The 41,397-nt window shown below is 66.6% G+C and carries 40 protein-coding genes and 2 pseudogenes; 18 read left to right on the top strand and 24 right to left on the bottom strand.

Features of this window, described 5'->3' with window-relative positions:
* Positions 1-99 precede the first annotated feature (99 nt).
* From HWY45_RS34470 to HWY45_RS34490, 5 genes are all read right to left on the bottom strand, one after another.
* The gene (locus HWY45_RS34470; protein ID WP_059880211.1) at positions 100-999 is read right to left on the bottom strand and encodes an ESPR-type extended signal peptide-containing protein; all 900 of its coding nucleotides are present in this window, start codon (positions 997-999) and stop codon (positions 100-102) included.
* A 679-nt stretch (positions 1,000-1,678) separates the two neighbouring features.
* On the bottom strand, positions 1,679-2,578 hold the full coding sequence (locus tag HWY45_RS34475; protein WP_059880214.1) for a hypothetical protein: 900 nt from the start codon (positions 2,576-2,578) through the stop codon (positions 1,679-1,681).
* A 95-nt stretch (positions 2,579-2,673) separates the two neighbouring features.
* Positions 2,674-2,889, bottom strand: a complete 216-nt coding sequence (locus HWY45_RS34480; protein WP_059565907.1) for a hypothetical protein — start codon at positions 2,887-2,889, stop codon at positions 2,674-2,676.
* Between the two features lie 211 nt (positions 2,890-3,100).
* Entirely contained in the window at positions 3,101-3,751 is a 651-nt protein-coding gene (locus HWY45_RS34485) for an NADPH-dependent FMN reductase (protein ID WP_059565906.1), read from the bottom strand.
* A 287-nt stretch (positions 3,752-4,038) separates the two neighbouring features.
* Positions 4,039-4,344, bottom strand: a complete 306-nt coding sequence (locus HWY45_RS34490) for an NIPSNAP family protein (RefSeq protein ID WP_059565905.1) — start codon at positions 4,342-4,344, stop codon at positions 4,039-4,041.
* A 263-nt stretch (positions 4,345-4,607) separates the two neighbouring features.
* Here HWY45_RS34490 and HWY45_RS34495 point away from each other — a divergent pair, with 263 nt between their 5' ends.
* The 5 genes and pseudogenes from HWY45_RS34495 to HWY45_RS34515 all read left to right on the top strand — a co-directional run bounded on the left by HWY45_RS34495 (position 4,608) and on the right by HWY45_RS34515 (position 10,133).
* On the top strand, positions 4,608-5,405 hold the full coding sequence (locus HWY45_RS34495; RefSeq protein WP_081069707.1) for a GNAT family N-acetyltransferase: 798 nt from the start codon (positions 4,608-4,610) through the stop codon (positions 5,403-5,405).
* Positions 5,302-7,064, top strand: a pseudogene (locus HWY45_RS34500) (quaternary amine ABC transporter ATP-binding protein). Before HWY45_RS34495 ends, HWY45_RS34500 begins: the two are co-directional and overlap by 104 nt.
* Positions 7,057-7,953, top strand: a complete 897-nt coding sequence (gene choW / locus HWY45_RS34505) for a choline ABC transporter permease subunit (protein ID WP_059880217.1) — start codon at positions 7,057-7,059, stop codon at positions 7,951-7,953. Before HWY45_RS34500 ends, choW begins: the two are co-directional and overlap by 8 nt.
* 109 nt (positions 7,954-8,062) lie before the next feature.
* Positions 8,063-9,070: a GlxA family transcriptional regulator gene (locus HWY45_RS34510; RefSeq protein WP_059880222.1), complete on the top strand. Its 1,008-nt coding sequence runs from the start codon at positions 8,063-8,065 to the stop codon at positions 9,068-9,070.
* 112 nt (positions 9,071-9,182) lie between these two features.
* Entirely contained in the window at positions 9,183-10,133 is a 951-nt protein-coding gene (locus HWY45_RS34515; RefSeq protein WP_059565901.1) for a choline ABC transporter substrate-binding protein, read from the top strand.
* Between the two features lie 77 nt (positions 10,134-10,210).
* Here the strand turns inward: HWY45_RS34515 and HWY45_RS34520 are convergent, their stop codons facing one another.
* From HWY45_RS34520 to HWY45_RS34530, 3 genes are read right to left on the bottom strand one after another with little or no spacing between them, the layout of a single operon-like run.
* Positions 10,211-11,083: an MBL fold metallo-hydrolase gene (locus tag HWY45_RS34520; protein ID WP_059880225.1), complete on the bottom strand. Its 873-nt coding sequence runs from the start codon at positions 11,081-11,083 to the stop codon at positions 10,211-10,213.
* An 18-nt stretch (positions 11,084-11,101) separates the two neighbouring features.
* The gene (locus HWY45_RS34525; protein ID WP_059880228.1) at positions 11,102-11,428 is read right to left on the bottom strand and encodes a hypothetical protein; all 327 of its coding nucleotides are present in this window, start codon (positions 11,426-11,428) and stop codon (positions 11,102-11,104) included.
* Between the two features lie 7 nt (positions 11,429-11,435).
* Complete coding sequence (locus HWY45_RS34530; protein ID WP_059880231.1) at positions 11,436-11,981, bottom strand: hypothetical protein; 546 nt, start codon at positions 11,979-11,981, stop codon at positions 11,436-11,438.
* A gap of 166 nt (positions 11,982-12,147) precedes the next feature.
* Between HWY45_RS34530 and HWY45_RS34535 the strand changes: the two genes are divergently transcribed.
* Both HWY45_RS34535 and acnB read left to right on the top strand, forming a co-directional pair.
* Positions 12,148-13,041: a LysR substrate-binding domain-containing protein gene (locus HWY45_RS34535; RefSeq protein WP_059880267.1), complete on the top strand. Its 894-nt coding sequence runs from the start codon at positions 12,148-12,150 to the stop codon at positions 13,039-13,041.
* Between the two features lie 438 nt (positions 13,042-13,479).
* The gene (gene acnB, locus HWY45_RS34540) at positions 13,480-16,065 is read left to right on the top strand and encodes a bifunctional aconitate hydratase 2/2-methylisocitrate dehydratase (protein WP_059880234.1); all 2,586 of its coding nucleotides are present in this window, start codon (positions 13,480-13,482) and stop codon (positions 16,063-16,065) included.
* A gap of 92 nt (positions 16,066-16,157) precedes the next feature.
* Here the strand turns inward: acnB and HWY45_RS34545 are convergent, their stop codons facing one another.
* Positions 16,158-16,586 (bottom strand): PACE efflux transporter, encoded by a 429-nt coding sequence (locus tag HWY45_RS34545; RefSeq protein ID WP_059880237.1) that lies wholly within the window; start codon positions 16,584-16,586, stop codon positions 16,158-16,160.
* 162 nt (positions 16,587-16,748) lie between these two features.
* On the opposite strand from HWY45_RS34545, the gene HWY45_RS34550 reads away from it, so the two are divergent.
* Positions 16,749-17,675, top strand: coding sequence for a LysR substrate-binding domain-containing protein (locus tag HWY45_RS34550; protein WP_059880240.1), 927 nt, complete (start codon positions 16,749-16,751; stop codon positions 17,673-17,675).
* A gap of 16 nt (positions 17,676-17,691) precedes the next feature.
* On the opposite strand, the gene HWY45_RS34555 is transcribed toward HWY45_RS34550, so the two are convergent.
* Entirely contained in the window at positions 17,692-19,758 is a 2,067-nt protein-coding gene (locus tag HWY45_RS34555; protein ID WP_059880243.1) for a c-type cytochrome, read from the bottom strand.
* Between the two features lie 166 nt (positions 19,759-19,924).
* Here HWY45_RS34555 and HWY45_RS34560 point away from each other — a divergent pair, with 166 nt between their 5' ends.
* Positions 19,925-20,197, top strand: coding sequence for a ferredoxin reductase domain-containing protein (locus HWY45_RS34560; RefSeq protein WP_230946966.1), 273 nt, complete (start codon positions 19,925-19,927; stop codon positions 20,195-20,197).
* A 375-nt stretch (positions 20,198-20,572) separates the two neighbouring features.
* Here HWY45_RS34560 and denD read toward each other — a convergent pair whose 3' ends face one another.
* The 7 genes from denD to HWY45_RS34595 form a co-directional block, all read right to left on the bottom strand.
* Complete coding sequence (gene denD / locus HWY45_RS34565) at positions 20,573-21,544, bottom strand: D-erythronate dehydrogenase (protein WP_059880252.1); 972 nt, start codon at positions 21,542-21,544, stop codon at positions 20,573-20,575.
* Between the two features lie 28 nt (positions 21,545-21,572).
* Positions 21,573-22,349 (bottom strand): 2-oxo-tetronate isomerase, encoded by a 777-nt coding sequence (gene otnI / locus HWY45_RS34570; RefSeq protein WP_059565889.1) that lies wholly within the window; start codon positions 22,347-22,349, stop codon positions 21,573-21,575.
* Positions 22,350-22,405: 56 nt separating this feature from the next.
* Positions 22,406-23,731: an MFS transporter gene (locus tag HWY45_RS34575; RefSeq protein ID WP_059880254.1), complete on the bottom strand. Its 1,326-nt coding sequence runs from the start codon at positions 23,729-23,731 to the stop codon at positions 22,406-22,408.
* Positions 23,732-23,831: 100 nt separating this feature from the next.
* The gene (gene otnC, locus HWY45_RS34580) at positions 23,832-24,470 is read right to left on the bottom strand and encodes a 3-oxo-tetronate 4-phosphate decarboxylase (RefSeq protein ID WP_059801580.1); all 639 of its coding nucleotides are present in this window, start codon (positions 24,468-24,470) and stop codon (positions 23,832-23,834) included.
* Positions 24,467-25,756, bottom strand: coding sequence for a 3-oxo-tetronate kinase (gene otnK / locus HWY45_RS34585; RefSeq protein ID WP_170304061.1), 1,290 nt, complete (start codon positions 25,754-25,756; stop codon positions 24,467-24,469). The genes otnC and otnK overlap by 4 nt, the downstream gene beginning before the upstream one ends.
* Positions 25,757-25,769: 13 nt before the next feature.
* Positions 25,770-26,660 (bottom strand): L-threonate dehydrogenase, encoded by an 891-nt coding sequence (gene ltnD, locus HWY45_RS34590; RefSeq protein WP_059565885.1) that lies wholly within the window; start codon positions 26,658-26,660, stop codon positions 25,770-25,772.
* Between the two features lie 60 nt (positions 26,661-26,720).
* Positions 26,721-27,425, bottom strand: a complete 705-nt coding sequence (locus tag HWY45_RS34595; RefSeq protein ID WP_059565911.1) for a FadR/GntR family transcriptional regulator — start codon at positions 27,423-27,425, stop codon at positions 26,721-26,723.
* 246 nt (positions 27,426-27,671) lie between these two features.
* Here HWY45_RS34595 and HWY45_RS34600 point away from each other — a divergent pair, with 246 nt between their 5' ends.
* Complete coding sequence (locus tag HWY45_RS34600; protein WP_059880260.1) at positions 27,672-28,811, top strand: patatin-like phospholipase family protein; 1,140 nt, start codon at positions 27,672-27,674, stop codon at positions 28,809-28,811.
* A gap of 119 nt (positions 28,812-28,930) precedes the next feature.
* Positions 28,931-29,170: a hypothetical protein gene (locus HWY45_RS34605; RefSeq protein WP_059565883.1), complete on the top strand. Its 240-nt coding sequence runs from the start codon at positions 28,931-28,933 to the stop codon at positions 29,168-29,170.
* A 34-nt stretch (positions 29,171-29,204) separates the two neighbouring features.
* On the opposite strand, the gene HWY45_RS34610 is transcribed toward HWY45_RS34605, so the two are convergent.
* The 6 genes from HWY45_RS34610 to HWY45_RS34635 all read right to left on the bottom strand — a co-directional run bounded on the left by HWY45_RS34610 (position 29,205) and on the right by HWY45_RS34635 (position 33,308).
* Positions 29,205-30,128, bottom strand: a complete 924-nt coding sequence (locus HWY45_RS34610) for an amino acid kinase family protein (protein ID WP_059880262.1) — start codon at positions 30,126-30,128, stop codon at positions 29,205-29,207.
* Between the two features lie 50 nt (positions 30,129-30,178).
* Entirely contained in the window at positions 30,179-30,700 is a 522-nt protein-coding gene (locus HWY45_RS34615; RefSeq protein WP_059801573.1) for a PTS sugar transporter subunit IIA, read from the bottom strand.
* A 131-nt stretch (positions 30,701-30,831) separates the two neighbouring features.
* The gene (locus tag HWY45_RS34620; protein WP_230946965.1) at positions 30,832-31,062 is read right to left on the bottom strand and encodes a hypothetical protein; all 231 of its coding nucleotides are present in this window, start codon (positions 31,060-31,062) and stop codon (positions 30,832-30,834) included.
* 56 nt (positions 31,063-31,118) lie between these two features.
* Positions 31,119-31,490: a hypothetical protein gene (locus HWY45_RS34625; protein WP_059565880.1), complete on the bottom strand. Its 372-nt coding sequence runs from the start codon at positions 31,488-31,490 to the stop codon at positions 31,119-31,121.
* A gap of 89 nt (positions 31,491-31,579) precedes the next feature.
* Positions 31,580-31,906: a hypothetical protein gene (locus HWY45_RS34630; RefSeq protein WP_063895626.1), complete on the bottom strand. Its 327-nt coding sequence runs from the start codon at positions 31,904-31,906 to the stop codon at positions 31,580-31,582.
* A 343-nt stretch (positions 31,907-32,249) separates the two neighbouring features.
* Positions 32,250-33,308 (bottom strand): GlxA family transcriptional regulator, encoded by a 1,059-nt coding sequence (locus HWY45_RS34635; protein WP_059565879.1) that lies wholly within the window; start codon positions 33,306-33,308, stop codon positions 32,250-32,252.
* A gap of 281 nt (positions 33,309-33,589) precedes the next feature.
* On the opposite strand from HWY45_RS34635, the gene HWY45_RS34640 reads away from it, so the two are divergent.
* Genes HWY45_RS34640 through HWY45_RS34665 form a run of 6 tightly spaced genes read left to right on the top strand, consistent with a single transcriptional unit; the run spans position 33,590 to position 40,630 of the window.
* Positions 33,590-34,975, top strand: a complete 1,386-nt coding sequence (locus HWY45_RS34640; protein WP_059801571.1) for an L-serine ammonia-lyase — start codon at positions 33,590-33,592, stop codon at positions 34,973-34,975.
* A 15-nt stretch (positions 34,976-34,990) separates the two neighbouring features.
* The gene (locus HWY45_RS34645) at positions 34,991-36,235 is read left to right on the top strand and encodes a sarcosine oxidase subunit beta family protein (RefSeq protein WP_010089369.1); all 1,245 of its coding nucleotides are present in this window, start codon (positions 34,991-34,993) and stop codon (positions 36,233-36,235) included.
* Between the two features lie 28 nt (positions 36,236-36,263).
* The gene (locus HWY45_RS34650; protein WP_059565877.1) at positions 36,264-36,563 is read left to right on the top strand and encodes a sarcosine oxidase subunit delta; all 300 of its coding nucleotides are present in this window, start codon (positions 36,264-36,266) and stop codon (positions 36,561-36,563) included.
* On the top strand, positions 36,560-39,571 hold the full coding sequence (locus HWY45_RS34655; protein ID WP_059880265.1) for a sarcosine oxidase subunit alpha family protein: 3,012 nt from the start codon (positions 36,560-36,562) through the stop codon (positions 39,569-39,571). Before HWY45_RS34650 ends, HWY45_RS34655 begins: the two co-directional genes overlap by 4 nt.
* On the top strand, positions 39,561-40,193 hold the full coding sequence (locus HWY45_RS34660; protein ID WP_059801567.1) for a sarcosine oxidase subunit gamma: 633 nt from the start codon (positions 39,561-39,563) through the stop codon (positions 40,191-40,193). The genes HWY45_RS34655 and HWY45_RS34660 overlap by 11 nt, the downstream gene beginning before the upstream one ends.
* On the top strand, positions 40,190-40,630 hold the full coding sequence (locus HWY45_RS34665) for a dihydroneopterin aldolase (RefSeq protein ID WP_059801565.1): 441 nt from the start codon (positions 40,190-40,192) through the stop codon (positions 40,628-40,630). Before HWY45_RS34660 ends, HWY45_RS34665 begins: the two co-directional genes overlap by 4 nt.
* A 200-nt stretch (positions 40,631-40,830) precedes the next feature.
* On the opposite strand, the pseudogene HWY45_RS37535 reads toward HWY45_RS34665, so the two are convergent.
* Positions 40,831-40,941, bottom strand: a pseudogene (locus tag HWY45_RS37535) (cytochrome c); the annotation flags it as partial.
* Between the two features lie 202 nt (positions 40,942-41,143).
* Here HWY45_RS37535 and HWY45_RS34670 point away from each other — a divergent pair.
* Positions 41,144-41,397: hypothetical protein (locus HWY45_RS34670; protein WP_176118422.1), on the top strand; the 254-nt coding region annotated here is incomplete at its 3' end.

The following is a 41,397-nucleotide window of genomic DNA, read 5'->3' on the forward strand; positions in this document are numbered from 1 at the left end:
ATGGACCGGCTCCCGGCACGATTGGAAGAGTGCGATGACGCAGTTCGCACTGCTTTACCCGGAACGATTCAACATTGGAGTCTGAATCTCAACCCCGCCTCACACACGAAATTCCGGATACCTCCCATACAACTGGCTGCCGTTGACGGCATCGGTACTGGCCGCACCGACGAGGCCGGCCGCGACATTCTGGATACGGCGCTCCGACCCGGCCGCCCCAACGCTGACGACCCCCGCCGACGCGTTCGAGCCGGCGTATGTGCCGAACGTCGTGCTGCCGATCGTCGTGCTGCTGACGACACCCGTGCCACCGGTTGCCGTCGTAGCGGTTCCCGACGTCACCGCGCCCGAACCGAGCGCGACCGAGCCGGCGACGTTGGCCGTGGCACTCGGGCCGAGCGCCAGCGAATTGCTCGCGGACACGGTCGAACCCGTGCCGATCGCCACGCCCGACGTCGCCGCGCTCTGGACGACGGAATTGCGCCCGACCGCAATCGACGTGGTGGCGAGCGCCGCCGAACCGCCAGTACCCGAACTGTTGCCGCCGCCGATCGCGATCGCGCTGCTGCCGGACGCGGTGGCATCGTTGCCGAGCGCGGTCGCGCCGATGTTCAGCGCCTTCGCGCCCGACCCGATGCCGATCGCGCTCGCACCGCTCGCCGTGGTCGCCTGACCGAATGCCTGGGAGAAATCGGCCGAGGCCGTTGCGTTCGCGCCAATCGCGATCGCCGTTGCTCCGCTGGCCGTCGTGGTGCTGCCGGAGTTGCCGCCGATCGCGATCGACTGGGTGCCTGTCGCCACGACGGAGCCACCGGCGCCGCCCGCAGAGTACTGCGCATGCGCGAAGTTGGCGGCGCCCGCACCCGCCACGAGCACCGCACCCACAACGACCTTCGCCACGGCGGACTTGTTCGGCTTGCCGCGAGCGGTAGAAATTTCCGATGCGGCGACCCATGCGCCGAGCGCTTCGTTCCAGATCGAGCGATATGTGCGGTTCATGCCTGGCTACCTCCAAATGATCACGCAACACACCAGGCATTTCGTCTGATAATTCAACCAGTGTTCACGCGTATATCTCAAATTTGGACGGAGTGTATTTGAACGGAATTTTTTGATTTATAAGGATTGATAAATCGAGGTGGGTTTAAAGTTTAAATTATGTTAGTTCGAAATAATCTGATGGATGAATTGTCGGATTATTGATTGGATGAGGTTAATTGATTTGTAATATTTGTAGGGTTGAGGGCGGGCTGGAAAGATGTTTTTTTACATGGGGTTACGTGACATGTCTCGCCTATATGTCCGCTGATTGGTCGCAATGATCAGACGATAAGAAGGGCAAACGTTTGCGGCTAGATCGAATCTTTCGATTGTGTAATTTATATTTTGATAGGGATGGATCGGCGGTCGTTGATTTTAATTTAATGAGTTAAATGTATTTTGATGATGTTGATTTTCAGTGTGTCTTGTTTTGAGACACATTCGATCCATGCGATGGACGGGTGATGTCGACTATGCCGAGCGGCGCATCGACCGCTTCGGCAGGTGCAGCGGAACGATCAGGGGGCGCGGCGTTTCGTGCGCCGGGAGACGAAGGGAAAAGCGCGTGTGCCGCGCTTGTTACGAGGCGAGGCGCGTAATTTTTACCTGATGCGTGGCGCCGCGCCGCCTGGAGGATTTACTTCCTGAGAAACCGCAGCGCAAACCGCGCCATGCGCGGAACGAACATCGGCCGCAGCAGCCGCTTGTCGTAGCCGGCCATGCGCCGGTCGTTCTCGGCGAGGCACAGCTCGATCAGTTCGCGCGGCTCGAGCGCATCGCCGACGGCCGCGGTGCCGGTTGCCGGGAAGTTCGCGTCGCGCGCGACGCCTTCGGCGTCGATCCCGCGCGCGATGCCGATGCGCTCCCAGATCAGGAACGCCCACACCGCGGCGACCTTCGCGAAGAACGCGGGCCGGCGCCACCACGCCAGGTTGCGCCAGTACCACGCGTACCAGTTGACGAAAAACAGGATGTGCCGGCCTTCTTCCTGGATCACCGGTTCGAAGGTGTCGACGAGTTCGGGCGGGAAATAACCGGAGCGCTGCGCGGTGCGGAACAGGCCGAATGCGAAGAAGCTGTCGATGCACTCGCTGAAGCCCGTCACCATCCACGCCCATTCGGCGTTCTTCGGCGCGGGGTAGGCCGGCTCGGGCGCGAGCGCGATGCCGTATGCCTCGACCAGTTTCGACAGCACGACCTTGTGGCGCGCTTCCTCGCTGCCGTCCATGTCGAGCGCCTGCCGCAGCAGCGGCTCGCGCACGGTCGACGCGAACGTTGCGACGCGAATCGATGCGCGGCCTTCCGTTTGCACCGCGATGTCCCAGATCGGCAACGACGTGAGCCGCGCGAGCGCTTCGGGATCGAGAGGCGGCCAGTCGATCACGGCCGGCTTGTACGGGTTGTGCGTGTCGAGCAGCATGCGGCAGAACATCTGCATGTGCGCATCGGAACCGATCTTCACCGGGCCTGGCTTCTCGAAGGTCCAGTTGCGCATTGCGTGATCTGCTGCCTGCTCGTGGCGCAGCATGTCAGTCATGGCATTTTTATCGCGATTACGGAGTGAAAGATTCTCCCATAGCCCCTGTTTTCGCGTATTTTCGCGCGGCCATGCGCGCGGCGGCATGACGCCGGTCAAGCGTGCGCATCCACCCACAAGCGGCCCCAGCGGGACGCGTAGGCGAGCGCATGTTCCTCTTCGAAAAAGAAGTCGATCGCGTCGAACGACATGGCGCGCGACGGGCCGCCGCTGGCCTTTTCGATCGTCAGGTTGGCGGCGAACAGGCCGTTCGGCAGCCGCGCGGCGGCGGGCGCGACTTCGTAGCCCTTGTAGCGGATCGTGCGAGTCATGGCATGCGCGAGGAAGGTTCGGGCTTTCAGCGTACGAAAACCCGCGGGCCGCGTGAACCAATCTTTCGGCCAATGCAAATCACGTCGTCGGCCGGATCGTTATCGGGCGCGCCGGGCCTCACGCCAATCCGCAGCGGCCGCCGAGCCGAATGCGCACCGCCCGCGCGCGGCGGGCGACGCCGGGCGCGGGCGGCAGGTGGAGAAGGGTTGCTTACTGGTTGGCGATTTTCAGCACCGGCGCGAGCGCGTCGACCGATGCCGCATGCGAGGCCGCGCGGTGCGACGCGAACGCGAGCGCGAATTCGGCGGCCTGGGTGCCGACCGTCTCGAGCTGCGCGACGACTTTCGGGTCCGAGCAGCTGTCGGCGCTCTCGAAGCGCGTTTCGAGCGTGTTGACGGTCGCGCCGAACGGCGTCGGCCAGCCGCGCAACGCGTGCACGATCGAGCGCAGCGACGTCAGCACGGTGCCGGCCGCCTGCCAGCCGTACGCGGTGACGATCAGGCCGACCGCGCGGCCGTCGAGGTAAGGGCGTTCGTCGGCACGCAGTTCCTCGAGCGTGTCGAGCGCGTTCTTGACGAGGCCGGACACGCCGCCGTGGTAGCCGGGCGTCGCGATGATGATCGCGTCGGCGCGGCGCACGGCATCGATCAGCTCGCGCTGCGAGTCGGTCAGCGTCTTCTGTTCGGGCGCGTAGTGCGGCAGCGTATGCAGGAACGGCCCGTCGAACAGCTGGGTGCGGGCGCCGGCCGCCTGCGCGCCGCGCAGGGCGAACGACAGCGCGCGCTCGGTCGACGACGCTGCGCGGGTGGTGCCGCCGATGCCGACGACGAACGGCCGGCGATGTTGATCGAATGCAGTCAAGGGGGGCGCTCCTTGGGAATGGCTGGCCCGGCTAAGCACAGGCTTAAAACCGCATGGTAACGACCTCGCCGCCACTCTGAAAACGACTTTTCGTTCTATCGATATGCCGCGCGGGCAGGGGAGGCGGGGGCGCAGCCGTGCAGATCGATAGCAGAAATCCTTGGTTGGGCGGGCGGCGGGCCGTCGATATGATGGGCCCGTCTCCTCCATGATGTCTCTACTGACATGGGTTGGCCCCGCCGGCACGGATGCAGGCGGGGCCTTTTTTCGTTTGGCCGCTCAATGGCTTACTCGAACACCGGCCGGAAGAAGCTGCGCTCGTAGCGGACGATGCAGCGGGTTTCTTCCGCATACCGGAACGCGGCGATGCACGCCGGATCTTCCATCGACTGCTGCCGGTAGGTCTCGTACGCGGCGAGGCTCGGGAACGTGAACATCGCGAGCGCGATGTCGTTGTCGCCCTCGGACGGCAGGAAGTAGCCGTGATGCGTGCCGCCGAACTTCTCGACCAGCGGAATCCACATCTTGCCGTAGGTTTCGAATTGCTCGAGCTTGTACGGGTCGACGACGTAGCGAAGGAAGCAGGTGATCATGGGCGTGTGCGCTCGGGTGGGGATGCACGAGTCTGACGTGCGTGCCGGAGGACGTCAATGAAGGACGCGACGCGGGTGCCGCGCGTCGTTCAGGATGCGTGCGCACGCATCGATGCCTGTTCAACGGATAGCGCGAGCCGAATAAAAATGTCGTCAATTCTGCGAATGCCGCGCGCGCTACGCGACTTTTTACGACATTTTTTCTTGCGACGGCCGTTGGCGCGACCCTAGACTTCGGGCAACCGAAGAGACGGAGCGACACCATGCCCAAGCCCTCGAACGACATCATCGACCCCTTGCCTGCCACGCTGCCGGCGCCGCGCGCCGAGCGCATCGTCGTGCGTCGCTTCGATCCTGCATTCGACGGCTACGCGCCGCTTACCGACATGCTGCATCGTGCGTTCGCACGGCTTGGCGCGATGGGGCTGAACTGCACGTGCGTCGATCAGGCGGAAGACGTCACGCGGCGGCGTGCGGAAGCGGGCGAGTGTTTCGTCGCGGTCAGCGGCGGGCGCGTGATCGGCACGATGACGCTGCATGCGTCTGATCCGGCGTCCGCGTGCTCGCTGTATCGGCATGACGGTGTCGCGACCGTGCGGCAGGTCGCGGTCGATCCGGCCTGGCAGGGGCGCGGCGTCGGCGCGACGCTGCTGTCGTTCGCCGGGCAATGGGCCGCGGCGCGGGGCTTCGCGCTGCTGGCGCTCGACACGCCCCGGCCTGCCGCGCATCTGCTCGCGTTTTATCGTGCGCAGGGTTTCGACGTCGTCGATGTCGTGCGCTTCGCCGGCAAGCGCTACGACAGCGCGATCCTGTGCAAGCGGCCGGTCGCCGTGCGGGCTCGGCGCCTGTCGCCCGCGTCGTGGGCGGCGGCACGCGTGGCGGCCGTGTGGCGCATCGGGCGTGCGACGCCGTCGCGCATCGCCGCCGCCGCGCGCGCGGGCATGCGGATCCGCCGCGTTGCGCCGTCGGTGGCGCGATGCGGGCGGATGCGTGTCAGGCAAGCCGAACGCCAGCATCCCAATATGGTTGCGCACACAACAAAATCGGCATGCGTCATATGAGCGTATAGCCATCTCGTCGGCGGATGGCCGGGAGCGCCGGCTTTCGGTTCCGCCGATGACTGCATCGCTTTCGGCTCCGTCGATGACGACACCTGCCGGCGAGCGCCGAGCATCACCTTCCCGCCGATTTTCCGCACGATCATTCTTTTTCTCGCGCGCGCCAAACCGCCCGATCGGACGCGGATTTGTCAGAAAGCGACGCGCGCCGGCTGGATTCCCGCCGATTCGACCGCCCGTCTCCCCGCACGCTGCTCCGCACAAGATCCGGCTGCGAGCCTTGCTGGCGCGGGCCGCGCGCGTATTGCGACGCCGCAAACCTCCCGCGCCGGCCGCACAGCCTCGCCCGGCGCGGCCGGAGGGGCATTTTCCCCTGTGTCGTATTTGCGCAAGCGTTTGTCGTAATTCGTCGGCAGGTCGGGGTTTTTTCTGGCAACTATGTAGGCACGCTGTGACACGCGTGAGTCCCCGCTACACGAGGAGAAGGTTTCGATGGATGCCCCCAAGGTCGTAGTCGAAGGTCTGTGCAAGGTTTTTGGAAGCAACCCGCAGCAGGCGCTCGACATGCTCGCTGCCGGTGCGACGAAGGATGACGTACTCAAGCGCACGGGCCAGGTCGTCGGCGTGCACAATGTGTCGTTCGACGTGCAGGAAGGCGAAATTTTCGTGCTGATGGGCCTGTCCGGCTCCGGCAAATCCACGCTGATCCGCCTCGTGAACCGGCTGGTCGATCCGAGCGCCGGCAAGGTGATGATCGACGGCCTCGACGTCGCGTCGGCGCGCCGCTCGGCGCTCACCGCGCTGCGCCGCAAGGACATGAGCATGGTGTTCCAGTCGTTCGCGCTGATGCCGCATCGCACCGTGGTGTCGAATGCCGCGTTCGGCCTCGAGGTCGCGGGCGTCGGCAAGAAGGAGCGCGAACGGCGCGCGATGGAGGTGCTCGAGCAGGTCGGCCTCGCACCGTTTTCGCACAAGCTGCCGTCCGAGCTGTCGGGCGGCATGCAGCAGCGCGTCGGCCTCGCCCGCGCGCTGGCCGTGAACCCGTCGCTGATGATCATGGACGAGGCGTTCTCCGCGCTCGATCCGCTGAAGCGCCGGGAAATGCAGGACGTGCTGCTGCAACTGCAGAAGGAGCAGCGCCGCACGATCATGTTCGTGTCGCACGATCTGGAAGAGGCGCTGCGCATCGGCAACCGCATCGCGATCATGGAAGGCGGCCGGCTCGTGCAGGTCGGCACGCCGCAGGACATCATCGCGAACCCGGCCGACGATTACGTGCGCGCGTTCTTCGACGGCATCGACACGAGCCGCTATCTGACCGCGGGCGACCTGATGCAGACGGGTGCCGTGCCGACCCTGTCGAAGTGCGATGCCGCGAACGTCGCGGCGACGCTGAACGGCAGCGCCGAATACGCGTTCGTGCTCGACGCCGCACGCAAGATCCGCGGCTTCGTCACGCGCGAGGCGATCGGGCAGGACACGCCGTCCGTGCGGCCGATCGAAAGCATCCGGCGCGATGCGTCGCTCGAACATGTCGTCGCGCGCGTGGTCGCGAGCCCGAATGCACTGCCCGTCGTCGACGACGACGGCTGCTATTGCGGCTCGGTCGATCGTGCGCTCATCCTGAAGGCCATCACGCGTTCGCGAGGCTCCCATGTCTGAAATGATTCCGCTCGGTTCCTGGGTCGACCAGTCCGTTCACTACCTGCTCGACCACGACGCGAAGACGTTCGATGCGATCGGTCAAGCGATCGAGGGTCTCGCGGCATTCGTCGAGCACAGCCTGCAGGCGATCCCGATGTGGCTGATGATGGCGATCTTCATCGGCGTCGGGCTGTGGCGGGTGGGCTGGCGCTTCGCGCTGTTCGTCACCGCGTCGCTGCTGCTGATCTTCGCGACCGGCTTCTGGGATCAGACCGTGATCACGCTCGGCCTCACGCTGTCGTCGACGATCATCAGCCTCGTGCTCGGCATCCCGCTCGGCATCTGGGCCGCGAAGAGCAAGTGGGTTGCGGCGATCGTGCGCCCGATCCTCGACCTGATGCAGACGATGCCGGCCTTCGTGTACCTGATTCCGGCCGCGATGCTGTTCGGCCTCGGCCGCGTGCCGGGCATCCTGTCGACGGTGATCTTCGCGATGCCGCCGGCCGTGCGCCTGACGAGCCTCGGCATCCGCCACGTGAACCGCGAGATCGTCGAAGCGGGGCAGGCGTTCGGCTGCACGCCGTGGCAGCTGCTGTACAAGGTGCAGTTCCCGAACGCGCTGCCGTCGATCATGCAGGGCGTGAACCAGACGATCATGATGGCGCTGTCGATGGTGATCATCGCGTCGATGGTCGGCGCGGGCGGCCTCGGCAACGACGTGCTCGCCAGCATCCAGCGCCTGGACATCGGCCTCGGCTTCGAAAGCGGCCTGTCGGTGGTGCTGCTCGCGATCATCCTCGACCGCATCACCGAAAGCTTCGGCCGCGCGCCGGGCACCGCACGCGCACCGCTGTTCGCGGGCCTCAAGCAGCTGTTTCGCGTCAAGGCCGCGCCCGCGCAGGCCTGATTGACCGGCGGCCAGGTTTGCACCGGCCGCCTGCTCCGTTCATGCATCGGCTTCCCGCGGCTGCGGCCGCGGGGCTGACCTCGTGCCACCTGCTCGTTAGGAGAGCGATGTGACGTCCGCCGCCGCCGCTGCCGCTTTTGCGCCTGCCGCCCGCGTTTCCCCGGTTTCGTCCCTCGCGCACTTCGGCTTTCTGACGCTGCCGAATTTCTCGATGATCGCGTTTTCGAGCGCGGTCGAAGTGCTGCGCATGGCGAACTACGTCGGGCGCGCCGACCACTACCGGTGGTCGATCTACTCGCTCGACGGCGCGCCGGTGCATGCGAGCAACGGCATCGCCGTGCGGCCGACGCAGGCGCTCGACCCCGAGCGCTTGCCGGACGTGATGATCGTCTGCGGCGGGATCCGCATCCGCGACGTGGTCGATGACGGCGCGCGCGACACGCTTGCGTCGCTCGCCGATCGCGGGCTGCCGCTCGGCGGCATCTGCACGGGCGCGTATGCGCTGATGTCGAGCGGGCTGCTCGACGGCTATCGCTGCACCGTCCATTGGGAAAACCTGTCCGCGCTGCATACGGAGTTCCCGCAGGTGAATTTTGCCGACGAGCTGTTCGTCGTCGACCGCGACCGCCTGACCTGCACCGGCGGCACCGCGCCGCTCGACCTGATGCTGAACCTCGTCGGCGCGCGCTTCGGGCAGCAGCTGGCCGCGCAGGTGTCGGAGCAGTTCATCCTCGAGCGCATCCGCAGCGCGACCGATCCGCAGCCGATTCCGGTCGATGCGCGGGTCGGCTTCTCGCGCGCGGAGCTGATCGAGGTCGTGCGGCTGATGGAGGCGAACATCGAGGAGCCGCTGTCGCTCGAGGAGCTCGCGCGGCTCGTGCGGCTGTCGCAGCGGCATCTGCAGCGGATGTTCAAGGTCTACCTGAACGTGTCGCCCACCCACTATTACCTGACGCTGCGGCTCAAGCGCGCGCGCGACCTGCTGCGCACGACCGACGCGTCGATTGCGCGCGTGACGACGATCTGCGGGTTCCATTCGCCATGCCATTTCAGCAAGGCGTACCGCGCGCAGTTCGGCCACGCGCCCAGTTACGAACGCCGGCTGCCGGGGCGCTGAGCGGCGCGAGTGTTTGTCTGTACGGCCCGTGACGCCGCCGGGATCGCGGCGCGCGGCTTTCATTCCAGATCCCGGATTTCATGCGAACGACATCACCTTGAGGAGAAGAAAGATGAAGCGACTACTGATCGCGGCGGCATGTGGCGTCGGTTTCGCCGCCGCGCCGGTTTCGACCGTGTATGCGGCCGACCCGCCGGTGTGCAAGAACGTCCGGTTCGCGGACGTCGGCTGGTCCGACATCGCGGCGACGACGGGGCTGGCATCGACGATGCTGCAGGGCCTCGGCTATGCGCCGACGAAGACGATCGCATCGGTGCCGATCACGTTCGCGGGGATCAAGAGCAAGCAGATCGACGTGTTCCTCGGCTACTGGTCGCCGACGATGGACCCGATCATCCAGCCGTTCACGAAGGCCGGCACGATCAAGGTGCTCGCGACGCCGAACCTGACTGGCGCGAAATACACGCTCGCGGTGCCCGACTACGTGTACCAGGGCGGGCTGAAGTCGTTCGCCGACATCCAGAAGTTCGCGGACAAGCTGAACGGCCGGATCTACGGGATCGAGCCGGGCAACGACGGCAACCAGTTGATCAAGAAGATGATCGACGGCAACCAGTTCGGCCTGGGCAAGTTCAAGCTCGTCGAGTCGAGCGAGGCGGGCATGCTGGTCGAGGTGAACCGCGCGATCCGCGACAAGCAGTGGATCGTGTTCCTCGGGTGGGAGCCGCATCCGATGAACGTGCAGATGAAGATCGATTACCTGACCGGCGGCGACGACGTGTTCGGCCCGAACTACGGTGAAGCGAAGGTGTTGACCGCGACGCCGCCCGACTACGCGCAGCGCTGCCCGAACGTCGCGAAGTTCGTGTCGAACCTGCAGTTCACGACGACGATCGAGAACCACGTGATGGTGCCGATCATGAACAAGGAGGATCCGAACAAGGCCGCGGCCAAGTGGCTGAAGGAGAATCCGCAGGTGCTCGACAAATGGCTCGCGGGCGTGACGACGCTCGACGGCAAGCCGGGGCTGCCGGCGGTGAAGAGCTATCTCGGGATCCATTGATTGATGCTGTGCGAGAGGCGCGCGGGTGATGCGCGCTGATGTTGGCGGCCTGTCGGTTGACGGGCCGCTTTTTTTGTTTATCGCGGATTGGCGGGGCGCGTGGGGCGGATTTCCGTCTCGTAAAGCAGACCATACTCCCCCCTCGTTCGCGTGACTCGCGCAAAGCCGAGTTCCCCCAAATGCATGCCGGCGATCAACAACCCCTCCGAGCTGACCATGTCCAGAAGCCGTGATCGCGTGGTGGCGGCAACGGACTGGTCTTGATCGAATGCAATCGATACGTCTGGCCGTTTGATCTGGATGTGAGGGAAGTGAACGATATCCCCCCAGACGAGAACGCTCCGATCACGCGATTCGACGAGATATCCGGTGTGACCGTCGGTATGCCCCGGTAGCGGCGTCGCCCTGATCCCGGGAAGCACTTCTCCGTGATCGAAAGTACGGAGCTTGTCGCGGTAGCCGTCGAACGCATGACGCGCTATCAGGAAATTGCCGCGCGCCCGCTCGCTGGCACGCGCCAGATTTCCGTCATCCTGCCAAAATTCGACTTCTCGTTGATGAGCAACGAGCTCCGCATGCGGAAAGGCAGCTTGTCCGGCTGCATTCATCAGTCCACCTACATGGTCAGGGTGGGCGTGCGTAAGCAGGACGGTGTCGATCGACGCGGGTTCGACGCCGGCAAGCAATAAATTGTCCTTCAGGCGGCCGCCCCATTGCTTGACCCCTCCAGCCCCAGCGTCGATGAGAATCGTGCGCCCCGCTCCGCGCACCACGTAGCAATTGATATGCACCGCGGAAGGTGCGTTCTGCCCTGCATCACGCTGCATATCGACAGCCTCGGACGCGTCGATGTTCGAGAGAAAGTCGAGGCTGGCGGTGAGGTAGCCATCGCTGATTGCGGTGATCGTGAAATCCCCGGCTTGCTGACTTGGAAAGACAAGGGTGGACATAACGCTTCTCCGGACCGGCTAATTTCGGGCGTGAATGTTCGACGCGGCATGACCGAAACAACGGATGCGCGCCGTGAGACCCGTGCGGCGAACGATGGCGCTCTCCAGGCCCTCCATGAACCGGTTCATGACCGCAGGCGTGCGGAACGTCTCGAGGCGATAGTGGATTTCCGCGAAGACGGGATGCCCATGTCCATGCCGCGCATCCACATAGATGACGTGAACGTTTTCGAGTTCGGCTTCGAGGACGTTTGTACAGCGTTCGATGCAGTCGCGCGAAAGCTCGGCAAGACGCTCATCGGGCGGCATTTTCCCCGCATGAATATAGAAAGTAACGTTCGGCATCGCGGGCCTACTTTTTCTGCGCTGTCGAAAGAGGGCGGGTGCTTGTCAGTTGCTGCGTCATCGGCGCGTAAAGGTGCAGGTCGTCACGGACATTCTCGACAAGCCGAGCGTTTTCCTGGGGCAGTATTGCGAGCCAACGGCGTTCCGGAAAACGCTCCAGCGCAACGGCTTGCAGGGCCAACGGTGCGAGGCCCATCTGGATCAGGGGATCGGGGCCGCTTGCACATAGCACGAGTCGTTCGTCAGCCTTGACCGCCGGTGCCGGGCCGATATCGCTGTAAAGATTTCGGTGCCAGTCGGTAATGTGCTGCTGCCACCTTGCGAAGTTGCCGCCGCCTTTCCGGCGATATTCCTCTCCCGTCAGGACGTCGATACCGTCGATCGTGTGAATGGCCAGATAGACGGGGCAACCATCGCCGATCGATCTGAAACGCTGCGACGTGTGAAAGCCGGTCACCGAGATGAGGGCGGGCAGCTTTTCAAGGCTATAGAAGTCGTTCCATTCGGCTTCGCTATCGGGATCGGCGAAGCTGCATTCCACGGTATAGATCACCAGATTGTCCTTTGTGGCGGATGGGCATTCGTCTGCGAACGATTCATGTTCATTGCAGTTACGTAATGGTAGGCTCGCATTTCCGGCCTATATATCGAAATAAAGTCAGCCTTCGGTGACATTTGCTCAAGCTGACAGCGAACACGTTCTGATCGACGAGATTCCCATGCGACGTAAGGTTCCAAGCAATTCCGCGCTCCTGGCATTCGAGGCTGCGGCTCGACATGGAAGCTTTGCCCGCGCCGCGGAGGAATTGGCGCGGACCGAGGGCGCCGTTAGTCGGCAGATTGGCCGGCTGGAGGCATTTCTGGGCGTTGCGCTGTTCGAGCGCGTTGGAAATCGGGTACGACTTGCACCCAACGGCACGCGATACGCGATGCAGGTTCGCGAGATCCTGGATCGGCTGGAACGGGACAGCCTGTATCTGATGGGGCAGCCGATCGAGGGCGCGAGCATCGATATCGCCGCGATTCCGACGTTCGCCACCCGTTGGCTGATTCCTCGGTTGAAGCATTTTCAAAATCAGCATCCGAACGTTACCGTGCATATCGCCGAACGTATGGAGCCGTTCCTGCTTGCCGGCAGCGGTTTCGACGCAGCGATTCATTTCGAGCATCCGGCGTGGGCGGGCATGCATCTGCATCATCTGCTGGAGGAGGTGCTCGTGCCCGTCTGTAGTCCGGCGCTCCTCGCAGACGCCGGTGCGAACACGTCGCTGGATGCGCTGCCGCGTCTTCACCGGCGACAAAACCCGGATGCATGGCAGATCTATGCACAAGAGGCCGGCATCGAGCTGACCAATTCGGCGATCGGCGCACGTTACGATCTCCATTCCATGCTGATAGAAGCGGCGCTAGCCGGCCTGGGTGTCGCATTGGTGCCGCGTCTTTACATCGGGGCAGAGCTCGAACAGGGCCGCTTGGTCGCGCCTTGGCCGGACGGCAAGGCAATCAGCAAAAACTTCTGCCTCGTTCTTCCCGAGCCGATCGAATTGAGCGAGGCGCCGCTACAGGCGTTTGCGAAGTGGATTCTTGACGAAGCCCGCAGCGTGGCACCTTGAAGCAGCGCCTGATGGTCGTCGCAAAGGCGTCGTTTTTAGCGATTCCTTCGCCAGGCGGCCGCTTCGAACGGCTCGCACCCGGGTTCCACATACCGAAATTCAGACCCGGTACGGTCGGCCTCACGCCAGTGGATCGCCCGGAATCGCGGCCGGGAAGATGGCCGCAGATCGTCTTCGCGCCTGTATACGGTCGCCCGAATGACCCGGAACACCACGCCCGACAGGGCTCCCGCCCAAGCCGCCGGATTTCGCACGAAAAGCGCAGCCACTCGCGGCAACCCGGATTCCCGCTGCTTCCTCTCTTAACTCTTATATAAGACATAAGACATTTGACGCTCCACGATATTGGGATTAGAATCCCGATCGATGCAGTGCCCGGAACAGCCTCGGAGCGCCTGAAAGGCCTTCCCCTGAAACGCAATATCAGCAGGTCCCCCCATGCTTGAAAACTTTCGTGCTCACGTGGCCGCCCGCGCCGCGCTCGGTATTCCCCCCCTGCCGCTGACGGCTCAGCAGACCGCCGAACTGGTCGAACTGCTGGCGAATCCGCCTGCCGGCGAAGAGCAGACCCTGCTCGACCTGATCACCCACCGCGTGCCCGCCGGCGTGGACGAAGCCGCCCGCGTGAAGGCCGGCTTCCTGGCCGCCGTCGCCAAGGGCGAGACCGCCTGCCCGCTGATCTCGCGCGAGCGCGCGACCGAACTGCTCGGCACGATGCTGGGCGGCTACAACATCCAGCCGCTGATCGAGCTGCTGTCCGATGACGCCGTGGCTGCCGTCGCCGCCGAAGCGCTGAAGAAAACCCTGCTGATGTTCGACCAGTTCCACGATGTGAAGGAACTGGCCGACAAGGGCAACGTGCACGCGAAGGCCGTGCTGCAGAGCTGGGCCGATGCCGAGTGGTTCACGAGCCGTCCGGAAGTGCCGCAAAGCCTGACGATCACCGTCTTCAAGGTGACGGGCGAAACCAACACCGACGACCTGTCGCCGGCGCCGGACGCCACCACCCGCCCGGACATCCCGATGCACGCGCTGGCGATGCTGAAGAACGCGCGCCCGGGCATCACCCCGGAAGAAGACGGCAAGCGCGGCCCGGTCAAGTTCATCGAGTCGCTGAAGGAAAAGGGCCATCTGGTCGCCTACGTGGGCGACGTGGTCGGCACCGGCTCCTCGCGTAAGTCGGCAACCAACTCGGTGCTGTGGTTCACGGGCGAAGACATCCCGTTCGTGCCGAACAAGCGCTTCGGCGGCGTGTGCCTCGGCGGCAAGATCGCCCCGATCTTCTACAACACGATGGAAGACGCCGGCGCGCTGCCGATCGAGCTCGACGTGTCGCAGATGGAAATGGGCGATGTGGTCGAACTGCGCCCGTACGAAGGCAAGGCGCTGAAGAACGGCGCCGTGATCGCCGAGTTCCAGGTCAAGTCCGACGTGCTGTTCGACGAAGTGCGCGCCGGCGGCCGCATTCCGCTGATCATCGGCCGCGGCCTGACCGCGAAGGCGCGTGAGGCGCTGGGCCTGGCGCCGTCGACGCTGTTCCGCCTGCCGCACCAGCCGGCCAACAGCGGCAAGGGCTTCTCGCTCGCGCAGAAGATGGTCGGCCGCGCATGCGGCTTGCCGGAAGGCCAGGGCGTGCGCCCGGGCACGTACTGCGAACCGAAGATGACCTCGGTCGGCTCGCAGGACACCACGGGCCCGATGACCCGCGACGAACTGAAGGATCTGGCATGCCTCGGCTTCTCGGCCGACCTCGTCATGCAGTCGTTCTGCCACACCGCCGCTTATCCGAAGCCGGTGGACGTGAAGACGCACCAGACCCTGCCGAACTTCATCAGCACCCGTGGCGGCATCGCGCTGCGCCCGGGCGACGGCGTGATCCACTCGTGGCTGAACCGCATGCTGCTGCCCGACACCGTCGGCACCGGCGGCGATTCGCACACGCGCTTCCCGATCGGCATCAGCTTCCCGGCAGGCTCGGGCCTGGTGGCCTTCGCGGCCGCCACCGGCACGATGCCGCTGGACATGCCGGAATCGGTGCTGGTCCGCTTCAAGGGCAAGATGCAGCCGGGCGTGACCCTGCGTGACCTGGTCAACGCGATTCCGCTGTACGCGATCAAGCAGGGCATGCTGACGGTCGCCAAGCAGGGCAAGAAGAACATCTTCTCGGGCCGCATTCTCGAAATCGAAGGCCTGCCCGACCTGAAGGTCGAGCAAGCGTTCGAGCTGTCGGATGCGTCCGCCGAGCGCTCGGCCGCCGGTTGCACGGTCCACCTGAACAAGGAACCGATCATCGAATACCTCAACAGCAACGTCACGCTGCTGAAGTGGATGATCGCGCAGGGCTACCAGGATCCGCGCAGCCTGCAGCGCCGCATCGCGGCGATGGAACAGTGGCTGGCCGACCCGCAACTGCTGGCGCCGGACGCCGACGCCGACTACGCGGCCGTCATCGAGATCGACCTCGCCGACATCCACGAGCCGATCGTGGCCTGCCCGAACGATCCGGACGACGTGAAGACGCTGTCCGATGTCGCCGGCGCGAAGATCGACGAAGTGTTCATCGGCTCGTGCATGACCAACATCGGCCACTTCCGTGCGGCGTCGAAGCTGCTGGAAGGCAAGCGCGACATCCCGGTCAAGCTGTGGGTGGCCCCGCCGACCAAGATGGACCAGAAGCAGCTGACCGAAGAAGGTCACTACGGCGTGTTCGGCACGGCCGGCGCGCGTACCGAAATGCCGGGCTGCTCGCTGTGCATGGGCAACCAGGCACAGGTGCGCGAAGGCGCGACGGTCATGTCGACGTCGACCCGCAACTTCCCGAACCGCCTGGGCAAGAACACGAACGTGTATCTCGGCTCGGCGGAACTGGCGGCGATCTGCTCGCGTCTGGGCAAGATTCCGACCAAGGAAGAGTACATGGCCGATATGGGCGTGCTCAGCGCCAACGGCGACAAGATCTACAAGTACATGAACTTCGACCAGATCGAAGACTTCAAGGAAGTGGCCGACACCGTGCAGATGTAAGCGTGCTGTCGGGCTGCGGCGGGTTGTGACTGCCGTAGCGACATGGAATGGCGCCGCAGGCTGGATGCTTGCGGCGCCATTTTTTTAACCCCTCACCCCATCCCCTTCGTCGCAGCCGGCACATCGAACACGCGATCAAACGCCCACTGAAACACGAACGCATAGCAAAAGAAAAACGCAAACAGCCCGATATCGACAACGAGCGCGTCGAACCACGAAATCCGCAGCCACCACGCAACCACCGGCACCAGGATGAAGATCAGCCCACCCTCGAAGCCGCACGCATGAACGATGCGACGGCGCAGCGTGCGAGCCGGCTGCGCACGCGTCGATTCCCACCATTCGAACGCGGTGTTGTAGACCATGTTCCACAGCAGCGCGATCACGGACAGCGTCACCGACAGGCCGCCCGAGTACACGAGCTCCTGTTTGAAGATCGCCGCGATCGCAGGCGATAAACAGCCGATCGCGATCGCTTCGTAGAGGATGGCCTGGGTGATCTTGCGCGGTAAGCCTTGCACGTATGTTCTCCGATTCCGATGAAAACCGCGCGCCGCAAGAGCGGCGACGCACCGCAAGGCTAGGCGCGTTGCGCACACGGTTCAATTCACCTAATCTCACCCGGATTGAATCGAATTCAACCCCGCGAATTCAACCCGGCCGCATCCGGCCTGCGAGGCCCCGTGTTCTCAAAACTTCCCCTGACCGCGCTGCGCGTATTCGAATCGTCGGCCCGGCTCGGTACGTTCAAGGCGGCCGCGCACGAGCTGTCGGTGACGCCCGCCGCGGTGTCGCACCAGATCAAGTCGCTCGAAAGCCGGCTCGGCGTGCTGCTGTTCGAGCGCGGCGCGAGCGGCGTGCGGCTCACCGACGACGGCGCGCGCCTGTTTCGCGTGTGCCACGACGCGCTGCTCGACCTGAGCCGCGGGCTCGACACGGTGCGACCGGCGCCGGCCGAGCGCACGCTCGTGCTGACGACCACGCCCGCGTTTGCCGCGATGTGGCTGATTCCGCGGCTCGGCCGCTTCCGGCAGGTTGATCCGCAACTGCACATCAAGGTCGAGACCGGCAACGCGCTGGTCGATCTCGAGCGCGACGCACGCGTCGATCTGGCGATCCGCGCGACGTCGCGCGACTTCCCCGCGCTGTTCGAGCACGCGCTGATCGACGAATATTTCGGCGCGTATGCGGCGGCCGGCTTCGACGCGCATCGCGCGGACGGGCCACCGGACCTGATCGAGATCGCGTGGGAAACGGCCGCGCCGATGGCGGTGAACTGGCAGTCGTGGTGCCGGGCCGCAGGCCGGACGGCTTGGCTGCCGCGCGCGGTGTTCCGGCATTACGACGACGAGCATTACGCGCTGCAGGCCGTGCTGCACGGGCAGGGCATCGTGCTGGCCAGCTCGGTGCTCGTGGCCGAGCACGTCGAGCGGGGCGCGCTCGTGCCGATCGAGCCGTCGGTGCGGCTCGGCGGCGCGCGCTATGTCGCGCTGTGCCGACCAGGCCGCGAGCGTCAGCCGCAAGTCAGGCGCTTCCTCGACTGGCTCGACGGCGAGCTCGCGCACACGCGCGCGGCGATCGCGCGGATGACGGACGGCGGGCCCGCGTGACGCCGGGCCCGGCGCATCAGTAGCGCGCGTCCTTCGGCTTGCCGCCCTTCGGCCAGTCGTGGATCTTGTCCGGGAAATCCGGGCGGGGCTGCGTCGTGAACCAGGCGGCGACGTCGATCGCGTCCTGATCGCTCAATCCGCCTTGCCCGAGCGGGAAGCGGTCGTGCGCGCCGATCGGCATGTTCTGCTTCACGAACGCCGCGGCCGTGTAGAGGCGCGCCATGCCGGCCCCGATGTTGAACGACTGGTCGCCCCACAGCGGCGGATAGATCGCGGTGCCGTCGGCGCGCCGCATCCCGGCGCCGTCCGCACCGTGGCAGGACGCGCACTGGGCCGCGTACACGGCCTTGCCGTTCGCGAGGTCCGGCACCAGCGTCGTGTCGATCTTGCCGACCCCGCGCCCCGCAATCTTGTTCTTCGGGCGCGCGCCGCCGCGCATCCAGTCGAAGTACGCGACCATCGCCTTCATGTCGTTCGAGTCGACCGGCAGCGGCTTGCCGTTCATCGACCGCCGGAAACACCCGTTGATGCGCTCCGCGAGCGAGATCACCTTGCCGGCGCGCGGCGCGTAGCCCGGGAACTGCGCGGCCAGGCCGACGAACGGCGACGCATGCGCCACCGTGCCGGCGTTCAGGTGGCAGCTTGCGCAATTGAGCGCGTCGCCGACGTGGTTCGGCAGCAGCGCCTTCGTGTCGAGATGCAGGCGCATGCCGCGCACCAGCTGCGGCGCATTCGGCTGGTCGAGCAGGTTCGCGAAGCGGGGCGTGTCGAACGACGGCGCGCCGCCATCCTTCACGGCCAGCGTGCGGCGCATCTTGCGGACGTCCAGCGCGAACACGGGATCGCTGCGGCCGCCCCAGGTCGAGCGGACGAACGTCAGGATCTCGGCCAGCTCCTGGTCGGACAGGTGACTGAACGCGGGCATCGTATAGACGCGCGGATGGGCATCGGTCTGCGGCGTTTGCCACCCGGTCAGCGCGACGTGGATCAGCGAATCCGTTTGCTTCGACAGCACCGCGGGGTTGCGGGACAGCGGCGGAAACACCGGCGAGAAGCCGTGGCCGTCGACTTGGTGGCAGCTGCTGCAGAACTGCAGGTAGCCGAGCCCGCCCTTTGACGTATAGAGCGTCGCGGGCGCGCCGTCCGCCGGTTTGCCGTAAGTTGGCGACACGGCGGCCGGCCGGTCCGCCGCCGCGTTCGGCAGCGAGTTCAGGTACACGGCGATCGCGGTGAGGTCCGCGTCGCTGAAGTATTGCGTGCTGTGGTGAACCACGTCCGACATGCCGCCGGACGCGGTCGTAAAGCGGTTGCGGCCCGTCTTGAGCAGCGTGACCAGATCCTCGACCGGCCACAGCGAGCGCAGGTTGACGGCCCGCCACGATTCGACCGTCGAGCCGGACAGATACAACGGCCCGCCGCTGCCCGCTTCGGACATCGTCTTCTCCTGGAATCCCGCGCCGCGCGGCGTATGGCACGCGCCGCAGTGCCCCGCGCCTTGCGTCAGGTAGGCGCCGCGGTTCCAGGTCGCGTCCTTGGCCGGGTTGGTCCGGTAGCGCGTGTCGTCGAGGAACAGCATGTTCCAGAGCGCGAGCCCCCAGCGCATGTTGAACGGCCATTTGACGCCGAGCGGCTTGTTCTCCTGTTTCACCGGCGCGACGCCTTGCTTCAGGTACGCAAAGAGCGCGCGCATGTCGTCATCGCCGAGTTTCGCGAACGACGGGTACGGCATCGCCGGATACAGATGGTGGCCATCCGCCGCGACGCCCTTGCGCATCGCGCGGTCGAACTGCTCGAACGTGTAGCGGCCGATGCCGGTGGCGTCGTCCGGCGTGATGTTGGTCGAATAGATCGCGCCGAACGGCGTGTCCAACGCGAGGCCGCCCGCGAGCGGCGCGCCGTTCGGCGACGTGTGGCAGGCGATGCAGTCGCCGAGACGCGCGACGTACGCGCCTTGTTTCACGAGCTCGGCTTCGTTGGCTTGCGGTGGTTGGGCAGCGATGGCGGTGAAGGCGGGCAGCAGTGCGGCGATCGAGATGACGGCTTTGACGAGGGACTGCGACAGGCGGCGGATCGATGAGCTCATTGCGGGTGCGGAGGGGTTCTTCTTGTCAGACGATTCATCGTAGCGCCGTCCGGTAGTCGCACTGTCTGACGGGAATCAACAAGCCGTCACTCGATCGCGCAATGCATCGTCACGGAACTCGAAACATTCCGGCATCATCCGGAAATACTTCGATGCGCGCGCAACGATGGTGCGAACGAATGTCGCCGCGCCCGGCGTGCGCGCGTGCACTAGAGTCAATGGCGTATCGGCACCGGAGACAGTGCGGCATCCGGGCGATGACTGGGCCGGGTTTCGCGGCACGCCGGTCGATGCGCTGGGCGCGGCGCTGGCGCAAGCCGACGTGCTGCCGGATCTCTACGCGTGCGGGCCGCCCGCGCTCGTGCGTGGCGCACAGGAGGCCGCCGCCGCGGCGGGTGTGCCCGACGCGCAGTTCGCGAGCGAGCGCTTCATCGCGTGATGCGTCTGTGGGATTGCGCCGGTTTGACGCATGACCGGTGCGACAGGACACCACAGGAATGCGGCCGCTTGAAGATGTAGCATGAAAGCATGGTTAAACGGAACGCAACACCCGATCAGGTCGCGCGTTCCGAGTGAAGCAGATATGTGTCGAGAATCGTTGTCACGTTAGTGAGGAATCCAAATGCTCAACGTCACCTCCGTTTTGATCAGCCTGGCTCCGATGTGGGCAATGTTGCTCGTCGCATCGTCGGCCGCGGCCTATCTGGTCTTCTGGCGCAAGGCTATCAAGTGAGCGCATGCCGCGCTGAACCCACAAAAAACCCTCGCATCCGTTCGGCATGCGAGGGTTCGTTCGCTTGATGCGATCGCCTTCCTAGCGCCGCTCATCCTCGCGATACGCGCGGATCACGTCGGCAAACGACGTATCGCCCTTCAATCCGAGCGCTTCCGCGCGCGACGTATCCCAGCGCCCCGGCCAGCTGCCGACGATCTTCTCGACGCGCTCGTCCGGCACATGGCGGATCAGCTTCACCGCATCGTCGCCCGCGACTTCGCGCAGCGCGGCGATCATCTCGTCGACGCTCACTGAAATCCCCGGCAGGTTGATCACGCGCTTGTTGCCGAGCTGCGCGCCGTCGAGCTCGCAGCCCGCGACCAGCGCGTCGATCGCGCCGCGGGGCGACAGCAGCCACAGGCGCGTCGAGCCCGGCACCGGGCACACGCTTTCCTCGCCGTTCAGCGGCTCGCGGATGATGCCGCTCGCGAACGACGACGCCGCGGCGTTCGGCCGGCCCGGCCGCACGCTGATGGTCGGCAGCCGCAGCACGCGGCCGTCGACGAAGCCGCGCCGTGCGTAGTCGCACAGCAGCAGCTCGGCAATCGCCTTTTCCGCGCCGTACGACGATTGCGGGTTCAGCGCGGTGTCGTCCTGCACGACGTCCGGAAGCGCGCCGCCATAGACGGCCACCGAGCTCGTGAACACGACGCGCGGGCGATGGCCGCGCGCGCGGCACACTTCCAGCAGCGTGCGCGATGCATCGAGGTTGATCCGCATTCCGAGATCGAAATCGGCTTCGGCCTGGCCGCTGACGATCGCCGCGAGGTGGAAGATCGCGCCGGTCTGCGTATCGATCGCGCTGTCCAGCACGGCCCGATCGGCGATATCGCCGACGATCGATGTCACGCGCGCGTCGCCGAAATCGCTGCCCTTGACGACGTCGAGCAGCACGAGTTCGGTGATCGGCTGCGCGCGGCTGTCCGCGCCGGTCAGCGTGCCGCGTTCGAGCAGCTTGCGCGCGAGGCGCTGGCCGAGGAAGCCGGCGCCGCCGGTGATCAGTACTTTCATGTTCGTTCCCGTCGTGGAAATGCTTGGATTACAGGTAAGGCTTCAGCCAGCCGAGGCCGTCGGACGTGCCGGCCTTCGGACGGTATTCGCAGCCGATCCAGCCGTCGTAGCCGAGCGCGTCGATCAGCGCGAACAGGTACGGATAGTTCAGCTCGCCGAGGTCCGGCTCGTGGCGCTCGGGCACGCCGGCGATCTGGATATGGCCGATGCCCGCAAAGTCGCGCTTGAGCTTCATCGCGAGATCGCCCTCGACGATCTGGCAGTGGTAGCAGTCGAACTGCACTTTCAGGTTCGGCGCGCCGACTTCCGCGCAGATCGCATGCGCGTCGTCCTGCCGGCTGATGAAATAGCCGGGCATGTCGCGCTGGTTGATCGGCTCGACGAGGACCGTGATGCCGTGCGCGAAGGCCGCCTGCGCGGCGTGCGCGAGGTTCGCGACATAGGTCGCGCGGTGGCGCGCACGGTCCTGGCCCGGCGCGATCAGGCCGGCCATCACGTGCAGCTTCTTGTTGCCGATCACGCGCGCGTAATCGAGCGCGGTGTCGATGCCGCGGCGGAACTCGTCCTCGCGGCCCGGCAGCGATGCGATCCCGCGCTCGCCGGCGGCCCAGTCGCCGGGCGGAGCGTTGAACAGCGCCTGCACGAGGCCGTGCTGGTCGAGGCGCGCGCGGATGTCCTCGGCGGCGAAGTCGTACGGGAACAGGTACTCGACCGCCTTGAAGCCGTCGTACGCGGCGGCGGCGAAGCGCTCGAGGAACGCGTGTTCGTTGTACATCATCGAGAGGTTGGCGGCGAAGCGTGGCATGGCAGCAGGTCCTGTCAGTGAGAGGGCGGGGCATCGCACGCGACGCCCCGTTTCATTTAGCGGTTGACCAGTCTGGCCGGCGTGAGCCAGACGGCGATCGCGCCGATCACGAGCATCGACGCCAGCACGTACATGCCGGACGACGTGCTGTGCGTCGCGTCCTTCAGGTAGCCGATCAGGTAGGGGCTCGCGAAGCCGGCGAGGTTGCCGATCGAATTGATGATCGCGATGCCGGCCGCGGCCGCGGTGCCCGCGAGGAACGCGGTCGGCAGCGACCAGAACAGCGGGGCGCAGGTCAGCACGCCGCCCGCGGCGATCGACAGGAATACGATCGACACCGCCGTATTGTGCGAGTACGACGCCGCCACCGCGAAGCCCACGGCGCCCATCAGCGCCGGCACGATCAGGTGCCAGCGGCGTTCGCGGCGCTTGTCCGCGCTGTGGCCGAACACGTTCATCACGACGATCGCGACGACGAACGGAATCGCGGAAAGCAGGCCGATCTGGAACGTATCGGTGATGCCGGTCGACTTGACGAGCGTCGGCATCCAGAACGTGAGGCCGTACTGGCCCGTGACGAACGCGAAGTAGATCAGCGACATCCACCACATGCGCGGGTCCGAGAACACGGCCTTCAGCGAATGGCCGTGCTTCTGCTGTTCCTGCGGCTGCGCGGCGATTTCGTCCTCGAGCAGCTGCTTCTCGCGATCGTTCAGCCACTTTGCACTGCGAATGTTGTTGTCGAGATAGAGGATCGTCGCGATGCCGATCAGCAGCGCGGGCACGGCCTCGATCATGAACATCCATTGCCAGCCGTGGAAGCCCGAGCCGCCGTGGAAGCGCTGCATGATCCAGCCCGACAGCGGGTTGCCGAAGATCCCGGACACCGGAATCGCCGACATGAACACCGCGATGATCTTCGCGCGGCGGTGCGACGGGAACCAGTAGGTCAGGTACAGGATCACGCCCGGGTAGAAGCCCGCTTCCGCGAGGCCGAGCAGGAAGCGCAGCACGTAGAACTGCGTGGGCGTCTGCACGAACGCGAACAGCCCCGACAGGATGCCCCACGTGATCATGATCCGCGCGATCCAGATGCGCGCGCCGATGCGGTGCATCAGCAGGTTGCTCGGCAGCTCGAACAGGAAGTAGCCGAGGAAGAAGATCCCCGCGCCGAGCCCGAACACGGTTTCGCTGAACGCGAGATCCTGCGACATCTGCAGCTTCGCGAAGCCCACGTTCACGCGGTCGAGATAGGCGACCACGTAGCAGAGCATCAGGAACGGCACGATGCGCCAGAACACTTTCTTGTACGTGAGGTCCAGCTCGGCCGAACCGGCGGCCGAGGCGGACGAACGGCCTGCGGCCGCGTCGAGAGCAGTCATCGTTGTCTCCAATCCAGTGATGGTGAGTGCCGGCGGCGCGTACGCCGCCGGTCGTAGGTGTGTGCTGAGTGAAGGGCCCGCGCACACGGCGGGCAACGGATTACCAGCGCGCGCCGAACGTCTCGCGCAATTCGTCGAGCGCCGCGTCCGGCAGCGGCGCGGGCTTCGGTTCGGTCATCAGCCACAGGCGCGCCGTTTCCTCGAGCTCCTCGAGCGCGTACGACGCCTGCGACACCGACGGGCCCCACATCACCGGGCCGAGACGGTCGAGCAGCACGCCGCGCACGCGATCGGCGAGCGCGGCGACTTCGGCCGCGACAGCCGGGTCGCCGGGGCGGCGGTAGCGGATCAGCGGAATGTGGCCGACCTTCATCACGTAGTACGGCGTGATCGGCGGCAGCACGTCGGTGTCGCGCCACACGCCCGCAAGCGTCAGCGCGACGAGATGTGTCGAATGCGTATGCACGATGCCGTTCGCTTCGGCGTTGCGCGCGTAGATGCCGCGATGCAGCGTCAGCGTCTTCGACGGCCGGCCGCCCGACACCGGCTGGCCGTCGAGGCCGACCTTCGCGATGTCGTTCGGGTCGAGGCGGCCGAGGCATGCGTCGGTCGGCGTGATCAGCCAGCCGTCGTCCAGACGCGCGCTGATGTTGCCCGCGCTGCCGACCGCATGGCCGCGCGCATACAGGCTCGCGCCGACCACGCAGATCTCTTCGCGCAGTGTTGCTTCGTGGCTCATCGTGCGGCTCCGTCGAGTGCGCGCAGCGCCTTGTCGAAGAAATCCACCGCGCCGAAGTTGCCGGACTTCAGCGCGAGGCCGAGCGGCTCCGCGTCGATCGTCGCGGTCGCGGGCACGCCCGGATCGATCTGCGCGCCGATCTGCAGCGACTTCACGTCGAGCGCCTGCACCACCGCGCCGGACGTTTCGCCGCCCGCGACGACGAACTTGCGCACGCCGAGCGCGCGCAGGCCCTGCGCGATCGCGGCGAGCGTGCTTTCGACGAGATGGCCGGCCGCGTCGACGCCGAGCGCCTGCTGCACGGCCTTCACTTCGTCAGGGGTGGCGGTTGCATAGATCAGCACCGGCTCGGGCAGGCGCGCACGCGCGAACGCGAGCGCCTGCTCGACGACCGGCTCGCCGCGCGCCGCCGCGAGCGGATCGATGCGAAAGCTCGGGCAATGCGCGCGCCATTCGGCGACCTGCGCGTTGGTCGCCTTCGACGCGCTGCCTGCGAGCACCGTCGAATAGCCGTCGATGCGGGGCAGCGACGCTGCGTTGTCGCGCTCGGGCAGCAGGCCAGCGGTGCGGAAATTCGCGGGCAGGCCGAGCGCGATGCCCGAGCCGCCGGTGACGAGCGGCAGGTCCGCACAGGCCTCGCCGAGCACGTAGAGATCGCGGTCGGACAGCGCATCGGCGATCGCGAAGCGCGCGCCTTCCGCGCGCAGCTGCGCGATCGTCGCGCGCACCGCGGCGGAGCCGAGGCCGATCGCATCGTGGCGGATCAGGCCGACGCGCGACGGCGTCTGGCGCTGCAGCACGCGCACGAGGTTCGCGTCCTTCATCGGCGTGAGCGGATGGTTCTCCATTCCCGATTCGTTCAGCAGCGTATCGCCGACGAACAGGTGGCCGCGGAAGATCGTGCGGCCGTTCTCCGGGAACGCCGGGCACGCGATCGCGAAGCCGCCGCCGGCCGCGTCGAGCAGCGCGTCGGCGACCGGGCCGATGTTGCCCGCGTCGGTGGAGTCGAACGTCGAGCAGTACTTGAAGAAGAACTGGCGGCAGCCCTGCGCGCGCAGCCATTCGTACGCGGCGAGCGATTGCGCGACCGCGTCGGCCGCGGGAATCGTGCGCGACTTCAGCGCGACGACGATCGCGTCGGCGTCGAGCGTGGCGCCATCGGCCGGCACGCCGATCGTCTGTACGGTGCGCATGCCGCTCTTGACGAGCATGTTCGCGAGATCGGTCGCGCCGGTGAAATCGTCGGCGATGCAGCCGAGCAGGGGACGGGAAGCGGTCATGACGATGGCCTTGTTCAGATCAACGGGAAGGCGGCAGCGTGATGCCGGGGAAGGTCTTGATCACGGCGGAATCGTCCTCGCCGCCGTGGCCGGCGCTCGATGCGCTCATGAACATCTGGTGCGCGGCGGCCGACAGCGGCAGCGGGAATTTGCTGCGGCGCGCGGTGTCGAGCACGAGGCCGAGATCCTTCACGAAGATGTCGACCGCGGACAGCGGCGTGTAGTCGCCGTTCAGGATGTGCGGCACGCGGTTCTCGAACATCCACGAGTTGCCGGCGCTGTGCGTGATCACGTCGTACAGCGCATCGGGATCGACGCCTTCGCGCAGGCCGAGCGCCATCGCTTCGGCCGCTGCCGCGATGTGCACGCCGGCCAGCAGCTGGTTGATGATCTTCACTTTCGAGCCGACGCCGTGCGCATCGCCGAGGCGATAGACCTTGCCCGCGATCGCGGCCAGCACGTCGTCGCAGGCTTCGTATGCGGCGGCCGGGCCGGACGTCATCATCGTCATCTCGCCCGATGCCGCGCGCGCGGCGCCGCCGGACACCGGCGCGTCGAGCATCTGCAGGCCCGCGGCCTCGATGCGGGCGCCGAGCGCGATCGCGAACTCGGGCGCGACGGTCGCGCTCGCGATCACGACGCCGCCCGGTTTCATCCGCGCGAGAGCGCCCTGTTCGCCGAACAGCACCGTTTCCGTCTGCGCCGCATTGACGACGAGCGTGACGACGACATCGCACTGCGCGCCGAGCTCGGCGGGCGTCGCGCACGCGATGCCGCCTTCCGCCGCGAATGCGTTCAGCACGCTTTCACGCACGTCGCACGCGTGCACGCGGAAGCCCGCGCGCAGCAGCGAGCGCGCAACGCCGAGGCCCATTGCGCCGAGGCCGATGACTCCAACATTTCGTGACATGGTCAACCTTGATCGATTCGTGACAGGGGGCGGCATCTGCCGAATGCAGCGCCGCCGCGTTCAGCAGATGCCGGCTTCCGCGAGACGGCGGGCGGCGTTGTACATGTGCGTGCGCGCGGCGTTGCGGGCTGCCATCGGGTCGCGCGCGCGAATCGCGTCGGCGATCGCCGCATGCTCTTCGCGAACCTGCCGCGAGAAATCCTCGCGCGTCGCCTCGTTGCCGCGCGTGACCTTCACGCCCGCTTCGAGGTACTGGTTCAGGAACTGCAGCGTCTTCAGGAAATACGGATTGCCGGTGACGGCCGCGATCGTGCGGTGGAACGCGACGTCCTCCGCGACGCCGTCGCGCCCTTCGGCCACCGCGTCGTCGATCTTGCGCAGCGCATCGTCGATGTCGTCCATGTCGTCATCCGTGCGATGCAGCGCGGCTTCGGCGGCGACTTCCGCCTCGATCGCGCGGCGCACCGCGAGCAGGTGCGGCAGCGAGCTCGCCTCGACCGCTTCCGCGTAGTCGATGCGCAGCGGCCGGATCGCGCCGTGCTGGTTCACGTAGACGCCGCTGCCCTGGCGCGGCTCGACCACGCCCTCGTTCTTCAGGCGCGAGATCGCCTCGCGGATCACGGTGCGGCTCACGCCGAATTCCTGCGCGAGCACGGCCTCGGTCGGCAGCTTGCCGGTGGCCGCGAAACTGCCGACTTCGATCTGCTTGAGCAGCTGCTGCGCGACGTGATCGCTCATCGCGCGAGCGGGAATTTTCTCGAACATGGTGTTCATGTTTGTAAGGTGATGTGGTCATCATACAAATTTTTAGGAGAAAGGGCGCATCCGGAATAACCCTCGTTCGGCCGGGACATCTTCGGCGAATTTGATTGGAACCGGTTCCAAATCGCAGCAACTTCACGCGATCATGTGGGGCCGGTGCGCGGGGGCGCGACGCTGCGCCGATCGCCTAAACTGGACTGGATCGACCTGTCCGGGTCCGATCCAACGCCGCACCCAGCGAGGCACGTCATGACCGTGAGCCAGCCAGCCCGAACGGAATTGCCGGGGCAAGTCGTTCTCGTGTTGCAGGGCGGCGGCGCGCTGGGCGCGTTCCAGCTCGGCGTCTACCAGGCGATGGACGAGGCCGGCATCCAGCCCGACTGGGTGGTCGGCACGTCCATCGGCGCGATCAATGCGGCGCTGATCGCCGGGAACCGGCCGGAGCATCGCTTGCAGCGGGTCGCGGAGTTCTGGAGCCGGGTGACCGAGCGCTCCCGGCTGCGCGTGCCCGCCGTGCTGCCGGGCTGGAGCCGGCTGTTCGCCGAGCTGATGATCATCGGCGGCGGCATCGCCGGGTTCTTCGAGCCGAACCCGGCGTCGTGGCTCGGGCCGATGGCGCGGCTGGGCGCCGAGCGCGCGTCGTACTACCTGATCGCGCCGCTGCGCGACACGCTGAGCACGCTGATCGACGTCGAGATGCTGAACGCCGGCCAGCCGCGCCTGACCGTCGGCGCGGTGAACGCGTGCACCGGCGCGATGCGCTATTTCGACACGCGCGAACAGCCGCTCGCCGTCGAGCACATCATGAGCTCGGCCGCGCTGCCGCCCGCTTTCCCGGCCGTGAGAATCGGCGGCCAGCCGTACTGGGACGGCGGCGTGTATTCCAATACGCCGGTCGAGGTGGTGCTGGACGACAGGCCGCGCAGGAGTTCGATCATCTTCTCGGTGCAGATGTGGAATCCGGTCGGCCCCGAGCCGGAAACCATCCTGCAGGTATCGGAGCGGCAGAAGGACATCCAGTACGCGAGCCGGACCGACAGCCATATCGCGCGTCAGCAGCAGATCCACCGGCTGCGCCACGTGATCCGCGAACTGGTCGCGCACGTGCCCGAGGCCGAGCGCGCGACGGCCGAGGTGCGTGCGCTGGCGGCCTGGGGATGCCAGACAACCATGCGCGTGATCAAGCTCGCCGCGCCCCGGCTCGACGGCGACAACCAGTTCAAGGACATCGACTTCACGCCGGCCGGCATCGCGGCGCGCCGGCAGGCGGGCTACGAGGCGGCGCGGCAGGCGATTGCCGCGCGCCCGTGGGACATGCCGATGGATCCGATCGACGGGATGACCGTCTACAGCGCGGACGAACCCGCGGGCGGCGAAGGGCACGCGTGATGCCGTTCAGCCGCGAGCGGCGGCGCCCGGCTGATCGCAGCGGCCGATGGTGCGGCCGTGCCGGGCGGCCGGTCAATGCTGGTATGCTGGCCTTCATGACATCCGCTCAGGAGGTCGCCATGGCGACGAAGCACGTCTCGAAGAAAAAGTACCTGAAGATCCTGAACAAGCGTCTGCGTGCCGAGCCCGATGCGCCGTCCGGCACGTCGTTCGTGTTCTACCCGCCGGGCGCGAAGGCGAAGGACGCGACCGGCGTCATCTCCAGCGAGCCGGGCAGCGAGCATGCGCTCGCGATGATGGCCGCGATCCAGGGCAAGGCTGCCGAGGAATTCGTCGTGACGGGAAAGCGGGCGAAGTAACGCGCGGCGGCCGGGGGCCGCGCGCGTCGCCCCATCAGAACCGCACGACCGTCTTGCGCTCGACGTTGAAGCCGTCGCGCAGGATGCACGCCGAGTCCGCGAAGTAGCGTTGGGTTTCCGACAGCAGATCCGCGTTGCCGCGATGGCAGAACACCACGCCCGATCCTTCCTCGGTCAGCAGCTCGCCGATCAGCGACTCGGGCTGCGCGACATCGGCCAGATGGACGTTCTGCACGCCCTGCGCGAGCGCATCGAGCGCTTCGCGCACATAGCGCGAAGCGGCGGCGCACGGGTGCTCGGCCAGCCACTGCTCGAGCTCCGTCATCCCGTATAGCCCGGCCAGCGCGTCCAGTTCGCCCAGCACCGCGTGCTCGACCATCATCACCAGCGTCACGGCGCCGGTTCGCTGCGCAATCAGGCTGCCGAGCCGCTCGGGGTCCAGCAAGCGATCCCGGCCGCCGTCGTCCGGCGCGACGGGCATCACCACCGGCACGAGCCCATGCTCCCGAAATGCGTCGAACGCGGTTGCGTCGAACTGCGTGACCGGGCTCAGGTTCGCGTGGTCCGACTCGGCGCCGGCGGTCATCAGGCCGCCGTCCTGGCCGCTGACGCCGAGCGCCTTTACGCCATGGCTGCCGATCAGGCGCACCAGCTCGTGGTTGACGTCGGCCATCATCGCGCGGGCGGCCTGCACGGCGCGCGCGTCGCCCGGATCGGGCGGCGCGGTCTTGCGGAACGCCGGCAGCCCGCCGTGCACGACGACGGGGCGAACGCCGGTCAGCGCCAGCAGCGCGACGTCCTGCGCGAACGACATGCGGGCGCGGGGCGCATGCACGGCGGAGCCGCCATGGACGATGACGACGGTCTGCCCGTGCAGCGCCTGCATGAACGGCAGCGAGCGGGCCAGCCTGGCCACCTGCTGCGACGGGACGGCTTTGCTTTCAGGGTCTGGGAACATGGGAAAGGTCGGTGAATGGACGGGGTGGCCGCGGGTTGCCGCGCCGCGCATCAGCGCGTGCCCTGCATCAGCGCGGCGATCTCGTCGGGTGTCTGCGCGGCGCGCGCGGCCAGCCTGAACTGACGCTTGCCGAGGAACCGCGCGGCGTCGGCCAGCAGTTCGAGGTGTTCCCGGTCGTCTTCCTCGGGCATCACCAGCAGCAGGAACTCGCCGACGGGCTTGCCGTCCGGCGCATCGAAGCCGAACGGGTACAACGCGCGAACGAACAGGCCGAGCGCCGCGCCGACACCGCCGACGCGCGCATGCGGCAGCGCGACGCCCTGGCCGAGACCGGTCGAGCCGAGCTGCTCGCGCTTCATCAGCTCGGTGCGGATCCGCTCGGCGGCCAGCCCATAGCGGCGCTGCAGATGCAGCGCCGCGTACTCGAACAACTGGTTCGGGCTCTCGACCGGCGCATCGAGCAGGATGTTCTCCGGCGGGCACGCGCGGGCCAGCCGGGTGACGGCGGGCATCCCGTCGTATCGGTGAGGCACGCCGGGTTGGCCGCCGTCGGCGGGACTGTGTGATTGCATGCGGATCTCTCCGTGACCGGGCTGGTGACAGAGGAATCCTAGACAAAACCCTGTAAAGACGGTGTCAGATACAGGGCGGCCGGACATAAAAATTGCGTATCGATGTGCCGCCGATGTGTGATCACGAGCGGTCACGAAGCGCGCAGCATGAACAGCAGCATCGCCAGCAGATAGATCGCGATGCCGACATCCGGCGCGCCGCTCGCGATGACCGCGAACGCCACCGCGGCGCTCGCGACGAGCAGGAGTTTCGGCTTTGGCGGACGGCGGTGGCGTGTGCCCGAAGTGTCTTCATGCATTGCGCCGGCTCGTGCGCCGAGCGCGGATTTCCAGAACGTCAAGCCAAGCATGATGGGTTCCATAGGTGAGAGTGGCGACGATGGACGGGGCGCCCGGGTCGCGGCGCCCCGGCAGCGCGTCAGCAACGTTCCATCTTGAGCACGCGCGAGACCTGGCCGATCGTCAGCCCGCTGTTGCGCACATAGGGCGCGTAGTCGAGCGGCGCGGTGAGGGATGCGCTGACCACGAACCGGCCGACGAAGCGAAACGCGTCCGTCTCCATCTTGAGGAACACCGGAATCGCGTCGCCCTGCATGGCGAGCGTGCGGCCGGCGGCGCGCGCGGACGCGCTGCCGTCGCAGATGATCACGTCGGGCGCGTGCGGGTTGAGGTCCGTGCGCAGGCACGCGGCCACCACCCGGCCGTTCTTCGTCGGGAGAAACGCCTGCTTGCTGCCGCCACACACGGTGTGGATGAATTCACGGGTGTAGTTCTTGTTGATGTCGAACATGACGATGCTCCTGGGTTGCCGAACACAATGTGCTCGATAAGGGATGCGAATCAATTTGCCTGCGCCACGCGTCGTGAAAGCGCACGCGATCAGCCGGGGCGGTGCAAGCCCGCGCTCGACGCGTCCGCCGTTCGCCGCCGCAGGCTGCGGCGAACCGGTGGGGCCTCGTCGTCCGGGCTGCGCCACGCGCTCAGGATCCGCAGCACGGCCTGGCCGGTACGCGTAATGGAAAATTCGGGGCCGCCCGCTTTCGACTCGATCAATTCGGCCAGCCCGGCCTCGCGCAGCGCGGTGAGGTCGAGCGTGCCGGATTCGGCCGCGACGGGCGCCTGGTCGAGCAGCATCAGCGCCGCGATTTCATGCGCGCTCAGTCTCGGCGTTGCCGACGGCGCGCACACCACGGTTCGGTTTTTCATCTGTCATCCTTATTGCATCGGGCACGGCCGCACGCGCTCGCGCAGCCGGCCGAACAGCACGGTGCCGCCCGGGTCGCGTCACGCGCGGTAGCCGGGTTGTGTGAAAAGGTGCACGGGGATGGAACTACGACGCGCACCGCTCGCCTGGGCGGCAAGACGGTGGCTCAAGAAAGAGAGGCGCAGACGTCCTGCCTGTCAGGCAGCGAAACGACTTGGTGGGCGGGGACATCGGATGGTCATGTCACGTGCTCTCGGTTGGATTGCGATGACATTCTAGTGAACGGCGGAGCGGCCGCAAGTAAAAAGGTCGTAAAGGTGAGCGAAGCCTGTCGCGGCGCACGGCTCACTCCACCTCTTCCTCGGCGACATCGTCCGGCGCGGCGGCCGCCGCTTCCCCGCCGCGTTCGCGATAGGCCGCCGGCGGCACGCCGAACTGCTTGCGGAACTCGCGCCCGAGATGCGACGCGTCGGCGAACCCGCAGCTCGACGCGATATCGGCGACGGTGCGATCCGAGCTCGTCAGCAGCCATGCGGCGGTGCGCAGCCGCACCTGCTTCGCGAACGCCTGCGGGCTCTTGCCGGTTTCTGCCTTGAACAGCCGTTCCAGCTGCCGCGCCGACAGGTCGAGCTTGCACGCGAGCTCCTCGAGCGGCAGCGCGCGGCCGACGTGCTGTTCCATCAGCAGGATCGCGCGCTTCACCTTCGGGTGCGTCGCGGGCTCGAGGCCCGGCGGGTGCGGCTGCGGCGCGTTGCCCTTCTGCATCTCGCCGACCAGCAGGATGCGCAGCGCCTTCTGCACGGTCGCGTGGTCGAAGTGACGCAGCAGGATCGCGGCGGCCACGTCGATCGACGCGCGCCCGCCCGAACAGGTGATCCGCCGCCGGTCGATCACGAACAGCCGGTCGGCAATCAGCAATTCGGGGTCGGCCGCCGGGAAGCGCTCGATGAAATCCCAGTAGTGGAACCAGCTCACGCAGGTGCGGTGCCCGTCCAGCACGCCCGCGCGCATCAGCGTGAACACGCCGGTGCAGATGCCGACGACGGTCGCGCCGTCGGCCGCCGCGCGGCGGACGAACGCGAGCGTCTCCGGCCCCGCCTGCGGCCCCGAATGCAGCAGCCCGCCGACCACCACCACGTAGTCGAACGGCTCGGCGTCGTCGAAGGTTTCCCACGGCGTGATCTGGATCCCGCAGCTCGCGCGCACCGGGGCAAGGGTTTCCCCGATCACGCTCCAGGCGCAGCGCACGGGCTTGCTGTAGTCGCCGTCGTCGGCGGACAGCCGGAGCATGTCGACGAAGCCGGAGAACGCCGTCAGCGTGAAGTTCGGCAGCAGCACGATGCCGAAGCGGATGCGTTTCGGGGCCGGGTCGGCAACGGGGGAGGCGGGTACGTCGGGTGTCATTGCGGCAAATCTCGTCACGGCTCGCCAGGGCGGGCAGGTCTCACTCTCTGATTACAGGGGCGGCACGGGCGGTGCGGATGCCCCAGCGTCGCCGATCGCCCGCGCGCGGACTTGCGTTTTTCCGTCGCGAACCATCGTCAAAACGCACTTTCCGGCCGAGCGGCGGGCCGCTTGGCGGCGGCATCCCACGCCGATGCCGTTTTTGTTCTATCGGCCAATTTTACGCTTTGGTGTACTGGCGTCCAATGTCACTTCACGTGTGTCCACCCAGAGGAAGCCAGATGAACGTCAGCGTCTTCGACCTGTTCAAGATCGGCATCGGCCCGTCCAGCTCGCATACGGTCGGCCCGATGATCGCCGCGTGCCGCTTCGCGTCGCACGTCGAGGATGCGAACCTGCTCGGTTTCGTGCGCCGCGTGCGGGTCGAGCTGTACGGCTCGCTCGGCGCGACCGGCAAGGGCCACGGCACCGACAAGGCGGTGCTGCTCGGCCTCGAAGGGCACCTGCCCGATTCGATCGACCCCGACCTGATCGAGCCGCGTCTCGCCGAGATCCGCGCGGCCAAATCGCTGTCGCTGCTCGGCAAGCAGGCGATCCGCTTCGACGAGAAGGAGCACATCGGCTTCTATCGCAAGCTGATGAGCGGCACCGGCATCGTGCATCCGAACGGCATGCGCTTCCAGGCGTTCGACGAGCACGGCCAGCTGCTGGTGGAGAAGGAGTATTACTCGATCGGCGGCGGCTTCGTCGTGAACCGCGACGGCGACCGCGTGAACGGCGTGCGCGCGGCGGCCGAGGTGCCGTATCCGTTCCGCACCGGCGACGACCTGATGCGCCAGTGCCGTGCGAGCGGCCTGTCGATCGCCGAGTTGATGCTGCGCAACGAATGCGCGCTGCGCCCCGAGGACGAAGTGCGCGCGGGCCTGCTTGCGATCTGGCGCACGATGGCCGCGTGCGTCGAGCGCGGCTGCAAGGTCGAAGGCGACCTGCCGGGCCCGATGCGCGTGAAGCGCCGCGCGGCCGAGCTGAACGCCCGCCTGCGCGCGCGTTCGGAGGAATCGCTGCGCGACCCGCTGTCGATGCTCGACTGGGTCAACCTGTACGCGATGGCCGTCAACGAGGAGAACGCGGCGGGCGGCCGCGTCGTCACCGCGCCGACCAACGGCGCGGCCGGCGTGATTCCCGCGGTGCTGCACTACTACGTGAAGTTCGTGCCGGGCTCGAACGAGAACGGCATCGTCGAATTCCTGCTGACGGCCGCCGCCATCGGGATCATCTACAAGGAAACCGCATCGATCTCCGGCGCGGAAGTGGGCTGCCAGGGCGAGGTGGGCGTCGCGTGCTCGATGGCCGCGGCCGCGCTCGCCGCCGTGATGGGCGGCACGCCCGACCAGGTCGAGAACGCCGCCGAGATCGGCATGGAGCACAACCTCGGCATGACCTGCGACCCGGTGGGCGGCCTCGTGCAGATCCCGTGCATCGAGCGCAACGCGATGGGCGCGATCAAGGCGCTGAACGCGTCGCGCATGGCGCTGAAGGGCAACGGCCAGCACTACGTGTCGCTCGACTCGGTCATCAAGACGATGCGCGAGACGGGCGCCGACATGAAGACGAAATACAAGGAAACGTCGCGCGGCGGCCTCGCCGTGAACGTCATCGAATGCTAACGAAGGATCACTAACATGAGCCGCTACTCGATATTCAGCCTGTTTCGCAACGGCCTGTCGTATCACGAGAACTGGGAAAAGCAGTGGAAGAGCCCGGAGCCGAAGAAGGAATACGACGTCGTGATCGTCGGCGGCGGCGGGCATGGCCTCGCGACCGCGTACTACCTCGCGAAGGAGCACGGCATCACCAATGTCGCGATCCTCGAGAAGGGCTGGATCGGCGGCGGCAACACCGCGCGCAACACGACGATCGTCCGCTCGAACTACCTGTGGGACGAATCGGCCGCGCTGTACGAGAAGGCGATGAAGCTGTGGGAAGGGCTGTCGCAGGACCTGAACTACAACGTGATGTTCAGCCAGCGCGGCGTGATGAACCTCGCGCATACGCTGCAGGACGTGCGCGACACCGAGCGCCGCGTGAACGCGAACCGGCTGAACGGCGTCGATGCCGAGTTCCTGACGCCCGCGCAGATCAAGGAAATCGAGCCGACCATCAACCTGAACAGCCGCTACCCGGTGCTCGGCGCGTCGATCCAGCGGCGCGCGGGCGTCGCGCGCCACGACGCGGTGGCCTGGGGCTTCGCGCGCGGCGCGGACCGCGCGGGCGTCGACATCATCCAGAACTGCCAGGTGACGGGCATTCGCCGCGAAGGCGGCGCGGTGGTGGGCGTCGACACGGTGAAGGGCTTCATCAAGGCGAAGAAGGTCGCGGTGGTCGCGGCCGGCAACACGACGACGCTCGCCGACATGGCCGGCGTGCGCCTGCCGATCGAGAGCCATCCGCTGCAGGCGCTGGTGTCGGAGCCGATCAAGCCGGTGGTCAACTCGGTGATCATGTCGAACGCGGTGCACGCGTACATCAGCCAGTCCGACAAGGGCGACCTCGTGATCGGCGCGGGCATCGACCAGTACACGGGCTTCGGCCAGCGCGGCAGCTTCCACATCATCGAAGGCACGCTGCAGGCGATCGTCGAGATGTTCCCGGTGTTCTCGCGCGTACGGATGAACCGCCAGTGGGGCGGCATCGTCGACGTGTCGCCGGACGCGTGCCCGATCATCAGCAAGACCGACGTGAAGGGCCTGTATTTCAACTGCGGCTGGGGCACGGGCGGCTTCAAGGCCACGCCGGGCTCGGGCTGGGTGTTCGCGCACACGATCGCGCGCGACGAGCCGCATCCGCTGAACGCGCCGTTCGCGCTCGACCGCTTCTACACGGGCCACCTGATCGACGAGCACGGCGCCGCCGCCGTCGCGCACTGAACCCCACCCACCACGAGGAGAACAAACCATGTTGCTGATCGAATGTCCGTGGTGCGGGCCGCGCGCCGAATCCGAGTTCTCGTGCGGAGGCGAAGCCGACATCGTGCGCCCCGTCAACAACGAGAACATGACCGACCGCGAATGGGGCGAGTACGTGTTCATGCGCGAGAACAAGCGCGGGCTGCACAAGGAGCAATGGCTGCATACGCAGGGTTGCCGCCGCTGGTTCAAGGCCACGCGCGATACGGTGACCTACGACATCAAGAGCTATGAAAAATTCGGCGGCGCAGCCGCCGGCAACGCACACGAAGAGGGCACCAGCAAATGAGCCAGAAAGACCGTCTCGGCACCGGTGGCCGCATCAATCGCGCGATTCCGCTGACCTTCACGTTCAACGGCCGCACCTACCAGGGCTTCCAGGGCGACACGCTCGCGTCCGCGCTGCTCGCGAACGGCGTGCACTTCGTCGCGCGCAGCTTCAAGTACCACCGCCCGCGCGGCATCGTCGCCGCAGGCGTCGAGGAACCGAACGCGGTCGTGCAGCTCGAGTCGGGCCCGTACAGCGTGCCGAACGCGCGCTCGACCGAGATCGAGCTGTACCAGGGCCTCGTCGCGACCAGCGTGAACGCGGAACCGTCGCTCGAGAACGACAAGTACGCGATCAACCAGAAGCTGTCGCGCTTCCTGCCCGCCGGGTTCTATTACAAGACCTTCATGTGGCCGCGCAACATGTGGCCGAAGTATGAAGAGAAGATCCGTGAAGCGGCCGGCCTCGGCAAGGCGCCGGACACGCTCGACGCCGATCGCTACGACAAGTGCTACGCGCATTGCGACGTGCTCGTCGTCGGCGGCGGCCCGTCGGGGCTCGCGGCCGCGCATGCGGCGGCGACGGCCGGCGCGCGCGTGATCCTCGTCGACGACCAGCGCGAGCTCGGCGGCAGCCTGCTGTCGTGCCGCGCGGAGATCGACGGCAAGCCCGCGGTGCAATGGGTCGAGAAGATCGAGGCCGAGCTGCGCAAGCTGCCCGACGTGACGATCCTCACGCGCAGCACCGCGTTCGGCTACCAGGACCACAACCTCGTGACGGTCACGCAGCGCCTGACCGACCACCTGCCGGTGTCGATGCGCAAGGGCACCCGCGAGCTGCTGTGGAAGGTCCGCGCGAAGCGCGTGATCCTCGCGACCGGTGCGCACGAGCGGCCTATCGTGTTCGGCAACAACGACCTGCCGGGCGTGATGCTGGCCGGCGCGGTGTCGGCGTACATCCATCGCTTCGGCGTGCTGCCGGGCCGCGACGCGGTAGTGTTCACGAACAACGACCGCGGCTACCAGACGGCGCTCGACCTGAAGGCGTGCGGCGCGAAGGTGACGATCGTCGATTCGCGCGCATCGTCGAACGGCGCGCTGCCGGCGGCGGCGAAGCGCCAGGGCGTGACGGTGATGAGCGGCGCGGTCGTGACGGCTGCGTCGGGCAAGTGGCGCGTATCGTCGGTCGACGTCGCGTCCTACTCGAACGGCCAGACGGGCGGCAAGCTGAAGACGCTGCCGTGCGACCTCGTCGCGATGTCGGGCGGTTTCAGCCCGGTGCTGCACCTGTTCGCGCAGTCGGGCGGCAAGGCGTGCTGGAGCGACGAGAAGGCCTGCTTCCTGCCCGGCAAGGCCGTGCAGCCCGAGGCGAGCGTCGGCGGGGCGGCGGGCGAGTTCGGCCTGGCGCGCGCGCTGCGGCTCGCGGTGGACGCGGGCGCGGAAGCGGCCAAGGCGGCCGGCCTGAGCGCCGCACAGCGCCCGGTCGCACCGAAGGTCGCGGAAGCCGCGGAAGGCGCGCTGCAGCCGTTGTGGCTCGTCGGCAGCCGCGAGGCCGCCGCGCGCGGGCCGAAGCAGTTCGTCGACTTCCAGAACGACGTGTCGGCCGCCGACATCCTGCTCGCCGCGCGCGAAGGCTTCGAGTCGGTCGAGCACGTGAAGCGCTACACGGCGATGGGCTTCGGCACCGACCAGGGCAAGCTCGGCAACATCAACGGGATGGCGATCCTCGCGCAGGCGCTCGGCAAGTCGATTCCGGAAACCGGCACCACGACGTTCCGCCCGAACTACACGCCGGTGACGTTTGGCACGTTCGCGGGCCGCGAGCTCGGCGATTTCCTCGACCCGATCCGCAAGACCTGCGTGCACGAATGGCACGTCGAGCACGGCGCGATGTTCGAGGACGTCGGCAACTGGAAGCGGCCGTGGTATTTCCCGAAGAACGGCGAGGATCTGCATGCGGCCGTGAAGCGCGAATGCCTCGCGGTGCGCAACAGCGTCGGCATCCTCGACGCGTCGACGCTCGGCAAGATCGACATCCAGGGCCCGGACGCGGTGAAGCTGCTGAACTGGATGTACACGAACCCGTGGAACAAGCTCGAGGTGGGCAAGTGCCGCTACGGGCTGATGCTCGACGAGAACGGCATGGTGTTCGACGACGGCGTGACGGTGCGCCTCGCCGACCAGCACTTCATGATGACCACCACGACGGGCGGCGCGGCGCGCGTGCTGACGTGGCTGGAGCGCTGGCTGCAGACGGAATGGCCGGACATGAAGGTGCGGCTGTCGTCGGTGACGGACCACTGGGCGACCTTTGCGGTCGTCGGCCCGAAGAGCCGCAAGGTCGTGCAGAAGGTGTGCCAGGACATCGACTTCGGCAACGAGGCGTTCCCGTTCATGAGCTACCGCAACGGCACGGTGGCCGGCGCGAAGGCGCGCGTGATGCGGATCAGCTTCTCGGGCGAACTGGCCTACGAAGTGAACGTGCCGGCGAACGCGGGCCGCGCGGTGTGGGAAGCGCTGATGGCCGCGGGCGCCGAGTTCGACATCACGCCGTACGGCACCGAGACGATGCACGTGCTGCGCGCGGAGAAGGGCTACATCATCGTCGGCCAGGACACCGACGGTTCGGTCACGCCGTACGACCTGGGGATGGGCGGGCTCGTCGCGAAGTCGAAGGACTTCCTCGGCAAGCGTTCGCTCACGCGCTCGGATACCGCGAAGGAGGGCCGCAAGCAGTTCGTCGGCCTGCTGACCGACGACGCGCAGACGGTGCTGCCGGAAGGCGCGCAGATCATCGCGAAGGACACGCAGGTGTCGGCCACCGAGCCGACGCCGATGCTCGGCCACGTGACGTCGAGCTACTACAGCCCGATCCTGCAGCGCTCGATCGCGCTGGCGGTGGTGAAGGGCGGCCTGAACAAGATGGGCGAGAGCGTCGTGATTCCGCTGGCCAACGGCAAGCGCATCACCGCGAAGATCTCGAGCCCGGTTTTCTACGATACCGAAGGGGTGCGTCAGCATGTGGAATGAAACCAGAGACCAGGCGCAGGTGGCGGGCACGGGCGGCGTGCGCCTCGAATCGCCGTTCGTCGGCGCGGCCGACCTGCTGAAGACGCAGCAGGCGCGCGCGTCGCAGAAGTTCACGTTCCGCGAGCGGCCGTTCCTCGATCTCGTCAACGTGCGCGGCGAGTTGAGCGACCCCGCGTTCGTCGCCGCGTTCGAGCGCGTGGTGGGCTGCCGGCCGCCGGCTGCGCCGAACACGGTCGCGCGCAGCGCCGAGTACGACGTGCTGTGGCTCGGCCCCGACGAGTGGCTCGTGCGCTCGAACGGCGCGGTGCAGGCCGGCGTGCTCGAGGCGCGGCTCGCCGAGGCCGTGCAGGGCACGTATGCGGCGGCGGTCGACATCGGCAGCGGCTACACGGTCGTCGAGATCAGCGGCGAGCGCGTGCGCGACGTGCTGGCGCGCGGCTGCCCGCTCGACCTGCATCCGCGGCTGTTCAAGCCGGGCCAGTGCGCGCAGACGCATTACTTCAAGGCGGGTGTCGTGCTGGTGCCGACCGGCGACGACACGTTCGAGATCGTCGTGCGCCGCAGCTTCGCCGACTATTTCGTGCGCATCATGCTCGACGCGGCCGCGCCGCTCGCGTCATGAAGCCGGCCGACGAACCGTTCGTGTCGATCGACGTGCCGCGCGTCAGGGGGCGCGGCTGGAGCGTGTTCGTCGACGAACTGATGGTGCCCGCGCGGATCGGCATCCATGCGCACGAGCACGAGGCGCCGCAGCCGATCGTGATCGATGCGCAGCTCGGGTATCGCTGCGAGCCGAACGAGGCGGGCGAGTGGATCGACTATGACGGGTATTGCGCGCGGGTGGCCGCGTTTCTCGCGCACAAGCCGCATACGCGGCTGCTCGAAACGCTGGTGGCCGATCTCGCGGTGATGTCGTTTCGCGAATGGCCGGCGCTGGAGACGCTGACGCTGTCGGTCCACAAGCCGAAGATCCGGCCGGGGACGAAGCGCGTCGGGGTGGGGCTCGACTGGACGCGCGGGGATTACCTGCGGTGGACGGGGGAGGTGGGGAGGGGGTGACGCGCGGGCGAAGCGCATGTCGATGCGTTCCGCACTGCAACGGCAGTTCGCGTGGCGGCGATCTCCGATCGTAGTTCGAACGCGGTTGGCGCCATGAGTGCATTCCGGGCGACGGCTTCTATCTGATCGTAAGAACATTTGGAGCGGCTGGATTTCTCCCCGGTCTGGCGGGAGCGCATACGCTCGTCCGCCGGGACGTCCTACCTTTCCGCCGTACGCCGCGCCATATACCCAAGATACGCAACGATCAGGTCGATTTCGCGATCGCTCAACCGATGAGCCGGCGAAAACGCCGGCAGGGCCCGCCTAGGGCGGATCGACGGCGAGGGCAGGCCAGCGCGCGATAAAAAAGGCGCTTGCACGATACAAATACAGCAGGTTTCCCGTACGTCACGCGTGTTCGTTCACGAACATTGTTGCGGACCGTTGCCGTTTGCTGGACGTGCGTTCGGCCATCCGTTATCCATTCAGCTTCCTCAAACTAGAACGAACGCTGAGAGAGATAGCGAAACCATGGCCGGTCCCGAAACCCTCCGTACCCCTCAGCGCCAGATCCCCCAAGCCCTCCAGCACAACGCCGAAGCCCGGCGCGTGATCGTCAGCCCGGTTCCCGCGCCCGCGACATCGCCGAAGGTGGTCGCAGCCCGCGCCGAATCGGTCAAGAACCACGGCCTCGAGATTTTCGTCCAGTGCCTGTACATGGTTCCGTTCGTCGGCAATGCGATGTCGCTCTACGACGTCGGCGTCGACATCTACCGGATCTGCAG

It is taken from the genome of Burkholderia stagnalis, assembly GCF_902830275.1.
Classification (GTDB): Bacteria; Pseudomonadota; Gammaproteobacteria; order Burkholderiales; family Burkholderiaceae; genus Burkholderia; species Burkholderia stagnalis.

What these genes read in the sequence shown, in the direction of transcription:
- HWY45_RS34470 (WP_059880211.1), bottom strand. Translation starts at nt 999, where the DNA reads ATGAACCGCACATATCGCTCGATCTGGAACGAAGCGCTCGGCGCATGG.
- HWY45_RS34475 (WP_059880214.1), bottom strand. Translation starts at nt 2,578, where the DNA reads ATGACTGACATGCTGCGCCACGAGCAGGCAGCAGATCACGCAATGCGC.
- HWY45_RS34480 (WP_059565907.1), bottom strand. Translation starts at nt 2,889, where the DNA reads ATGACTCGCACGATCCGCTACAAGGGCTACGAAGTCGCGCCCGCCGCC.
- HWY45_RS34490 (WP_059565905.1), bottom strand. Translation starts at nt 4,344, where the DNA reads ATGATCACCTGCTTCCTTCGCTACGTCGTCGACCCGTACAAGCTCGAG.
- HWY45_RS34495 (WP_081069707.1), top strand. Translation starts at nt 4,608, where the DNA reads ATGCCCAAGCCCTCGAACGACATCATCGACCCCTTGCCTGCCACGCTG.
- choW (WP_059880217.1), top strand. Translation starts at nt 7,057, where the DNA reads ATGTCTGAAATGATTCCGCTCGGTTCCTGGGTCGACCAGTCCGTTCAC.
- HWY45_RS34515 (WP_059565901.1), top strand. Translation starts at nt 9,183, where the DNA reads ATGAAGCGACTACTGATCGCGGCGGCATGTGGCGTCGGTTTCGCCGCC.
- HWY45_RS34520 (WP_059880225.1), bottom strand. Translation starts at nt 11,083, where the DNA reads ATGTCCACCCTTGTCTTTCCAAGTCAGCAAGCCGGGGATTTCACGATC.
- HWY45_RS34525 (WP_059880228.1), bottom strand. Translation starts at nt 11,428, where the DNA reads ATGCCGAACGTTACTTTCTATATTCATGCGGGGAAAATGCCGCCCGAT.
- HWY45_RS34535 (WP_059880267.1), top strand. Translation starts at nt 12,148, where the DNA reads ATGCGACGTAAGGTTCCAAGCAATTCCGCGCTCCTGGCATTCGAGGCT.
- acnB (WP_059880234.1), top strand. Translation starts at nt 13,480, where the DNA reads ATGCTTGAAAACTTTCGTGCTCACGTGGCCGCCCGCGCCGCGCTCGGT.
- HWY45_RS34555 (WP_059880243.1), bottom strand. Translation starts at nt 19,758, where the DNA reads ATGAGCTCATCGATCCGCCGCCTGTCGCAGTCCCTCGTCAAAGCCGTC.
- HWY45_RS34560 (WP_230946966.1), top strand. Translation starts at nt 19,925, where the DNA reads ATGGTGCGAACGAATGTCGCCGCGCCCGGCGTGCGCGCGTGCACTAGA.
- denD (WP_059880252.1), bottom strand. Translation starts at nt 21,544, where the DNA reads ATGAAAGTACTGATCACCGGCGGCGCCGGCTTCCTCGGCCAGCGCCTC.
- otnI (WP_059565889.1), bottom strand. Translation starts at nt 22,349, where the DNA reads ATGCCACGCTTCGCCGCCAACCTCTCGATGATGTACAACGAACACGCG.
- HWY45_RS34575 (WP_059880254.1), bottom strand. Translation starts at nt 23,731, where the DNA reads ATGACTGCTCTCGACGCGGCCGCAGGCCGTTCGTCCGCCTCGGCCGCC.
- otnC (WP_059801580.1), bottom strand. Translation starts at nt 24,470, where the DNA reads ATGAGCCACGAAGCAACACTGCGCGAAGAGATCTGCGTGGTCGGCGCG.
- ltnD (WP_059565885.1), bottom strand. Translation starts at nt 26,660, where the DNA reads ATGTCACGAAATGTTGGAGTCATCGGCCTCGGCGCAATGGGCCTCGGC.
- HWY45_RS34595 (WP_059565911.1), bottom strand. Translation starts at nt 27,425, where the DNA reads ATGTTCGAGAAAATTCCCGCTCGCGCGATGAGCGATCACGTCGCGCAG.
- HWY45_RS34600 (WP_059880260.1), top strand. Translation starts at nt 27,672, where the DNA reads ATGACCGTGAGCCAGCCAGCCCGAACGGAATTGCCGGGGCAAGTCGTT.
- HWY45_RS34605 (WP_059565883.1), top strand. Translation starts at nt 28,931, where the DNA reads ATGGCGACGAAGCACGTCTCGAAGAAAAAGTACCTGAAGATCCTGAAC.
- HWY45_RS34610 (WP_059880262.1), bottom strand. Translation starts at nt 30,128, where the DNA reads ATGTTCCCAGACCCTGAAAGCAAAGCCGTCCCGTCGCAGCAGGTGGCC.
- HWY45_RS34615 (WP_059801573.1), bottom strand. Translation starts at nt 30,700, where the DNA reads ATGCAATCACACAGTCCCGCCGACGGCGGCCAACCCGGCGTGCCTCAC.
- HWY45_RS34620 (WP_230946965.1), bottom strand. Translation starts at nt 31,062, where the DNA reads ATGGAACCCATCATGCTTGGCTTGACGTTCTGGAAATCCGCGCTCGGC.
- HWY45_RS34625 (WP_059565880.1), bottom strand. Translation starts at nt 31,490, where the DNA reads ATGTTCGACATCAACAAGAACTACACCCGTGAATTCATCCACACCGTG.
- HWY45_RS34630 (WP_063895626.1), bottom strand. Translation starts at nt 31,906, where the DNA reads ATGAAAAACCGAACCGTGGTGTGCGCGCCGTCGGCAACGCCGAGACTG.
- HWY45_RS34635 (WP_059565879.1), bottom strand. Translation starts at nt 33,308, where the DNA reads ATGACACCCGACGTACCCGCCTCCCCCGTTGCCGACCCGGCCCCGAAA.
- HWY45_RS34640 (WP_059801571.1), top strand. Translation starts at nt 33,590, where the DNA reads ATGAACGTCAGCGTCTTCGACCTGTTCAAGATCGGCATCGGCCCGTCC.
- HWY45_RS34645 (WP_010089369.1), top strand. Translation starts at nt 34,991, where the DNA reads ATGAGCCGCTACTCGATATTCAGCCTGTTTCGCAACGGCCTGTCGTAT.
- HWY45_RS34650 (WP_059565877.1), top strand. Translation starts at nt 36,264, where the DNA reads ATGTTGCTGATCGAATGTCCGTGGTGCGGGCCGCGCGCCGAATCCGAG.
- HWY45_RS34655 (WP_059880265.1), top strand. Translation starts at nt 36,560, where the DNA reads ATGAGCCAGAAAGACCGTCTCGGCACCGGTGGCCGCATCAATCGCGCG.
- HWY45_RS34660 (WP_059801567.1), top strand. Translation starts at nt 39,561, where the DNA reads ATGTGGAATGAAACCAGAGACCAGGCGCAGGTGGCGGGCACGGGCGGC.
- HWY45_RS34665 (WP_059801565.1), top strand. Translation starts at nt 40,190, where the DNA reads ATGAAGCCGGCCGACGAACCGTTCGTGTCGATCGACGTGCCGCGCGTC.